Consider the following 56,717-nt stretch of genomic DNA (forward strand, 5'->3'; position numbering starts at 1 on the left):
CACCGGGAATGAAGTGCCGGGCCATCTCGACCAGGAAAAGTGGCGCGGTGGCAACGGCGGCGATCACGACAGCACGCTTGAGGTCGGCGATCTCAGTCTCGCGCGCCTGGGCTTCCTCGTCGTCAGCGCCAGCTTCGGTGTCTTGCACCAGGCTCGCTGCGTATCCGGCCTCGGCAACGGATCCGATCAGCGCGTCGGGATCGAGCATTCCGCGCGCACCGCCGACGCTGGCGCGTTCGGTGGCCAAATTGACGACGGCGCGCTCGACGCCCGAGACCTTAAGCAAGGCCTTTTCGACGCGCGAGACGCAGGACGCGCAGGTCATGCCGTCGATGCGAAGTTCGATCGTCTGAGGGGTGAGATCATAGCCGGCCTGGCGGATCGCGGCGCCGATCGCGAGAGGGTCGCCGCCTTCGACATGCAGCCGTTGCGCTGCGAGATTGACCGTAGCGGCGCGCACGCCCGGCGTCGCCAAGACCGCCTGTTCGACCCGCCGCACGCACGACGCGCAGGTCATCCCAAGCACGGGCAGGTCGAGTGTCTTGAGAATTTGGTCGGGCATCGGCGCTCTCCTCTTGTCGATGCCCGGCTTGTGAGGCTTCCCATCATAGGAAGGTCAAGGCCTTGTCGTCGGCGTCAGTAGGAAATACGTGCGGACCCAAGCCCTCCCCTCATCGGAAGGTTTGTTGGTGATGAATCGAGAGTTGGAGCAGCAAACGACAAGTCGTGCGCGCTTCGGGCCTCCATCGTTACAATGATTGGAACGTCCGTTGGTGAGCTATAATATCGTAGAGGCAACGAATACGCGCAAACGCTGTTTTAGTCTGACGGCGAGCGCCAATTTAGGCGCGCAAGGCCGCTCAACAATCTGAAGGGCAATAGAGATGCGCAAGATTCTAATCGCAGTTTACGCGGTGAGCCTCCTGAGCGCCGCCGGCGTCGCAGGCGCTTCGGCTCAGTCCATGGCCGGCCACGACATGAAAGGCATGGACATGTCCAAGGGCGGCATGAAGGGCCACGCGCAAATGGGCCGTGACGCCCTGAAGATGGACGAGATGCGAATGAGCAAGGCGATGATGGCGGCCAAGGCGTCCGACTTCGACCTGCTGTGGGCTAAGAAGATGATCGCGCACCACCAAGGAGCTATCGATATGAGCCAATCGCTGCTCAAGCACGGCGGCGATGCAGACGCCAAACGCATGGCGCAGATGACGATCGACGAGAACACCAAAGCCAAGGCCGACCTGGAGGCCTTTGTCCGCAAGCACGGCGGCTAACGTCGCGACTTGGCGAAGACCGGCGACGACGCCCTTGGCGTCGCGCGTCGGTTTCGCGCGGTCCATACTTGCGGGATAAAGGGGTTCTGCCGCGTATAGTGAGCGGGACACCTCCGGGGGCGAAGGACCGAGCATGACTTTGAATATCGATGATCTCATCGACAGGTTAGCGGCTCAGCCGCTCGACCGCTCGTTGGACGGTCTGGAATGGGACGTGGCGCGCGGTATCGCGCGCCGGAGCGCGGACCTGAAGACCGGCGCCGCCTTGGCGCCCGTCCGCGTCGCCTCGATCGGTCTGGCCCTGGCGATCGGCGTCACCGCCGGGGGCCTGGCGGCCGCCAGCACGGTGTCGGCGCCACAGCAACTGAGCACCTTCGATGTCTCGGCTCACCTCGCGCCATCGACCCTGCTAGAGGGCGACCGGTGAGCATCACCCGCAGTATCGTCCTTACGCTGGTGCTATCGACCCTCGCCGCCGCGATAGGCGCTTGGGCCGGTGGGCAATATGTCGTTCGCCGCATGCATCACGCCACGCCGCTGCACCAGATGGTTCACGAGAAACTCGATCTGACGCCCGACCAAGAGCAGCGCATCGACGGCTTGGAGCGTCAGTACGCGGCAAGGCGCAAGGCGCTGGAAGCGGAGATGCGGGCCGCCAACGCCGAGCTGGCCCAGGCCATCCAGGAACAGCACAGCTATACGCCCAAGGTGCAGGCAGCGATTGATCGCTTCCACATGGCGATGGGCGCTTTGCAAAAGGAAAGCATTCAGCATGTGATCGCCATGCGCGCTGTGCTCACTCCGCAGCAAGCCGCGCGTTTCGACGATACAGTCGTCAAGAACCTTACCGAACAGGCGCAGTGACCGCGGCGACGCCAACCGACGAGGTGCTCGCGGGTCAAGCCGCGAAGGGCGACGAGCGCGCGTTCGCGCTTCTGGTTGGTCGACACAAGGAAGCCCTCTACCGATTGCTGCGACGCTACACCGGCGATGCCGACGAAGCGTATGAGGCCGTGCATGAGGCGTTCGTTGCGGCCTGGGCGGCGCTGGGCCGCTACGATCCCGCGCGCGCTTTCGGTCCCTGGCTGCGCACCATCGCCATCAACAAGGCCCGCGACCGCGGGCGCAAGATGGCTGTGCGTCGCTTCTTCTTCGGCTCCGTCGCGCCGGACGATGCGCTGGCCCGTGCGGTCGATCCAGGCCTCGCGGCCGACGACCAGTTGCGCCAACGCCAAACCATGGGCCTGTTGGAGCAGGCGGTTGCGAAACTTCCCGACGCCTTGAAGGCTCCGCTTGTGCTCACCGCTTTCGAGGGCCTGTCCCATGAGGAGGCCGCCGCCATCCTGGGCGTCACAGCCAAAGCCGTCGAAACCCGAATCTACCGCGCCCGCAAGACCCTGGCGACAACGTTAGACCCTGAAGCCTTCCGCGATCGTTAGGCCAACGGCCCCTCACCGGACGTGAGCCTGTGAGACACCGTCTCCAACGCCCGGATGCCCGCGCCAAATCGCCCCATCGCCTCGCGGTGCTTTTCCAGTTCGCCGTACGGCAGATAGCGGACCGAAAGATCACCGATCCGGCTGAAGGCTGGACGAGCGATCTGCGCTCGGACGTCGGCTTCGCGCTTGTCGGGGGCGACCAGATAGAGGGCGTGCAGACTGTCGGCCGCGCCGCCGAGCGCCAAGTCGAGCATGCGCACGATACCCGAATAGATCGAAGTGCTATGCTCGACCTCGAAAGCGGCGATGATGCTGTCGGGGTCGGACAACCACAGCACGTCGATCAATCGCACGGCGTCCGCGCCAGCAGCGGATTCGAGCTTGGGGCCCAAGCGCGCCATACATCCTTCGCCCAGCTTTCCGTCCTCATAGAGACGTCCCTGGTCGTTCTGAGCGATGAACACCTTGTATCCCAGCGCCAGGCCCAGATCGCGCAGCCAACCTTGGACTTGGGTGTGGGTGCGCTCGTCCTGCTCTGAGGTAGGCTTGAGCACGGCCGCCTGCCGGACCTTGGCAAGGTCCTGGCGCCAGGACGCAAGGGCGGCCTCATCGTCTTGGCGTGGCGGTGGCGCGTAGAGACCCATGCCGATATCGAAGCAGAAGGCCGCGACCGCGCCCAGATCGTTGGACAACAGATCGCGATGCTTGGCGTTGAAGGCCATCAGGCCCTGCCGCATGGCCAGATACTGCTCCCAACGTCCCAGCTTCACGTTCGCGCCGAACAGAGCGTTGTAGCCGCGCACGATCGCGGTGTTGAACGGCGGGGCGATCGTCGGGTGCAGGAAGTAGAGGATGTTGGCGACCGCAGGTCCCAGCCCTTTTATTTGCAGGGCGTCGATGCGGTGAATCTCGGCCAGCACATGCTCGGCGGTGTCGCAGCAGACGCAGGCGTCCAGCAGGCGCCCGAAGGCCCGCTGGTTGCTGGGATGCTCGTAGATATCGGGGATGCGAAGCTTGGGCTTCCAGAGGAAGGCATGATCCGCGCCTTTGAAGACTTGGCGTTGCTCGGCGATCGAATGGACCACGGTTTCAAGGGAGGAGCCCCGATAGGCCACGCCGAACCGGCCATCGGCGATCTCTTCGGCGACTTGCTGCACGCCACGCCGGATGGAGCGGAAGTTCTTGATCCGATCCTCCCAGAGAAACCAGGTTCGATAGGCGCCTCGGGGGTCTTCGCGCCAACGCCGCAGGAGGTCGCGCATCAAATCGTCAGACAATCCAGATTCCCCCGACTACACCCTTGGTCAATAGGCGGCCCTGCCTTGCTTTCCAAGTCAAGACGCTGGCGACCTTGCCCACTCATTCGCCGTTGTCTGGTCGAGAGCAAGGAACGATGAATTTATCCTAGCATCACCCTTCCCATCATTGGAATCTTTATTACGGCAGGGCGCGTTGATGCTGATCCAACCGATCGACTACTTCCTTGTGGGCTGGTTCGTGGTTGCCGCGCTGTGCACGGCCTATGTCGCGGATCGATCGGTATCGAAACAATCCCGAACCGGGGGTGATGAAGTGGGGCTTCATCCTGGTGACGCTCTACACCGGTCCGATCGGGTTCCTGCTGTATGTCTTGGCCGACAAGGAGCCTAGGCCCGGCGAGCACGAGGATTTCGTCAAGCCGCTCTGGAAGCAAGGTGTCGGCTCCACCATCCACTGCATCGCGGGCGATGCGACCGGAATCATCCTGGCGGCGGTCATCACCGCTGCCCTGAGCCTGCCGATGTGGCTGGACCTGATCGTCGAATACATTTTCGGCTTCGCCTTCGGCCTCTTTATCTTCCAGGCCCTGTTCATGAAGTCGATGATGGGCGGGACCTATTGGGAGAACGTCCGCCGCAGCTTCGTGCCCGAACTGATCAGCATGAACTTCATGATGGCGGGCATGGCGCCGGTGATGAGCTTCCTGATGATAGGGCGTGACATGCGCGCCATGGTCCCCACCGAACTGATCTTCTGGGGCGTGATGAGTGTGGGCGTGATCGCCGGCTTCGCCCTGGCTTTCCCGTCCAATGTCTGGCTGGTCTCCAAGTCGCTCAAACACGGCTTGATGACCCAGCGCCCCTCAGGCACGAAGTTTGATCTGACGAACAAGGGGGCCGCCAAGGCGCAGACGGCGCACGGTGGGCACGCCGGTCACCAGATGTCCGTCGACCAAGACCATGCCGCGCAGGCGCACGACGCTCACGCCGCCCGGCATGATTATGGGTCGCGACACTCCGGCCGAAGCCATGATCGATATGGCTGCGGTAGATCCACGACAGGTCAAAGTGACCTACGGCGTTGAGGTGCGAGGTGCGCGTCCCCTGCCCTTTCGCATGGAGAACGGCGTCAAGGTCTTCCAAATGGAGACCTCTGTATTCGGCTGGACCATCCTGCCTGGCGTCACCGTCGACGCCTATGGCTACAACGGCCAGGTTCCCGGCCCGACGATCCGCTTCAATCAGGGAGACAAGGTTCGCATCGACGTGATCAATCGGCTGCCCGAGACCACCACTGTTCATTGGCACGGCTTGATCCTGCCCAATGTGATGGACGGCTCGGCGATGATCACCCAGGCCCCCATCAAAAACGGCCAAGTCTATCGCTACGCCTTTACGGCGGTGCAGAGCGGCACCTACCTCTATCACTCTCACGACCATGTCGACCGCCAGCAGGGGCAGGGTCTCTACGGCGCTCTGATCATCGACCCGCAAACACCCGACCCCAGCCTAAGGGCAGACCACGAGTCTACGCTGCAGTTGCAGGAGTGGCTGAAGCGCGAAGGCCTGACCTATCCGGCCATGCCTAAGCTGACACCAGTCCAGCTTCTCGCTGCGGGGTCATCAACCAGCTAGGAGTGGGGCGAGGTCTACGCTTCGGAATCTACGTATTCCGACCTGGGACGTAGGACCCTAGTCCTAGACTCGAAGAACAGCTTCTTCCCGTCGATCATCAAGCGGCGGCCAAACCTACACATCTAAGGAGTCGAAGATGATCAAAAAGTCCGTCATCGCCGCCTTGGCCGGCGTCGCGATGCTCAGTGCGACGCCGGTTCTGGCGCAAGGGATCGGCCACACCTTCTTCATGAAGGGCTCGATCGTCGCGAACGACAGCAACGGCACCGTGATCTGCATCGGCAAGGCGGACGGCGCCGAGGTCGGCCAGACCCTGGAAGTCTACCGCGTCAAGCAGCTGCCGGGGCCCAACAAGGCCCCGCCGTCCTATCGGCGCGACCTCGTCGGGCACGTGAAGATCGACCACGTCTTCGACGACCACTTCGCCCATGTCACGGTCGCCGACGGTACGCCGGCCAAGCACGACATCGTCGAGCTGCGCAAGAACTGAGCGGGCGATCGGTTCGCCAGCGGCGGGATGGCCCACGCCGTCTCGCCGGAGCGACCGGCGGGCGCGCCCCTCCGCTGACCTTGGGCTTTCGTCCAACGAGCGAGGCGACGAGTATCATGACGACCTTCAAGATCGGCGCGTTCGCCGCAGCCGCCGGCGTGCGGCGCGATACGATCCGGTACTACGAGCGCACCGGCCTGCTGCGCGATCCGGGCAGGACCGGCGCCGGCTACCGTGTCTATGAGGACGCCGACCTCCTGCGGCTCCATTTCATCCGGGCCGCGCAGGAGCTCGGCTTCACGCTCGCCGAAACCGCCGACCTGCTCGCGCTTCAAGCCTCCGACACCGCCAAGGCGTCGGCGGTGCTGGAGATCACCCGCGAGAAGATCCGCGACGCCGAACGCCGCATTCAGCGGCTGTCGGATATCCGTGACGTGCTCAGCGCGCTGGCCGACGATTGCCCGATGGACGTGGCGGCCTCGGACTGTCCGATCCTGGCCTTCCTCGCCGAAAGACGGGTCCGGCGGTCGGACGCCCGCGGCGACGCACCGCGGGAGGCGCTCTGACCCGCCCGGGCGCGCGGCGACACGTCAATCCTTGGCCGGCGACCTCGCCGGCTCCACCGCTCGCCCCTGGCGCGCCCGTCCGCGGCGAAGGCCATCGGTGTCGAGCCCATGATCTCCAGGGAGGAACTTGCCATGATCGACATCCGCCACACACTTCGCGCGCCCATCCAGGCGCTTGTGATCGGCGCCGCGGCGCTCGCCCTCACCGCCTGCGGCGACAAGGGCGCTGAGCCCCCGCCGCCCGCGGCCTCGGTCCAGGCCCCGGCCCCGTCGCCCGCCGCGGCCCCGGTCCCCAGCGCCGCCGATCCGGATCCCGGCGTCGGCGGCTCGACGGCGCCTTCGAACAACGCCGCCGGGCAACATGACGCCGATCACGACGCGGCGACGATGGAGCGCCATCATCGTCAGGAGATGGATCACCACGCCATGCGCCAGGGCGGCGCGGCCACGGGGACGACGCCCCAACCCGACGCCGCGCCGATGAGCCCATCGGCTCCGATGAAGGACATGTGAAGACGAGGGCAAGCCCGATGCGCGGCACGACCAGCCGACAGGGATGGAGCTTGGGTCTGGCCGCCGCCTGCCTTCTGCTTTCGACGGCGGCCATCGCCCAGGAAGGCGACGAGCACGCGGCCCACCATCCGGGCGCGCAAGGCGGCGCGATGGCGGACGCCGGCGTCATGGGCGCCGCGCCGAGCCCCGCGGCAGCCGGCATGAGCGGAATGATGGACGAGATGATGGAGGGCGAAGGCGAGCATGGCGCCCGGCGCACGCCCTTCGTCTCACAACTGCTCGCCGCCCCGTCGCTCAGCGCCGAGGGGCGCAACCGGTTGATGGGCGAGGCCCAAGCGCGCGTGGAGCGCGGACTGGCCATGGCCGCCGAGGCCTCCGCCGCCGCGCGGTCCGAAGATCCGGCCGCCCGGGCGAGCGCGGCGCGGCGCCTGCGTGAAGCAAGCGACCTCTTCGCGAGCGGATCGGCCGCGCTCGCCGCCCTCGACCGCGGCGCGTCCCCGCAGCCGGCGGCGATCACCTGGTTTCGGGATCAGATGAGCCTGGGCGCGCCGCCGCACGCGGCGCCGATCCGGTGGCTCGGCGTCTCGCCGCCCCATTTCATGCTGATGTTCGTCCTGGCGATGGTCAGCGCGATGCTGCTGGGCCTGCAGGTCGCGCGCCTGCGGCGGGTCCGCAAGATCGTCGACGCCGGCGGGTCGACGGCCCCCGCGCCCGCCCCGGCGACCGCGACGGCCTCGCCACGCCAGGCGGCGGCCGTTGAGCCGGGCGCTGAAACGCTCACGCCGAGCAACGCCGCGCCGCCCGCCGGGGCGTCGCTGCGCAAGCCCAGGAGCTGGTCTGGCCCGTTGCGGGTGGTCCAGATCGTGCGGGAGACGCCGACGATTCAGACCTTCCGGCTGGCCGACCCGGCCGCCGATCGGCTGCCCTTCGATTTTCTGCCCGGCCAGTTTCTCCAGGTCGAGGTGGAGCCGGTGGATGGCAAGCCCTCGCGGCGATCCTACACCATCGCCTCCTCGCCGACGCAGCGCGCCTATGTCGAGCTAACGGTCAAGCGCGAGGAGCAGGGCGTCGTGTCGTGCTTTCTGCACGACAAGGTCGCCGTCGGCGACCTGCTGAAGACGACGGGCCCCTTCGGCGCGTTCACCTTCACCGGAACCGACGCCGACAGCATCGTGCTGATCGCCGGCGGGGTCGGCATCACCCCCATGATGTCGGTCCTGCGCTACCTGACCGACACGGCTTGGTCGGGCGAGATCTTCTTCCTGTACGGCGCCCGTTCGACCGACGAATTCGTCTTCCGCGAGGAGCTCGAGCGGCTCGAGCGGCGGTTCTCCAATCTGCACGTGATGGCGGCCATGCGACGCTCGGCCGGCACGGTCTGGCTGGGGCCGCAAGGCCCGCTCACCCGCCAGATGCTGCTCGACGCGGTCCCAGACATCGCCCGCCGCCGCATTCACATGTGCGGGCCGCCGGGCATGATGGCCGCGATGCGCCGGGAGCTGGCCGCTCTGGGCGTCCCGGACGCTCAACTTCACACCGAAGCCTTCGGGCCCGCGTCGCTGCCCGCCGACGCGGCCGAGCTCGAGGTCAAGGCGCCGCCCCCCGCGCCGTCATCCCCGAGCGTCGTCGCGCCCCCCACGCCGGCGGTCGCCGCGGCCACCATCACCTTTTCCGTGGCGGGCGTGTCGGCCCCGCTCCCCGCCGGCCAGACCGTCCTGGAAGCCGCGGAGGGCGCGGGGGTGGAAATCCCCTATGCCTGCCGCTCGGGTGAATGCGGCGTCTGCGTCACCCGGCTGATTTCGGGCGAGGTCACCATGGCGGTGGAGACCGGCCTGGATCCCGCCGACAAGGCCAAGGGCTACATCCTGGCCTGCCAGGCCAAGAGCACGGGCCAGCCGCTCGTGGTGGAGGCCTGATGCGCGAGCGCGGCGACATGGCCGTCGGCCTGCTTGTGGCCTTCCTGCTGCTCTTTCCGCTGGGCTACGTCCTGCACGTCGCGCCGCGCTTTCCCGGCAGCCTGGTCGGCGGCGTCATCGGCGTCGTCGCCGCCGTCCTCATGCTGCTGACCCTGCCCTATGTGGTGGTCAAGCACGTCAAGGCGGCGGAACGGTGGACAGGCCGGTTCGTCAGCAAGCCGACGCTGCTGGCCCTGCATGTGTATGCGGGCGTGCTGGCTCCGATCCTGGGGTTGGTTCATGCCGCCCACAAGTTCGGCAGCCCCGTCGGCCTAACGCTGACCGGCCTTGTGCTGCTGACGGTCCTCAGCGGCTTCGTCGGCCGCTACCTGCTGGCGCAGACGGCGCGGGCCCTGCGCGGCCGCCGCTCCGAGCTGGCGTCCCTGCAAGCGGCGTATCTCCACCTGCCGGCGCCCCCGGCGCCGACGGCGGCGGCCGTTGCGCTTTCCCGCTGGAAGCGGCTGTTCTTCGTCGCCGGCGAACCGCCGGCGCCGCCGCCCGATGGGGCCGAGGCCCTGGCCGCGGCCTTGGCCGACACCGAGTTCGCCATCCGCGCGGAGGGTGCGACCAACCGGCTGTTGTCGCGTTGGCGGTGGCTGCACGCTGTCCTGGGGGCGCTGGTCTACCTGGTGCTGCTTTTGCACATCGCCGCGGCCATCTATTTCGGGCTGCGCTGGCTATGATGCGGGACCGCCTCCTCTACTGGATCTTTGTCGCCGCCGGCCTGGCGCTGCTGGGCGTCGCGGCGATGATGCAGACAAGCGCGCCGCCCGGCGCCGGACCGGTGGCTCAGCTTGTCGCGCCAGGCCCCCTGTCGCCGGCCCACCAAGCCTTCGGCGCGCAGTGCGCCAGTTGCCACACGCCTCTCAAGGGCGTGGAGAGCAAGACCTGCGTCGCCTGCCACGCGAGCACCGATTTCGGAAACAAACAGTCGACCCAGTTCCATGCCCAGGCCAAGGAGTGCACGGCTTGCCACGTCGAGCACGAAGGCGCGCGCGCCATCGTGAAGATGGACCATCAGGCGTTGCTCGATCCGGCGGTGTGGCGAGGGCCGGCTGTTTCGCCACCCAATCCGCACGCCTTGCCGCCCGAAGCCGCGCTCAATTGCGCAAGCTGCCATTCCGTCCGCGATCCGCATCTGGGACTCTTCGGCCAGGACTGCGCCAGCTGCCACGCGACCAGCAGTTGGAAGGTTCCCAACTTCCGGCATCCGTCGGTCAGCTCGACGCAATGCTCGGAGTGCCACACCGCGCCGCCCAGTCATTTCATGGAGCACTTCAGCATGGTCTCCCAGCGCGCCGCCGGCTCCAAGGCGCGCGTCGAACAATGCTACGCCTGTCACACCACCGACAGCTTCAACAACATCCGCCGCCGAGGCTGGTATGATCACCATTGAGTCCGGCTGGCTCAGCGCCTTCTTCAGGCTCGCGGTGATCATCCTCGAGCTGGCGGGCACGCTGACCATCCTCAGCGGCGCGGCGCTGGCGACGATCCTGTTCGCCCTGCGGGCCCGATCGGGCGACCGGGCCAAGGCCTATGGCGCGTTCCGGTCCGCCCTCGGCCGAAGCATCCTTCTTGGCCTCGAATTCCTGGTCGCCGGCGACATCGTCAAGTCGCTCGTCATCAACCCGACCTTGGACGATCTCATCGTCCTGGCCGGTCTGGTCTTCGTGCGCACCTTCCTTAGCATCTCGCTCGGCGTCGAGATCAACGGCCACTGGCCCTGGGAGGACACGCGCATGGCCAGGGCCACGGGCCGCGAACCTTCCTCACCGCGGGTCTGACCAGACCCGCCCACCCGCCGGGAGATTGACATGCTGCAACGACGAGACCTGCTCACGGGAGCCGCCCTGTTGGCGGCCGGCGCCGCCCAGCCCGCCGCGGCGGCCGCCCAGGCCCACGACATGAAGGGCATGGACGCCATGCCCGGCATGGCGATGTCGATGAGCGACTGCATCGATCACTGCCTGGCTTCCCATCGCCGGTGCCTTGAGACCGCCGCCTACGCCCTCGGTCAAGGCGGCGCGCTCGCCGCCCCCGACCTGATCGCCATGCTCACCGACTGCGCCGAGCTGTGCCAGGCGACCGCCAACTCCATGCTCCGCGGCTCGGCCCTGCACCCGGTGCTCTGCCGCGCCTGCGCCGAAGCCTGCGACCTGTGCGCGGCGGCCTGTTCGAAACCCCGCGCCGACGCCCCGATGGCCCAGTGCGCCGAGACGTGCAGGGTGTGCGCCGCGGGCTGCCGACAGATGTCGCGCTGACCGCGCCTTCGGACCTTACGTATACGCGCGGCCGCCAATTGCGGGCATTGCAAGCGTCACGCCGTTCGAGATGCAGACGACGCCATCGGACGCGAACGTCATAAGTTGGAGATCAGAAATGATGCGCAAGATCGCAGTCGTGGCCGGCGCTGTCGGCCTTCTGGCCATGGGGACCGCCGCATTCGCCGACGGCCCCGCGCCCAAGGCCCAGACCCAGCCCGCGCCGGCCGCCTCCGCCCAGACCCCGCCGGACCACGCCCACATGCAGGGCATGGACCATGGCGGCCAGCAGATGCACGACCAGATGATGAAGGACCATCAACAGGGGATGGCGAACATGCCGGCCACGCCGCCCAAGGATCCCGCCGCCAAGAAGCCCATGAAGGGCTGCTGCATGGACAAGCCGATGGCCCCGAAAGGCAAACCCATGGCTCCCAAGGACGCCAAGGATCCCGCCATGCCCATGAAGGACATGTAACGCCCGCTCAAGCCGCGACGCGCCGAAGAACCTGCCGGGCGAGCACGCCCGGCAGGTTCTTTCACGTCCGGGCGCCGCCAGGCGATGTGACATCTACGGATATCCTCGGCCGCGCCCGCCACTAGGCTCGTCGTCACCAGCAGGGAGCCAAGCGATGTTCCACAAGGCCATCGAGACGATGCGCGCCGCGCCCTTGTTCAAGGCGCGCTACGACAACTTCATCGGCGGCGCCTGGTCGGCCCCGACCACGGGCGAGTACTTCGCCGACCACAGCCCGATCAATGGCGACCGGATCGCCGAGTTCGCCCTGTCGGGTCCGGCCGACGTGGAACTGGCGCTCGACGCCGCCCATCGCGCCAAGGCCGGCTGGGCGCGGTTGTCGCCGGCCGAGCGGTCCCGGCTGCTGAGCCGGGTCGCCGATCGCCTGGAGCAGAACCTCGACCTGCTGGCGCTCGCCGAGACGCTCGACAACGGCAAGCCGATCCGCGAGACGCGCGGCGCCGACGTGCCGCTCGCGGTCGATCACTTCCGCTATTTCGCTGGATGCATCCGGGCCGAGGAAGGCGCGATCTCGACGATCGACGCCGACACCATCGCCTACCATTTCCGCGAGCCGCTTGGCGTGGTCGGCCAGATCATTCCCTGGAACTTCCCCCTGCTGATGGCGGCCTGGAAGATCGCGCCCGCGCTGGCCGCCGGCAACTGCACGGTCATCAAGCCAGCGTCCCAGACGCCCCTGACGCTGATGATGCTCGCCGAACTCACCGCCGACATCCTGCCGCCGGGCGTGCTCAACGTCGTGACCGGGCCCGGCCGAACCGTCGGCCAGGCGATCGCCGCCAACCCGCGGATCGCCAAGGTCTCGTTCACCGGCGAGACGGTCACGGGCAAGGCGATCATGCACGCCGCGGCCGATCACCTGATCCCGCAGACGATGGAGCTCGGGGGCAAGTCGCCCAACATCTTCATGGCCGACGTCCTTGATGAGGAGGACGCCTTCTTCGACAAGGCGCTGGAAGGGTTCACGCTCTTCGCCTTCAACAAGGGCGAGGTCTGCACCTGTCCCTCGCGCGCCCTGATCCATGAATCGATCTTCGACCGGTTCATGGAGCGGGCCGTGGCCCGCGTGGCGGCGATCCGTCAGGGCGACCCGCTCGACCCCGCGACCCAGCTGGGCGCCCAGGCGTCCGAAGACCAGCTGCGCAAGATCCTCGGCTATATCGAGATCGGCAAGAACGAGGGCGCGCAATGCCTGATCGGCGGCGCGCGGGCGCTGCCCGGAGGCGAACTCGACGGGGGCTATTTCGTGCAGCCGACCGTCTTCGTCGGCGACAACAGCATGCGGATCTTCCAGGAGGAGATCTTCGGCCCGGTGCTGTCGGTGACGACCTTCAAGACCCTCGACGAGGCGATCGCGATCGCCAACGACACGCCCTATGGCCTCGGCGCAGGCGTTTGGAGCCGCAGCGGCAACACCGCCTACCGTCTAGGCCTCGCGATCGAGGCCGGACGGGTCTGGACCAACTGCTACCACCAGTATCCGGCCCACGCCGCCTTCGGCGGCTACAAGGCCTCGGGGTTCGGGCGCGAGACCCACAAGGCGATGCTCGATCACTACCAGCAGACCAAGAACCTGCTCGTCTCCTACGACGAGCATGGCCTCGGTCTGTTTTGATCCCTCGCAAAGGAGCAACAGCCATGGCCAAGACCATGAAGGCGGCCGTCGTGCGCAAATTCGGGGCGCCGCTGGTCATCGAGGAAGCGCCGATCCCCACGGTCGGTCCCGGACAAATCCTGGTGAAGATCGCCGCCACCGGCGTCTGTCACACCGACCTGCACGCGGCCGAGGGCGACTGGCCGGTGAAGCCGAACCCGCCCTTCATTCCTGGCCATGAGGGCGTCGGCCACGTCGCCGCGGTCGGGTCGGGCGTCACCCACGTCAAAGAGGGCGACCGGGTCGGCGTGCCTTGGCTCTACACCGCCTGCGGCCACTGCGTGCATTGCCTGGGGGGCTGGGAGACCCTGTGCGAGAGCCAGCAGAACACCGGCTATTCGGTCAACGGCAGCTTCGCCGAATACGTCCTCGCCGACCCCAACTATGTCGGCCACCTGCCGGACAATGTCGGCTTTATCGACATCGCGCCGATCCTGTGCGCGGGCGTTACCGTCTACAAGGGACTGAAGGCGACCGAGGCCAAGCCGGGCGAGTGGGTCGTGGTCTCCGGCATCGGCGGCCTGGGTCACATGGCCGTGCAGTACGCCAAGGCGATGGGGCTCAACGTGGCGGCGGTCGACATCGACGACCGCAAGCTCGATCTGGCGACACGCCTTGGCGCGGCCGTGACCGTCAACGCCCGAGAGCAGGATCCCGCCGCCGCGATCAAGGCGGCGATCGGCGGCGCGCAGGGCGTCCTCGTCACCGCCGTCTCGCCCAAGGCCTTCCAGCAGGCGCTCGGCATGGTCCGGCGCGGCGGCACGGTGGCCCTCAATGGCCTGCCGCCCGGCGATTTTCCGCTGTCGATCTTCGACACCGTGCTCAACGGCGTCACCGTCCGCGGCTCGATCGTCGGCACCCGGCTCGACCTGATGGAGGCGCTGGCCTTCGCCGGCGAGGGCAAGGTTCACGCGACTGTCCACACCGAACCGCTCGAGAAGATCAACGACGTCTTCGCGCGCATGCACCACGGCGACATCGAGGGCCGCATCGTCCTCGACCTCGCCTAATCCCCCCCGCGACGAACCGCGAGCAAACCATGTTCGACAGTCCTACCTTGCCGGCCACACGGCGCCGCTTCGTCCAGGGCCTGGCGGTCAGCGGGGCGGTGGCCGGAGTTTCGCCGGCGCTGCTGGCGGGCCCCGCCGCCGCCGCGACCGCCGAATTGCGCGGGACCGAATTCGATCTCGAGATCGCCGAACTGCCGGTCAACTTCACCGGCAAGCGTCGGATCGCCACGGCGGTGAACGGCGCCGTGCCCGCCCCCGTGCTGCGATTGCGCGAGGGCGACACCGTCACCCTGCGCGTCCGCAACCGCCTCAAGGAGATGTCCAGCATCCACTGGCACGGGGTCATCCTGCCCGCCGAGATGGACGGCGTACCAGGCATCAGCTTTCCCGGGATCGCGCCCGGCGAGACCTTCACCTATCGCTTCGAGCTGCGTCAGGCGGGCACCTACTGGTATCACGCGCACACCTTGGCCGAGCAAACCGGGCTTTATGGCGCGATCATCGTCGAGCCGCGCGCGCCGACCGGACCTGCGCCCGATCGGGACTACGCCATCCTGCTGAGCGACTGGTCGGACGAACCGCCGCTGCAGATCTTCACGAACCTCAAGAAGCTGAGCAGCTACTACAATTTCGCGCAGCCGACCGCCGGAGACTTCCTCAAGGATGTGGGCAAGCTGGGGTTCGGCGAGGCCCTCGCGCGGCGGCGGATGTGGAACCGGTCGCGGATGAACCCGACCGACTACAGCGACGTTTCCGCCGCCACCTACACCTACCTGATGAACGGAACGCCGCCGGCCGGGAATTGGACGGCGATCGCCGCCCCCGGCGAGCGAGTTCGCCTCCGGTTCGTGGGGGCGGGGACGGCGACCTTCTTCGACGTGCGCCTTCCTGGGGTCCCGCTGACCGTCGTCTCGACCGATGGCCAGCCGGTGGAGCCGGTGACGGTCGAGGAGTTCCGGATCGGACCGGGCGAAACCTACGATGTCGAGTTCGTCATGCCCGAGGGCGCCCGAACGATCTTCGCCCAATCGATCGACCGGACGGGTTTCGCCCGCGGCGTCATCGCCCCAGCGCCCGGCATGACGGCGCCGACGCCGGCGCTCGATGCGCGGACCTGGCTCGATCCGGTCGACATGATGGGCGCCATGGCCGCCATGGGCGGCGAACACGCCGGCCACGGCATGGCGGACACGCCCCCGAAGGCGCGTCACGCGCGCACCGAGTACGGCGCCAACACCGACATGCGCGTCGACTATCCGCGCACCAATCTCGACGATCCCGGCGCGGGCCTGCGCGAGCGGTCCTGGCGGGTGCTGACCCTGGCCGACCTTCGCACGCCCGGCGGCGATCCGGATCCTCGCGAGCCGGAGCGTGAGATCGAGTTGCACCTCACCGGCAACATGGAGCGCTTCATCTGGACGCTGGACGGGATCAAGCTGAACGATTCCCGTCCGCTCCACTTCAAGCCGAACGCGCGGCTGCGCATCGTTCTCGTCAACGACACGATGATGGCCCACCCGATGCACCTCCACGGCATGTGGAGCGATGTCGAAGGCCCGGACGGCGCGTTCCAGGTCCGCAAGCATACCGTGGTGGTCCAGCCCGCCCAGCGGATCAGCTTTCGCGTCACCGCCGACGCCATGGGGCGATGGGCCTTCCACTGTCATCTGCTCTACCACATGGCGGCCGGCATGTTCCGGGAGGTGGTCGTCGCATGACCCGTCTGGCCCTCTCGCGAGCGTCTCTGCTCGCCTTGGCTCTGAGCGTTTCGGCCGTGGCCGCGCCCGCAATCGCCCAGGACGCCCCCCATCAGCACGCCGCGCCACCGCCGCCGAGCCCGGCCCCAACGGCCTCCCCCGCGGCGCCTGCGGATCACGCGGGCATGGATATGTCCGGCATGGATATGTCCGGCGCGGGGACGCCCGCCGGCGGCATGACCATGGACATGGGACGGATGCAGGGCGGCAAGGCTCCGCCGGACGCCCGCAACTCCGACGACTATGCGGACGGCTATCGCAATTCGACGCTGCCGGGCTACGAGATGGCCGACAAGCTGTCGATCCCCAAGGTTCTCGTTGACGAACTGGAGTTCGCCAGCGGCAACGAGGGGCAGGGCGTCGGCTGGACCGTCCTCGTCACCCAGGGCCAGGACGACAGCAAGCTCTGGCTGCGCAGCCAGGGCCTCAAGAACTCCAAGGATCGCCTCGATCCGGAGAGCAGCGTCGAGGCGCTGTGGTGGCGCAGCAAGAGCCCGTTCTGGGGCACGTTGCTGGGCGTTCGTCAGGATCTCGGCAAGGGGGCGACCACTTGGCTCGCCGCCGGCGTCGAGGGCCTGGCGCCCTACTGGTTCGATGTCCAGCTGACCGGCTACGTCGGCGACGACGGCCGCCTCGGCGCCCGCGCCAAGGGCGCCTACGAGGTCCGCTTCACCAATCGCCTCATCCTGACCCCGCAGGTCGAAACCAACCTCTATTCCAAGCGCTCGACCGACCGTGAGCTCGGCGGCGGCTTCAGCAACGTCGAGCTGAGCGCTCGGCTGCGCTACGAGGTCTCGCGGAAATTCGCGCCCTATGTCGGCTTCGTCTGGGAGCGGGCGCTGGACGACACCGCCGACTTCCGACGTGCCGATCGCCAGCGCCCGGCCGAGCATCGGGTGGTTGTCGGCTTGCGATCATGGTGGTGAGGCGCTGCGCGGCGCCTTGGCGACCGGAAGACGGCCTGACGTGTTCTGCGGCGGACGATAGCCCTGGCCGGAGCCAGACGGCTGCGTCGATCCTGTTGCTTCTCGCGGTCGCGGCGGCGTCTGCGGGCCAGACCGCCGTCCTCGCCTTTCTCCCGACCCTCGTCGACGGAGGCCAGGCCGACTTGGCGCTGCGCATCCAAGATGTCCATGTCGCGAGTTTGACGGCGGCCCACCCGCTGGCGGCGCTCGTCTTCGCGCCGCTCTGGGGATGGCTCGCCGACCGCATCGACTACCGGATCATTCTGCGCACGGCCCTGGTCGTCCTCGCGCTGGCGACCGCGCCGGTCGGGGCGGTCCCGCTCCCCATGCTGTATGGACTTCGCTTGCTGGCTGGGCTGTCCGCGGCCGCCATCATCCCGCTGGCGCTGCTGTCAACGAACTTCGCACCCGGTGGCCGGGACGAGCAGGCGAGGCGTTTCACCTGGCTGACGGCCTTCATGTTTCTTGGCGACCTGTTCGGCCCCCTGCTCGCCGAAGCGTCCGCGCCGCTCTTTCCCCGCACGCCGCTGTTGGTGCTCGCGCTCGTCATCGCCGTGCTGGCGCTGGCGCTGACGACCGGCATTGTGCGCTTGCCGGCCCGCTGTGCCGCCCGTCCCGAGGGACGTCGCCTGCAAGCCCCGCCGCGCGTCGTCACGCTTGTCCTCCTGCTTGTCACCATCGTCGGCGGCGGCGGACTCGCCGCCATGCATGTCAGCCTGCTCGTGACCCGCTCCGAGGGCGCGCTGAGCCGCGAGGCGATCGCCGGGATGCTCAGTCTCTGCGGGCTGGCGATGTTGGCGGCTCAGCTTTTCCACACCCGCGTCACCTGGCTGGTGACCGCGCCTCGACGCCTGGCCTGCCTCACGCTCGCGCTTCTAGCCCTGTCGCTGTTTCTCTTTCGGTTTGGAACGACCGTGGTCGAAATGGCCGGTCTCATCGCCGTCGCCGGCTGGAGCTCAGCCAGTCTTCGGCTGGTCACGAGCTTCTGGATCAGCGGCCCCATGCGGCCCTCTGGAGTCATGCTTGGGCTGCAGCATACAGCCGCGAGCCTCGGCCAGGCGCTGGCGCCCATGTCGCTCGCCGTCGTGTCACCCCATCGGCAAGCGGCCGTCGTCGAAGCGATCGGCTGGCTGTCGCTCGGTCTGCTCGCGCTTCTGCCGGCGATATGGCGCCGGACGTCGACACCGGTCCATCCAGCCGGGGAAAGGGCGTGACAGCGCCGCCACGTCCGAGAGCCGCGTCCGCCACGCGCCCAGCTTCACGCCAAGGAGTCCGCCCATGAAAATCCGCCTCGCCGCCGTTCTGCTGTTGCTCGCCTTGCCCAGCGCCGCGCTGGCGGCTGGCGACATCCTGCTCTATCGCGACCCTGGATGTGGTTGCTGCGAGGCCTGGGCCCAGGCCGTCCGTGCGAAACTGGACAGAAAGGTCATCGTCAGGGATCAGGTCGCCCGCGTGCGCCTGCAGCGCCAATCCGGCCTGCCGCCGGCGCTTTCCTCCTGCCACACCGCGATCATCGACGGTTTCGTTATCGAAGGTCATGTGCCGGTCGCCGAGGTGAAGCGTCTCCTGGCCGCCCGGCCGGCTGGCGTGAAGGGGCTCGCCGTCGGCGGCATGCCGATCGGCTCGGAGGGCATGGCGGCGCCGAGCGGGGCGCGGCAACACTACGATGTCGTGGCCTTCGGGCCGGCCGGCGCGCGGGTTTTCGCCCGCTACTGACCTCCAACGGTCAGGGCCATGGGCTGGCGTCGGGTCAATGCGCGTCGCGCGACATCCCCGACTGCCGACGCAAGGCTTCGAGCACCGCCCGGCCGATCACCGGCTTGGGGATCACCTGATCGAAGCCGGCCGCGCGCGCGCGTTGCTCGAGATCCTCGTCGTAGAAGCCGGAGATCAGGATGGCGCCGCCGCGCCAGCCCTGGCGCCGGAGATGATCCAGGAGCGTCAGGCCGTCGAAGTCGGGCATCCGGTAGTCGAGGATCACGCAATCGGCTTCCCTGGCGCGCGGGTCGGCCAAGAGGGCGCTGCCGGTGGTGTAGCCGCTCACCGCGTAGCCGCGGGCTCGAAGCAAGAGCAGCAGGCCGCGTCGCACGCCCGGATCATCGTCGGAGACCAGAACCGTATAGCGGCGATCGCGCGGCGAGGGACTGACCGATAACATCGCGCGATCAAAACACCCGGTTGAAGCCCGCCAAACCTCGCACGTCGGCCGTCTCCAGGTCGCTACGTAAACCTCGCAGTCACTTGGGTTTGCGGCCCATCCCGGCGGCGAAGGCGATCCTAAGCGCCTCGGACAGGTTGCGCACGTCCAGCTTGACCATCAGGCTAGCGCGGTGCACCTCCACGGTGCGCGACGAGCATCCAAGGTCATAGGCGATGGTCTTGTTGGGATAGCCCTGGGCCAAACCCTCCAGCACTTCGCGTTCCCGAGGCGTGAGGGCGGCGATGCGCACATGCGCGTCGGCGGCCTCGATCGCGCGGATGTCGGCGTCGGCGATGCGCGCGAACGCCCGCTCGACCGCGCGCAACAGCGCGGCCTTTTCGAAGGGCTTTTCCAGGAAGTCGACGGCGCCGGCCTTCATGGCCTGCACGGCGACCGACACGTCGCCATGACCCGTCAGCACGATCACCGGCATGTGGATGCCGCGCTCGGCCATGGCTGTCTGCACCTCAAGGCCGTCCATCGCCGGCATGCGCACGTCGAGAATGACGCACCCCTGGGTCGTGGGCCGGGCCCGGGCCAGAAATTCGACACCCGAGGCGTAGGTCTCAACGCCAAGGCCGACCGCCTTCAACGCAAACCCGGCCGCGCGCCGGATGGCCTCTTCGTCGTCAACGAGGTGAATGACCCGCTTATCCGTCATAGTCCTCCTCCCCCGCCGCGTGGATCAAGGTGAAATGAAACCGGGCCCCGCCCAGCGCGGGCCGCTCCAACCAGATTCGCCCGCCGTGCGCTTCGATGATGGTCCGGCAGATCGAGAGCCCCAGACCCATGCCGTCGGCCTTGGTCGAGACGAACGCCGTGAAGAGCTGCTCGCCGATGTCCTCGGCGATGCCCGGCCCGCTATCCTCGACGGTGACCTCGATTAGGTCGTCGTCACGCAGGCTCGTCGCGATCCTGAGGTCGCGGATCGGCGAGTCCGCCATCGCCTCGATGGCGTTGCGCATCAGGTTGACCAGGACCTGTTGGATCTGCACCCGATCGACGAGGACGGGCGTGGCCGCCGGATCGAAGTCGAAGAAGCTGCGCACCCCCCGCTCGCGCGCGCCGACGAGCGCCAGCTGGCTAGCGTCGCCGACCACATGCGCCAGGTCGTGCAGGCTTTTCTCGACCTCGCCGCGCGCCACGAAGTCGCGCAGCCGGCGCACGATATGGCCGGCGCGCAGGGTCTCCTGCGCGGCCTCGTCCATCACCGAGCGCAAAGTGGCGAAGGGCTCGCCGGGTTCGGCCTCCAGCATGTCGCGGATGGTCTCCAGATAGAGCGAGACCGCCGCGAGGGGCTGGTTGAGTTCATGCGCCAGGGTCGAGGCCATGGTGCCCATGGCGCTCAGGCGGGAGACATGGACCAGTTCGGCCTGAAGCTCCTTCAGCTTCAGTTCGTCCCGCTCCTTGGCGGTGAGATCGCGGATGAAGCCGGTGAACAGCCGCTGGCCGTCCTCGCCGGCCTCGCCGACCGAGAGCTTCATCGGGAAAGTCGACCCGTCGCGGCGTAGGCCTACCACGACGCGGCCGACGCCAATGATCCGGCGCTCGCGGGTCTGCAGGTAGTGGGCGATGTATTCATCGTGCCGGCCACGGTCCGGCTCCGGCATCAGGCACGCGACATTGCTCCCGATCAGCTCGGCCTCGCGATAGCCGAACAGGCGCTCGGCCGCCGCGCTGAACGAGGTGATGGCGCCGGCCTCGTCGATGATGATCATCGCGTCCGGCACCGTCGCCAGGATCGATTGCAAATGCTGCTCGCGCGTTTCGATGGAGGCGCGCACCGCGGCCTCGTCGGTGATGTCGCGGGCGATGCAGGCGAAGCCGCGATGCGCGCCCGCGTCGAACAGCGGCGTGACGGTCAGGCGGGCGAGGTATTCAGCGCCGTTTTCGCAGACCCGCCAGGCCTCGCGCTCCAGCACGCCGTCGCGCAAGGCCGCGGCGAGATCCGCCCGGGGACGCCCGGCGTGGATCTCATCGGGCGGATAGAAGACATCGTGCTGCTGGCCGACGACGTGATCGGCTGACCAGCATTCGATCCGTTCGCCGCCGATATTGTAGCTCAGGACCCGTCCCGAGGCGGCAAGCAGCGTCAGGACATAGCCGCCGGCCTGGCGCAGAAACAGCCGCGCAAGCTGCTCGACGGCGGCCACGCCCGCCTCGGGGCCTTGATCCTGGTCGCGCATGCCGCCGGCTCAGGCCAGATCCGCGGCGCGCAGGCGCGGCGATGCGGCGCGAGCGCGAGCTTGGCGACACCCCGCGGGGCCGGACCGGCAGGCCGCCCGACAACGCCGCGCGCCAGCCTTCAGCCCCCACGCGCGCGGGTCCGATAGTGCATCCATGGGTCACGGTCTCGCTTGTATCCGCGGGGTCCTATCGCGTTTACGCGCGGGCCGGCCGGTCCCCTCAGAATTTCAGCGCAAAGTGCGGCCGCGCCGTTGCTTGGCGCCCGCGCGGCTTGTCGAACGCCTCGCGGCCTGTTGCCCTCTCCAGCCGCGGGTCTGAGGAGAGTACGTATTGACCCCGGCACGATCTCAGACCCTACAAGGGCTGCTGGCGAAAGGAACGCGCGGATGAACGAGACCAAGCCCACGGCGCATGGCGCCCCGGCGGCCGACCAGGTGAAGGACCCGGTCTGCGGCATGAGCGTGGACCCGGCCAAGACCGCGCACCATGCCGAGCACGCCGGCAAGCCGCACCACTTCTGCAGCGCGGGCTGCCGGGCCAAATTCATCGCCGATCCCGACCGCTATCTCGGCGCGCCGGCCGCGTCGGCCGCGTCGGCCGCGCCCGAAGGCGTCATCTGGACCTGCCCCATGCATCCGGAGATCCGCCAGGACCATCCCGGAGCCTGTCCCATCTGCGGCATGGCGCTCGAACCGGCGACGGTGACCGCCGACGCCGGTCCCAGCCATGAGCTGATCGACATGACCCGCCGCTTCTGGGTCGGTCTGGCTCTCAGCATCCCGGTGCTGATCCTCGAGATGGGCGGCCATCTATTCCCCGCGTTGCATCACATCATCCCGATGCCGGTTTCGATATGGGTCCAGTTCGCCCTGGCTACCCCGGTGGTCCTATGGGCCGGTTGGCCGTTCTTCGAGCGTGGCTGGGCCTCGCTGAAGACCCGCAACCTCAACATGTTCACGCTGATCGCCATGGGGACGGGCGTGGCCTGGATCTATAGCGTCGTCGCCACGCTCGCGCCCCAGGTCTTCCCACCCGCGTTCCAGAACACCGACGGCGTGGTGGCGGTCTATTTCGAGGCCGCGGCGGTGATCACCGTGCTGGTGCTGCTGGGCCAGGTGCTCGAACTGCGGGCGCGCGAGCGCACATCGGGCGCGATCAAGGCGCTGCTCAATCTGGCGCCCAAGACCGCGCGCCGCATCGCGGCGGACGGGTCGGAGGCGGAGGTCAGCCTCGATCTGGTGACGGTCGGCGATCGTCTGCGCGTGCGGCCCGGCGAAAAGGTCCCGGTCGACGGGGTGGTCGAGGACGGCCGTTCCTCGCTGGACGAGTCGATGGTCACCGGCGAGTCCATGCCGGTCACGAAGGCCAAGGACGACAAGGTGATCGGCGGCACGCTCAACCAGACCGGCGCGCTGGTCATCGTCGCCGACAAGGTCGGTCGCGACACCATGCTCGCCCGCATCGTCCAGATGGTCGCCGAGGCCCAGCGTTCGCGCGCGCCGATCCAGCGCATGGCCGACCAGGTCTCCGGCTGGTTCGTCCCGGTCGTCATCGGCGTGGCGGTCCTGGCCTTCATCGCCTGGAGCGTCTGGGGGCCCGAGCCGCGCTTCGCCTACGGACTCGTGGCCGCCGTCGCCGTCCTGATCATCGCCTGTCCCTGCGCGCTGGGGCTCGCCACGCCGATGTCGATCATGGTCGGCGTCGGCCGGGGCGCGGGCGTCGGCGTCCTGATCAAGAACGCCGAAGCGCTCGAGCATATGGAGAAGGTCGACACGCTGGTCGTCGACAAGACCGGCACGCTGACGGAGGGCCGCCCGGCGGTCACGCAGGTCGTGCCCGCGGCGGGGTTTGACGAGGTCGAACTGCTGCGGCTGGCCGCGTCCGTCGAACGGGCGTCCGAACATCCGCTGGCGCTGGCCATCGTCGAAGCGGCCAAGGCGCGCGGCGTCGCGGTCGCCGAGGTCAGCGATTTCGATTCCCCGACCGGGCGCGGCGCGCTGGGAACCGTCGAGGGCCGCCGCATCGTGCTCGGCAACGCCCGGTTCCTGGCCGACGAGGGCGTCGCGACCGAGGCCCTGGCGGAGCAGGCCGACGCCCTTCGCCGCGACGGGGCCACGGCGATCTTCATCGGCGTCGACGGCCGGGTCGGCGGCGCCTTCGCCATCGCCGACCCCGTCAAGGCGACCACGCCCGAAGCCTTGGCCGCCCTCAAGGCCGAAGGCATCCGGGTGGTGATGCTGACGGGCGACAACCGCACCACGGCCAAGGCGGTCGCGCGGCGTCTGGGCATCGAGGAAGTGGAAGCCGAGGTCCTGCCCGACCAGAAGAGCGCCGTCGTCGCGCGTCTCAAGCGCGAGGGGCGCGTGGTCGCCATGGCCGGAGACGGCGTCAACGACGCGCCGGCCCTCGCCGCGGCCGATGTCGGCATCGCCATGGGCTCGGGGACCGATGTGGCGATCGAGAGCGCGGGCGTCACCCTCCTCAAGGGCGACCTCAACGGCATCGTCAAGGCGCGGCGGCTGAGCCAGGCGACCATGTCCAACATCCGCCAGAACCTGGTCTTCGCCTTCATCTACAACGTCGCGGGCGTGCCCGTGGCGGCCGGCGTGCTCTATCCGCTGTTTGGCATCCTGCTCTCGCCGATCATCGCGGCCGCGGCGATGGCGCTGTCCTCGGTCAGCGTGGTCACCAACGCGCTGCGGCTCAATCGGCAGAAGATATGAGCATGCGCGCTCGTCCCGAAGCCGCCGCCCAAACCGCTCGCCGCCCCTAGGAGCCCGCCAATGCATTACAGCCGCGGAAATTATGAAGCGTTCGTCCGTCCCCGCAAGCCGGAGCGGGCCGACAGGGCGACGGCCTGGTTCGTCGGCGCGGGCCTCGCCGGCCTGGCGGGCGCGGCCTTCCTCATCAGGGACGGCGGCGTCGCGGGCGAGCGCATCACGCTTCTCGAGGAGTTGGAGCTTCCCGGCGGCGCCCTTGATGGCCTGGACGTGGCGGAAAAGGGGTTCGTCATCCGCGGCGGGCGCGAGATGGAGGCGCATTTCGAGTGCCTCTGGGATCTCTACCGCTCGATCCCCTCGCTCGAGATCGAAGACGCCAGCGTCCTCGACGAATTCTACCGGCTCAACAAGGACGATCCGAACGTCTCGCTGCAGCGGGTCACGCAGAGCCGCGGGCAGGATGTGCCCGACAAGGCGCTGCTGACGCTGAACGACAAGGCCCAACGAGAGCTCCTCTCCGTCTTCCTGGCGACCCGCGAAGAGATGGAGAACAAGCGGATCAACGAGGTGTTCGGCCCCGATTTCCTGAAGAGTAATTTCTGGCTGTTCTGGCGTACGATGTTCGCGTTCGAGGAGTGGCATTCGGCCCTGGAGATGAAACTCTATCTCCACCGCTTCATCCACCACATCGGCCAGCTCGCCGACTTCTCGTCGCTCAAGTTCAACCGGTACAATCAGTACGAGTCGATGGTCCTGCCGCTGGTCAAGTGGCTGCAGGATCAGGGCGTCCGGTTCCGCTACGGCGTTCAGGTCACCGACATCGATTTCGCGATCGACGCCGAACGCAAGCAGGCGACGCGGATCGGCTGGATCGAGAAGGGCGCCGAGGGCGGCGTCGATCTTGGCCCCGACGATCTGGTGTTCATCACCATCGGGTCGCTGACCGAAAATTCCGACAGCGGCGACCATCAGACCCCGGCCAAGCTGAATCAAGGCCCGGCGCCCGCCTGGGACCTGTGGCGGCGCATCGCGGCCAAGGACCCGGCCTTCGGACGTCCCGACGTGTTCGGGGCCCATATTGCGCAGACCAAATGGGCGTCGGCGACCATCACCACGCTCGACGCGCGTATTCCGCAGTACATCCGCAAGATCGCCAAGCGCGATCCGTTCAGCGGCAAGGTGGTCACCGCCGGCATCGTCACGGCCAAGGATTCGAGCTGGCTGCTGAGTTGGACGGTCAGCCGCCAGCCCCATTTCAAGAAGCAGCCGAAGGACCAGCTCGTGGCCTGGTTCTACGCCCTGTTCGTCGATCGGCCCGGCGACTATGTGAAAAAGCCGATGCAGGCCTGCACTGGCGAGGAGATCACCCAGGAATGGCTCTATCACCTCGGCGTCCCGGTCGAGGATATCGCCGATCTCGCGGCGAGCGGCGCCAGGACCGTGCCGGTGATGATGCCCTATATCACCGCCTTCTTCATGCCCCGCCAGGCCGGAGACCGGCCGGACGTGGTCCCGGCGGGGGCCGTCAATTTCGCCTTCATCGGCCAGTTCGCCGAGTCCAAGCAGCGCGACTGCATCTTCACCACGGAGTATTCGGTCCGCACGCCGATGGAGGCGGTCTACACGCTGCTCGATGTCGAGCGCGGCGTGCCCGAAGTGTTCAACTCGACCTATGACATTCGCACTCTGCTCGCCGCCGTCGCGCCGCTGCGGGATGGCGAGGGCATCGAGATCCCCGGCCCCGCCATCCTGCGCAAGCTGCTGCTGAAGACGCTGGAAGGCACCGAGATCGCCAAGCTGGTCGAGCGGTTTCATCTGATCGCGGACTAGCGATCGCCGGGGCGGCCGCCGCGGCGAGCGTCTAGGCTCGCGGCGGCCGTCCCATCCCCGCTGCGAAGGCGATCCGCAGGGTCTGGGCCAAGGTCTGGACGCCGAGCTTGCGTGCCAGGCTCGCGCGACAGACCTCGACCGTGCGCGAGGAGATCCCGAGATCATAGGCGATGGCCTTGTTCGCGCGCCCCTGGGCGAGACCTTCGAGGACATCCCGCTCGCGCGGCGACAGAGCCTCGACGCGGCCCTGCGCCTCGGCTTCCTCGGCCGCCCGGCCATCGGCCCGGTCGATGCGCGCGAAGCCGCGATGGAGCGCTTCGAGCAGCATGGCCTTTTCAACAGGCTTGGCCAGGAAGTCGACGGCCCCGGCCCGCATCGCCCGGACCGCCAGGGCGACATCGCCATTGCCGGTCAGCACGACGACCGGCATGTCGACGCCGATATCGGCCAGGGCGACCTGAACCTCAAGCCCGCCCAGGCCCGGCATCTGCATGTCCAGGATGACGCAGCCGATCTTGGCCTGCGTCGCGACGGCCACAAACGCCGTCCCCGACGGATAGGTCTCGACGCTGAAGCCCGTGGCGCGGAGCATGAAGCCGACCGACCGCTGGATCGTCTCCTCGTCGTCGACGATATGAACGACACGCTTGTCCCCCATGGGCCTCCTCAGGCGAACTGAGCGGGCGCCAGGCTGCAGCGGCGAATGCGGCGCCGCTTCGCGGACGCCTTGTGCGGGTTGGACCGGGGTCCAGGGTCAAGAGGCTTCGCCGTTCGCCTCCCGGCGGCTGGCCGAGGATTGGCGAACGCCGTTCACAGCAGGGCGCGCACGGCCTGGGCGATCGCCGGCGTCATGTCGATGGCGTTCGACGCATGGGCGACCGTGTTGGTGCTGACGATGCGCGCGACGTGTTCGCCCAGGACCTGGGCGGCGTCGCCGGCGAACAGCGCATGCACCACGACGCAGTCCGGCGGCGCAAAACCCAGGGCCTTGAGCTGGCGGGCCGCGACGGCGAGCGTGCGGCCCGACGAGGCGATGTCGTCGACGAGCACGGCTTGGCGGCCCAGGAAGGCGCCGGCGTTGGGGATCGAGATGTCGACCTCACGATCCCCGGACCGCTGCTTTTGGCAGACCAGGAACGGCGCGTCGGCGCCGGCCGCCACCTGCGCCACCCACTGCTCGCTCTCCAGATCGGGCCCGACGATCACCGGTCGGGCGACGTTCCGCCTGATCCACGACGCCATGAGCGGCGCGGCGTGAACGAGCTGGCTGGGGATTCGGTAGATCTCCGCCAGGGCGTGATGGCGGTGCAGGTGGGGATCGACGGTCACCAGCCAGTCGAGGTGGCGCGAGAGCACCGCCGCGAAAATACGCGACGTGACCGCCTCGCCCGGATGGAAACGGGTGTCCTGGCGCATGTAGGCCAGATAGGGCGCGATCAGGCCCACCCCGCGCGCGCCAAGCTCGCGCAGCGTGTCCGCCGCGAAGAGCAGCGGCGGCAATTTCGCGTCCGGACGCTCGAGGCCGCAGACCAGGATGACATCGCGCTCGGTGACGTCGCTGTCGATCCGAAGGTAGGTCTCGCCATCTGGAAACTGGCGCTGCAGCAGGACCCCTGCCTCCGCGCCGAGCGCTGGGCCAAGGGCTTGGGCCAGGCGCTCGCCGCCGTCCAAGGCGAAGACGATCGGCGGCGTCATGGCGCCGCGATCGCGAAGATCGCCCCGTCGCTCAAGGCGAAGGCGGCCGCATAGTCCAGTTCGCCGGGGCTCTCGGCGTGAAGGGTGCACAAGGGCGACCCCGCGACGATCGACTGGCCGAGCCGGGCGTGGACCGCCACCCCGGCCGCCTTGGCCATCGGCGCGCCCGCGAGCTTGGCGACGGTCGCGAGTTTGCGGTTGTCGATGCTGGCGATCCGGCCGCTGGAGGGCGCGGTCAGGTCTCGCTGGAAGCGGGCGACCGGCGGCGAGCGCATGCCGCCTTGGGCCTGGCAGATGCGCTTGAACTTGGCCCAGGCGCGGCCGCTCTCGAGGCTTTGCCGCGCGCGCGCGAGGCCAGCGCCAGGGGCCGCCACGCCCGCCAGCTCGAACAATCCCCCGGCCAGTTCACAGGCCCTATGGGCGAGATCCTCGACGCCGGGCTCGCCTTGAAGCACGGCCAGTATGTCCAGCGCCTCCAGCGCCGGCCCGATGCCGCGTCCGATCGGCTCAGCCCCAGGGCCATACATCACCCGCGTGCGCAGGCCGAAGGCGGCGGCCACCGAGGTGAGCGCCGCCTCGAGATCCCGCGCGGCCTCCAGGCTCCGCACCTTGGCGGTCGGTCCCACAGGAACGTCGATCACCAGGTGGGTCGCGCCGGCGGCGATCTTCTTGGACAGCACCGAGGCCACCAGCTGGCCGACCGCGTCGATGTCGAGCGCCCGCTCGACGCCAATGATCACGTCGTCGGCCGGGCTCAACCGAACCGCCCCGCCCCAGGCGATGCAGCCCCCCTCGCGCGCCACCACCCGGCGGATCGCGGCGATGTCGAGGTCGACGGGCGCCAGAACCTCCATGGTGTCGGCGGTGCCGGCCGGTGAGGTGATCGCGCGCGAGGAGGTCTTGGGCATGACCAGGCCTTCGGCCGCCATGATCGAGACGATGATCGGCGTGGTGCGGTTGCCCGGCAAGCCGCCGACGCTGTGCTTGTCGACGACGATCGGCCCAGGCCAGCTCAACTGCTCGCCGACCTCGACCATGGCCTTGGTCAGTCCGATCGTCTCGGCCTGATCGAGCGGCGCCGCCGAACAGGCGGTGACGAACGCCGAGAGGTGGACGTCGCTATAGCGATGCTCGGCGATATCCGCGACGATCGCCGAAAAGGCCGCCTGGCTCAGGCGCTCTCCATAGATCCGGCGGCGCACCGCCCGCAGCGAGGCCAACGGCGGAGCGTGGGCGACCTCCACGCGGTCGCCCGCCTTGACCCCGAGCCGGGCCCATGCGGTCTCGGAAAGGCCGATCTCGCCGGGGTCTGGCGTGTCGCCCGAGCTGTGCAACAAGGACACCACCGCCTCGCGGCCGCCGGCGCGCAGGACGACCTGGGCGCGCGACCCCAGGCCCTCGGACCGGCAGACCGGGCAGTCGTGCCGCATCACCGCGATCATGTCGCCGCCAGCCGCGGTGAGCCCCATGCGACGCGCGCGCAGCGTGGCCGACGCCGGCCTCGCGTCGGCCTGCTCGTGCCTTGGGACGCTCACGCCAGCCGCCCCCAGCTGCCGAGGGTCGGGACGGTGCAAGGCCAGCCGTGTTCCTCGCCGATGCGCTTGGCCAGGACCTGCGCGCCGGCCGGCTCGCCATGGGTGACATAGACATGCCGCGGCGCCGCCTGCATGGCGCCCAGCCACCGCATGAGCTCGTCGCTGTCGGCGTGGGCCGACAGCATGGTCAGGTTCGCCACCTCGGCGTGGACGGGGACGTGTTCGCCGTGGATCTTGATCGTCCGGGCCCCCGAGACGAGCGCAGCGCCGCGCGTGCCGGCCGCCTGGAAGCCGGAGAACAGGATGAGGTTGCGCTCATCCGGGGCGAACCGCTTGAGATGGTGCACGACGCGGCCACCGGTCGCCATGCCGCTGGCCGAGATGATCACCTTGGGGGTGGCGTCCGCGGTCAGCGCCTTGGATTCCTCGACTTCGCGCACATAGTGCGCGACGCCGCACGCGGCTTCGCATGCCGCGCGGCTCAGCCTGTGTTCGTCCATGAAATCACACATCAGCCCGCTGGCGTCGATCGCCATCGGGCTGTCCAGATAGATCGGCGCATCACGCAGCCGGCCGTCCGCGCGCAGACGGGACAGATGATAGAGCAGCGATTGGACGCGACCGACCGCGAAGGCGGGGATCACCACGGTTCCCCCGCGTCGGATGCACCGTTCGATATGGTCTCCCAGCGCCCGCGACGGATCCACGCGGTCATGGCGGCGGTCGCCATAGGTGGATTCGACGATGACGTAGTCGGCCCGCGCCGGCGGTTCGGGGTCCTTGATCACCGCGTCGTCATAGCGCCCGATATCGCCCGAGAAGAGAACCGACCGGCCCTTCCAGTCGATCTCGATCGACGCCGCGCCGAGGATGTGGCCGGCGCGATGGTAGCGCGTCCTGATCCCGTCGGCGAGCGAGCGCCATTCGCCAAACCCGATGGTCTCGAACAGCCGCAGGGCCAGGCGCGCGTCGGCCTCCGTGTAGAGCGGCAGCGCCGGATCGTGGCGCGAGAAGCCGTGGCGGTTGGCGAACTCCGCGTCCTTCTCCTGGATGCGCCCGCTGTCGGCGAGCAGCAGTTGGCAAAGGGCCGCCGTGGCCGGCGTGCTGAGGACGGTCCCATCCCATCCCAGGCGGGCCATGCGTGGCAGGGCGCCCGAATGGTCGAGATGGGCGTGGGTGAGCAGCACCTGCTCGACGTCGGCCACCTCGGGCGCAAGCGGCGCCCAGTTGAGGCGGCGCAGGTCCTTGGCCCCCTGGAACAGACCGGAATCGACCACGATCCGGGTCTGGCCGTCGTCCAGCAGGTAGCGCGAGCCCGTCACCGTGCCCGACGCGCCGAGGAAGGCCACGGCAAGGCCGCCGGCCGGCCGCTCGGCAAGGTCGATGCGCGCTTCGCGTTCAAGGGCGGCCGTTCCGAAATTGCCGTGGAGCCGTTGCTTCTTCCTGTTCCTGTGCATGGGCGGCTTGCCTCTGGTGATGATGCTCGCCGCGCAGCCTTTCAGGCTCGGTCGCCGCGGGCCAATACGCAAAGGCCGCAGACATCGCCGCCTGCCTCCGGGGACCCGCGGGCGCCGCCCCCACCCGCCGCTGCGGCCTCTACCTATACTTGGCGCCCGGGTCGCGGGCCTATGATAGGGCGTCAAGGCCTGAAGTGAGCGATCCATGGATGTTCAACACCAAAAGCTGCGTCGGCGCGGAACGATCGTCCTGGTCGGGTTCCTGCTGATCGCCGGCTTCTTCCTGACCACCGAGCACGCCGCGCATGTGCTCGGCGTCGTGCCCTATCTGCTCCTACTGGCCTGTCCGCTGATGCACCTGTTCATGCACCATGGCCATGGCGCCCATCAGCACGGGCGAGAGGACGCGCCCGGCCGCATCCCGGCGGACGCGCCGGCCAATCCCAACGAACCGGTCGAGAGGCAGCGGCGATGACCCATCCCGGTTACGGCTACGGCCTCTGGGGACTGGCTTTGGTCAACGCCGCCGTCTTCATCCTGTTCGCGTTCAGCTTCTTCAAGCCCGCGACCGGCCGCGACTGGCGCAGCTTCGGCGCGTTCAGCGCCTTTATCGTCGCCCTGTTCGCCGAGATGTACGGCTTCCCCCTGACCATCTTCCTGCTCTCGGGATGGCTGCAGTCGCGTTTTCCCAGTGTCGACTGGTGGAGCCACGACGCCGGCCACCTGCTGGAGATGATGTTCGGCTGGCGGGTCAATCCCCACTTCGGACCGTTCCATATCGCCAGCTTCGTGCTGATCGGGACCGGGTTCTGGCTGATCTCGGTCGGCTGGGTGGCGCTGCACGCCCGTCAGCGCCACCGGGAGCTGGCCACCACGGGGGTCTACGCCAGGGTGCGCCATCCCCAGTACGCCGGCTTCATCCTGGTGATGCTAGGCTTCCTGCTGCAGTGGCCCACGCTGTTGACGCTGGCGATGTTCCCCGTGCTGGTGGTGATGTACGTCCGCCTGGCCCGTCACGAGGAGCAGGCGGCGCTGGCGCAGTTCGGCGACGCCTATCGCGACTACAGGGCGCGGGTTCCCGCCTTCATCCCCCGCTGGCCGTTGCGTTGACCCCCGCCATCGCCGCGGGGGCGACCGGGCGATGCTCAGCGAAGGGGCGCGAGCATGGCGCTCATCTGGTCGATCTCCTGCTGCTGGCCCTTGATGATCGTGGCGCAAAGGCTGCGGATCTCAGGATCCTTCACCGGCGCGCGTCCGCACATCAGGATCGCGCCAGCGTGATGCGGGATCATCGAGCGCAGGAACTCGCGGTCGCCGACCAGCCACTGCTGGCGAATGGCCGCAAAGCACAAGACCCCGATGACAAGGCTGGACGCGACCAAGCCGCGGTTGAGGCCCTTGCGCGGATACATCATGCCCATGAGCACGAGTTCGAGCATGACCATCGGCGCGGTCATCAGGCCGGCCATGTAGGCCTGGTTGAAGCTTGGATGGATGTTCGCGGCCCTGTCGACCATGGCGTACATCAGGACATACATGGCCAGGAACGACAGCACGGTCATGGCGGCCAGGCGCAGGTAGGGCCTGTGGTGTTGATGGTCTTTGGGCGCGTGGTGCTCGGCCATGACTGTTTTCCGCTCCTGGAGCCCGGCGCAACCACGCGCCGGGGCGAGGTTTTCCAGCGGGTTGCGATGCTCCCACAACCGGCGAACGGCGCCCCCGTTCCGCCTCTGAAAATATTCACCGCGACCGCGCCAAAGGTCGAGGGATGGTCCAGGCCGCTGCGTATTGGACCAGATGGCGGCTTTCAGGCCCCGCCTCCAAGCCGTCGCCAGTCCGCGCGCGTCGCGGCAAATCGCATTCGGGGATTGTCCGGACATGACGAGGCCGTGTGACCGCGCTAAGCTCGCCCGATGCTAAGGCATGCGCTCGCTTTCCTGGCCGCCGTGGCCCTCGCGTTCAGTCCGCTGGCGGTCAACGCCGCGCGGGCTGATTGCGACATGGCCGGCATGGACGCGATGAGCATGATCGCCATGGCCCCCGCCGGCGACGACGTGGCCCAGGCCGAGCCCTGCTGCGATCACGGCAAGACCATGTCGGCCAAGGATTGCGCCAAGGCCTGCGCGATCAGTTGCGCCCTGTCCGTTGCGGCCCCCTGCCCGGGCTCGGAGACCCCGATCGCCGTCGGCTATCGCGTCGAGACCCGCTGGTCCAACACCAGCGGCCGCACCCACCGCCTCATCCCCGAAGATCCGCCCCCCCGAACGATCGCCTAGGACCGGCCCGAGGGCCGATCCCCGCCATCGCTGGTTTCACGCCCCGGTCCTGCCGGGCGCGCGTGATCGCCCGCGCTTTCGCCGGCTGGCTTTTCGATCTTCAAGGATGACCTTCATGTCTCCCCGCCTTCCCGCGCTTGCGCTCGTCTCCGGCCTAGCTTCCGCGACGACCGTCTCGGCCGCCACGCCACGCGCCTGCGGCTATTTGCGGGCCGCCCAACCGGCCTGCCTGGCTCGCTAGCTCGGCCGGGACGGGTGGGGCCGATCCCCTGTCTTCGCCCGTCCCGTCCGGCCCCGGCGAAGCGGCTGCAAACGCTTCGCCGGGGCGCTGGCCCCTCACGGCTTCCTCCAGGATTTTCGTCTCCATGCGTATTCTCCCCCTTCTGGCCGGGCTGAGCTTGGCGAGCGTCGCCCACGCCGCGCCCCTGACCTACGCCCAGAGCCTCGACGCGGCCGCGGCCAATGCGCCGGCGCTGCGCGCCGCGGCCCTGCAGGTCGAGGCCGCCAAGGCCTCGGCCAAGGCGGCCGGCGCCCTGCCCGATCCCAAGCTCGCCGTCGGCCTCGACAACTTCCCGGTCTCGGGGCCGCCGGCCGGCCGGTTCGGAACCGACGAGATGACCATGGGCAAGGTCGGCTTCAGCCAGGACATGCCCAGCGCCGCCAAGCGCCAGGCGCGGATCGGCCGGGCGCAGGCCGACATCGTCGCGGCCGGGGCCGAGGGCGCGGTCGAGGCCCGCCAGGTCCGGGTCGCCACGGCGCTGGCCTGGATCGAACTGCTCTACGCCCAGCGCAAGCTCGCCGCCCTGGACGGGGTGGTCGCCCAGCTGGCTCCCCTGTGGAGCGCCGCCCCGTCCGGCGTCGCGTCCGGACGCTCGCGGCCCGCCCAGGCGCTGGAGGCCGCGCAGATGCGCGCGGCCCTGGCGGATCGCCGCAGCGAGGCGGTCTCGGCCCTGGGAAGGGCCCGTGCGGCGCTGACCCGCTGGACCGGAGATCCCGACCCCGAGGCGCTCGGTCCGGCGCCCGACCTCGATCTCCCCCCCGCCAGTCTTCGGGCCGCGATCGACCGCCATCCCGCCGTGCTGGCCAAGGACGCCGCCGCCCGCCAAGCCCAGGCCGACGTCGCCCTGGCCAAGGCCGACAAGCAGCCCGACTGGAGCTGGGAAGTGGCCTACCAGCGCCGCGACCCGATGTTCGGCGACATGGTCTCGGCCGGGGTCAGCATCAGCCTGCCGCTGTGGGGCAAGAGCCGCCAGGATCCGATGATCGCCGCGCGCACCGCCAGCGCCGGCCGCGCCGACGCCCAGCGCGAGGACGCCCGCCGAGCGCTGAGCGCCCAGCTCGAGGCCGATCTGGCCGACCACGTCATGCATCACGAGCAATGGCTGCGGGCCCGCGACACGCTGCTGCCGCTGGCCAAGCAGCGGGCCCAGCTGGAGACCGCCGCCTATGGCTCCGGCGCGGCCGGTTTGCCCGACGTGCTGATCGCCTTCTCGAGCCTGGCCGAGGCCCAGCTCACCACCCTAGATCGCGAGGCCGCCGTCGCCATCGACGCCGCCCGCCTGACCCTCACCTACGGAAGCGACGATCAATGACCCCCTCCCCCTCGATGAAGGCCCTGCTCGGCGCCGGCGCCGCCCTGGTCGTGCTGGCCGGGGCCGGCGGCTATGGCCTGGCCCGCCTGACCGCCAAGCCGCCGATGCCGGCGACCTCGGCCGAGAGCCGCAAGGTGCTCTACTGGTACGACCCGATGGTCCCGGCCCAGCACTTCGACAAGCCGGGCAAGTCGCCGTTCATGGACATGCCGCTGACGCCCAAATACGCCGGCGAGGCCGAAACCAGTGGTCCGGCGGCGGGGGTGCGGATCGACCCCTCGGCCGCCCAGAACCTCGGCTTCCGGCTGGCGACCGTGGAGGAAGGCGCGCTTTCCAGCGGCCTGACCGCCACCGGGATCGTCGACTTCAACCAGCGTGACGTCGCCGTCGTCCAGGCCCGCAGCGGCGGTTTCGTGCAGCGGGTTTATGGCCGCGCGCCGGGCGACGTGATCGCCGCCGGCGCGCCGCTGGCCGACCTGTTGGTTCCCGAATGGGGCGGCGCCCAGGCCGAATATCTGGCGGTCCGGCGCACCGGAGACGCGGCCCTGAGCGCCGCCGCCCGCCAGCGCCTGCGCCTCTTGGGCATGCCCGACGGCGTGGTCGCCGGTCTCGACCGAGACGGGCGGCCGCGCACCACGATCACCATCACCGCGCCGCTCGGCGGGGTCGTTTCCAAGCTCGACGTGCGCGCCGGCATGACCGTGGGCGCGGGCCAGACCCTGGCCGAGATCAACGGCCTCTCGAGGGTCTGGGTCACGGCCGCCGTGCCCGAGGCGCAGGCCGGGCAGCTGCGTCCGGGCCAGGGCGTTGGCGTCACCCTGGCGGCCTATCCGAGCGAGACCCTGCGCGGGACGGTCCAGGCCGTGCTCCCGCAGGCCCAGGGCGACAGCCGCACCTTGCAGGCGCGGATCGAACTGGCCAACCGCGACGGCCGCCTCAAGCCTGGCCTGTTCGCCACCATCGCCTTCGACGCGGCGACGCGGACCGCCCTGCTGATCCCGTCCGAGGCGGTGATCCGCACCGGGGCGCGCGACGTGGTGATGCTGGCCGCCGACGGCGGCCGCTACCAGGCCGTCGAGGTCCGGACCGGGCGCGAAGCCGGAGGCCGGACGGAGATCCTGGCCGGCCTGTCTTCCGGCCAGAAGGTCATCGCCTCGGGCCAGTTCCTGGTCGATTCCGAGGCCAGCCTGGCGGGCCTGCAGGTCCGGCCGCTTCCGGCCTTGGGCCCTCAAACACCCCCAGGCGACACGCCCATGGCCAAGCCGATGGCCCCGGCCAAGCCGGCCCTGGCCGAAACCACCGGCCGCGTCGAGCAGGTGACCCCGGACGGCGTCACCCTCTCGCACGGCCCCGTGCCGGCCATCGGCTGGCCGGCCATGACCATGACCTTCCGCGCCGACCCGAGGCTGCTGAAGGGCGTGAAGGCCGGCGACCAGGTCCGCTTCGCCTTCGACCCGCCGCCGGCCGACCCGATCATCCGGCGCATCGCCAAGATCGGCGGTGGCGCATGATCGCCGCCCTGATCCGCTGGTCGGTCGCCAACCGCTTCTTCGTGCTGCTGGGCGCCCTGGCGCTGATCGTGGCCGGCGGCCTGGCGGTGCGGTCGACCTCGATCGACGCCCTGCCCGATCTCTCCGACACCCAGGTGATCATCCGCACCAGCTATCCGGGCCAGGCCCCGCAGCTGGTCGAGAACCAGGTCACCTATCCGCTGGCCACCACCATGCTGTCGGTGCCCGGCGCCAAGACCGTGCGCGGCTATTCGTTCTTCGGCGACAGCTTCGTCTATGTGATCTTCGACGACAAGACCGACCTCTACTGGGCCCGCTCGCGGGTCCTGGAATATCTCAACCAGGTGCAAGGCCGCCTGCCCGAAAGCGCCCGCCCGGCCCTGGGGCCCGACGCCACCGGGGTCGGCTGGGTCTATGAATACGCCCTGGTCGACAGGACCGGCGCTCACGACCTCAGCCAGCTGCGATCGATCCAGGACTGGTTCCTGCGCTATGAGCTGAAGACCCTACCGGGCGTGGCCGAGGTCTCGGCGATCGGCGGCATGGTCCGCCAGTACCAGGTGGTGCTCGACCCGCAGAAGCTGGCCAGCTTGGGGGTCACGCACCAACAGGTTGTCGCCGCGCTGAAAGGCGCCAACGCCGAGACCGGCGGCTCGGTGCTGGAGCTGGGCGAGGCCGAATACATGGTCCGCGCCACCGGCTATCTGAAGACGATCGAGGACTTCCAGGCCGTGCCGCTGAGGACGGCGGCCGGCGGAGTCCCCGTGCGTCTGGGCGAGGTGGCCACGATCCAGGTCGGCCCGGAAATGCGGCGCGGCGTCGCCGAACTCAACGGCCAGGGCGAGGTCGCCGGCGGCGTGGTGATCCTGCGCTCCGGCGAGAACGCCCGCACGACCATCGCGGCGGTGAAGGCCAAGCTGGCCGAGCTGAAGAAGAGCCTGCCGCCCGGCGTCGAGGTCGTCACCACCTATGACCGCTCGGGCCTGATCGACCGGGCCGTCCATAACCTGACCGGCAAGCTGCTGGAGGAGTTCCTGGTCGTGGCCCTGGTCTGCGCCCTGTTCCTGGGCCACCTGCGCTCGGCCCTGGTGGCGATCCTCTCCCTGCCGCTGGGGGTGCTGGCCGCCTTCCTGGTCATGAAGAGCCAGGGCGTCGACGCCAACATCATGTCGCTGGGCGGCATCGCCATCGCCATCGGGGCCATGGTCGACGCGGCCGTGGTGATGATCGAGAACGCCCACAAGAAGCTGGAGCGCTGGGCCCATGAGCATCCGGGCGAGATCCTGACCGGCGAGGCCCGCTGGGCGGTGATCACCGAGGCCGCCGCCGAGGTCGGGCCCGCCCTGTTCTTCAGCCTGCTGATCATCACCCTGTCGTTCATCCCGGTCTTCACCCTGCAGGCCCAGGAAGGCCGGCTCTTCCGCCCCCTGGCCTTCACCAAGACCTACGCCATGGCGGCGGCGGCCATCCTTTCGGTGACCCTGATCCCGGTGCTGATGGGCTATCTGATCCGCGGCAAGATCCCCGACGAGGCGGCCAATCCCGTCAACCGCGTGCTGACGGCGGCCTATCGTCCGCTGCTCGACCGGGTGATGCGCCGGCCCAGGACCACCCTGCTGGTCGCGCTGCTGGCCTTCGCGACCACCGCTTGGCCGCTCGCCCACCTGGGTGGGGAGTTCATGCCCAACATGGACGAGGGCGATCTGCTCTACATGCCCTCGGCCCTGCCGGGCCTGTCGGCGGCCAAGGCCGGCCAGCTCCTCCAGCAGACCGACCGGATGATCAAGACCGTGCCGGAGGTCGACAGCGTGTTCGGCAAGGCCGGCCGCGCCGAGAGCGCCACCGACCCGGCCCCGCTGGAGATGTTCGAGACCACGATCCGCTTCAAGCCGCGCGACCAGTGGCGGCCGGGCATGACCCCCGACAAGCTGGTCGCCGAACTCGACCAGCGTGTCCGTGTGCCTGGCTTGACCAATGTCTGGGTGCCGCCGATCCGCAACCGCATCGACATGCTGGCCACCGGCATCAAGAGCCCGATCGGGGTCAAGGTGTCGGGCGCGAACCTGGCCGAACTCGACCGCATCGCCCGCGAGGTCGAGGGCGTGGCCAAGAGCGTGCCGGGCGTCAGCTCGGCCCTGGCCGAGCGCTTGACCGGCGGACGCTATGTCGATGTCCGCATCGACCGCGCCGCCGCCGCGCGGTTCGGGCTCAACATCGACGACGTCCAGTCGATCGTCTCCGGGGCGATCGGCGGCGAGACCATCGGCCAGACGGTCGAGGGCCTGGCCCGCTATCCGATCAGCGTCCGCTATCCCCGCGAGCTGCGCGATAGCCTGGAGGGACTGCGCGCCCTTCCGGTGCTCACGCCAGGCGGCGCTCAGATCACCTTGGGAACCGTCGCCAATGTTGAGATCGCCGATGGCCCGCCGATGTTGAAGAGCGAGAACGGCCGGCCGAAGACCTGGGTCTATGTCGACGTGCGGGGCCGGGACCTGGCCTCGGTGGTCGGCGATTTGCGCCAGGCCGTGGGCGAGAGGGTCAAGCTCTCGCCGGGCGTCAGCCTCTCCTATTCGGGCCAGTTCGAATATCTGCAGCGCGCCGCCGACCGGCTGAAGATCGTCGTGCCGGCCACCCTGCTGATCATCTTCGTCCTGCTCTACGTGATCTTCCGCCGCTTCGACGAAGCGGGGCTGATCATGGCCACCCTGCCGTTCGCCCTGACCGGCGGGATCTGGACGCTCTACCTGGCGGGGTTCCACCAGTCGGTGGCCACTGGCGTCGGCTTCATCGCCCTGGCCGGGGTCTCGGCCGAGTTCGGGGTGGTGATGCTGATCTATCTCAAGCACGCCATGGACGCCCTGGGCCCGAACCCGGCGCCCGACCAGGTCGAGTCTGCGGTGCGCGAAGGCGCCCTGCTGCGGGTGCGGCCCAAGGCCATGACCGTGGCGGTGATCCTGGCAGGCCTGGCGCCGATCCTCTGGGGCCACGGCGCGGGCTCGGAGGTCATGAGCCGCATCGCCGCCCCGATGATCGGCGGCATGCTCACAGCGCCCCTGCTGTCGATGTTCGTGATCCCGGCCGGATACCTGCTGCTGCGTCGCCGGCAAGCCCGAACCGCCGTTTCCGCTTCCACCTCAGCCTAAGGAGATACGCTGATGAAGACCCTGTCCCTGACCCTCGCCGCCCTGGTGGCGATGACCGGCCTGGCCGCGTGTGATCGCAAGACTGAAGCGCCGGCGGCCCCAGCCGCCTCAGCCCCGGCGGCGGGCAACGACATGGCCGGCATGGACATGGCGCCGGCCGACAAGATGGCCAAGGGCGTCGGCGTCGTGAAGGCGATCGACAAGACCGCCGGCACGATCACGCTCGACCACGAGGCGATCCCGGAAGCCGGTTGGCCGGCCATGACCATGGGTTTCAAGATCGCCCCGGGCCTGTTGGAAGGCGTCGCCGTCGGCGACCAGGTCGCCTTCGACCTGAAGCTTCATGATGGTTCTGGCGAAGTGACGGCGATCCGTCGGCAATAGGCCCCACCGGACGGGCGCGGACCAAGGTTCGCGCTTGTCCGGTAGACCGGGGAGACCAGGATTGGCCGACGGTCCGGTCCCGCCTCAGCCGGCCGGTGCGCTTAGCGTCAGAATGAGCGGACACCCCGGATCTTGCCCCTCGTCGCAGGCCCTCACGGACGCGGCCAATACCTGCTCCATTCGCTGAAGGTCGACGATCCGCGAGCGCACATCGCCAAGATGGGCCGCCGCCAGGTCACGAACCTCGGCGCAGGCGGACTGCCCGCCAGCGGCCAGATTCAGCAAAGCGCGGACCTCGTCGAGTTTGAAGCCCAACTCCCTTGCCCTGCGCACAAAGCTCAGCCGGCCTACGTCCTGCGCGCCATAGCTCCGATACCGTCCGCGTCGCGGCGGCGCGGAGATCAACCCGATCCGTTCGTAGTAGCGGATCGTCTCGATGTTGCAGCCGGTGCGGCGAGAAAGTTCGCCGATCTGGAGAGCGTGATCAGTCATGTCCGCCTTGGATTAGGGCTTGAGTCTGTAGTGACTACAGATGGCATGCTCGTCGGTGTCGGACCAGGAGGTGACAGGATGACGGTGCGAAACGGCCCAGGAGCGCGGCCCGGCGGAAGGGATGAACGCCCCGCCGAAACGGCCCTGACATGGGCGGCCCTGGCCACGGCGGCGGGCGCGGTTTTCGCCTGGGCCGCCTGTTGCATCCTGCCGATGTCCCTGGCTCTGGCCGGACTGGGCCTTGGCGGGCTTGGCTGGGTAGCGGGTCAACGCAGCTGGATCACGATCCTTGCGATCGCCGCCATCGGCGCCGGCTGGGTCATGACTTGGCGGCGGGCGCGCACGTGCCGAACCGACGGGTCATGCGCCGCGCCGTCGAAACTCCAAGTGAGTCTGCTTGGAGCAGCCACGCTCCTCCTCGGTCTTGCTTTGATTTGGCGACCGATCATCGAGCCTTGGGCTTTGGCCCTAATCCGGAACGCACGCGGATGAACACCATGCGGATCGAACCAACGTCCACCTTGACCTGTCCCGAGTGCGGACACCGCGCGACCGAGACCATGCCGACCGACGCCTGCCAGTACTTCTACGACTGCCTGGGATGCGGCGCCGTGCTCAAGCCCAAGCCAGGCGATTGCTGCGTCTATTGCTCCTATGGCGACGTGGCCTGTCCGCCGATTCAGCAGGGCGGCGGCTGTTGCGGGTGACCGCGGGTCGGGCCTAGGCCGCCGCATCCTTGCGGCCGCCCGACCGGTTCCAGAAAAATCCGACAACGAGAATGGCGATGGTCATCGCCTGAGCGGCGACGCCCTCGATCGTCGGGAAGAAGCCCAGCAGCTCGACGCGCGGCAAGGCCAGCGGATGCAGGTCGAGCAGACCCGCCTCCTGCAGACCGGCCACACCCTTGCCGGCCAGGACGACCGCCAAGATAGCCATCAGGATCGCGCTGTACTCGAAGAACTTCCCGATCGGCAGGCGCTTGGAGAAACGCAGCATCGCCCAGGCGATGGCGGCCAGCACGACGACGGCGCAGCCGACGCCAGCCAGCACCGCGCCGGCCCCGCCCTGGGTCCAGAGCGCCGTCAGGAAGAGGATGGTCTCGAAGACCTCGCGATAGACGACCACGAAGGCCAGCAGGAACAGGAACCAGGCCGATTGCTTGGAAAGCGCGTGCGACAGCTTCTCGCGGATATAGACCTGCCAGGCGTCGGCCTGGGCCTTGCCGTGCATCCAAAGGCCGACGGAGATCAAAACCGCGGCGGCGATCACCGAACCGAAACCCTCGGTCATTTCGCGACTGGCGCCGCTGATCGAGATGAAGAAGGTCGCGACCGCCCAGGTCAGGCCACCAGCCGCCAGGGCCGCGATCCAGCCGCCGTGGACGTAAGGCAGGACGTCGGTGCGTTCGGCCTTGCGCAGGAAGGCGATCATGGCGACCACGATCAGCAGGGCTTCCAGGCCCTCGCGCAGCAGGATGGTGAAGGCGCCGGCGAAGCTCGACAGACCGCTGGCCTTCTCCGGGGCCAGGGCCCGGCCGGCGGCGGCGAACAGGGCGTCCAGGCGCGCGATCTGGGCGCGGACCTCACTGGCCGGCGCGGCCTTGCCGATCGCGCCGCGCACATCGCCCATCGCGCCCTCGATCCGCCGCATCAAGGCCGGATCGCGCGCGCCTAGTGACGGCTCGACCGGCTCGAAGCCGTCGAGATAGGCGGCCAGGGCGAGATCGGCGGCGGCCTTTCGGTCGCCAGCCTCGTAGGCCTTGAGGCTGGCCGCCAGCTTCTGTCGGGCGACGTCGAGCGAGCCGCCGCCCGAGCGGGTGACGACTTCGGGATGGCGGCGCAGATAGGCGGTCAGGGCCCGGGCCTTGGTCTCCCCCACGGCTGTTGCGAGGGCGGCGGGCGTGGTCTGGGTCAGGGTTTGCAGGTCGGGGAAGCGGGCGCGGACGGCGGCGTCCTCGTTCCAGATCTTCTCGCCCGCGGCAGCTTCGGCGTCGCTGAAAGCGAAGCGCCCGACATAGAAGGCCAGGTCCCAGCGGTCGTCAGACGGCAGGTGGGCGTAGCTGGCCATGGCGGTACCGTCGAGGCCCTGCTGGATGACCTGGTAGAGGCCAAAGACGCTGCGCTGGCGGGCGCGCTCGGCGTCGGCGAAGGCGATCGGCGGCGGGTCCAGGCCGACGGCGTTCGGACCGTCGGCCTTGCCCGTCTCGCCGTGGCAGGCCGCGCAGTTCTCGGCATAGAGGGCCGCGCCGCGCGCCAGGTCCGGCGCGCGCTTGGGCGCCAGCGGCGTCGGATAGGCGGCCAGAAGGTCGTTGGCCAGGGCATGGGCCTTCGCCGAGACCACGGCCGGCTCCTGCTTGGCGGCGATCGTGGCCTGAAGGCTCTCGGCCTTGGCCAGCAAATCCGGCTGGGCCTTGGTGGCCGGCAGGCCGGCGATGCGCTCGCGCACCTGGCCGGCGAATTCGTTCATCTCGGCATATTCGGACGGGCTGATGACCTTGCCGTCCTTCACCGCCCCGGCGTAGTCGACCGACAGGTAGTCGAGCAGTCGCCATGCGGTCTGGGACGAGCTGGCCTCCTGGGCCGTCGCGACGCCCGCGCCACCCGCCAGGACCAGGATCACGATCATCAGCCCAGAGATGGCCCGCCCCACGGCGTTAAGAACAGTAGTCATTATCACTCCGGTGGCGTGGCGATCGGCAGGCTGGAAACGGTACGGGCGACAGGACGGGAAGCGCGGAGCCGCGAAGGCCGCCACGATGAAGCTTCATGCATCCTATAGCCACTGGAGGAGCAAGCGGAAATTATCTCCGATCGACTGATCGCGGCTTAGCGCACCGGGAATGGGGCCAGATTTTAGTTACGGAGATGACCAAGATCGGCGGCATGGAGCGTGGCGCGGTCCAGTTGGACAGCTCTCCGACAAGCCCGAGATCGAGTGGCGGCCGTGACCGGCGCACGCCAAGTTTGGCCGCGAACACGCACTCGGCGCTATGAAGGCGGACGTCGCTCTTGGTGATTGACCCCGATTGAGGCGATGTTCCGCAGGCCCTCAACATCGTCCGTGAGTCCCGTAAATGCATTGCTCAGAGGAGACCCGCCGAGCGTTATTGGCCAGAATGGGATCAATGGCGTTCGCGACGGGCGCAACGTTAGCGGTCGCGAAGAAGGCGACGAGCGCGACGGTCGCCCGGAACCCCAAAACGCTCTGGTCGACCCTCCTTCCGGATCCCGATGCCGTGATGGTCGGCGGGACTGTACAGGGCGAGCGCCTCAGGATTTTGATCGATACAGGCTCGGCTATGACCGTCGTCGATGCCGCGCTTGCCAAGCGGCTGGGCTTGGCTTCAACGGGCGCCCGCAGCGTTCGCGGCGATGTCGGGTCGGTCACGCTGGGCGCGGGTAGCGACCTCAGTCTCGATCTTGGCGGGACGCATTTCGCCGTCGAGCGATATTTGGTCACCGATTTCGCGCCAATTTTTGGAGCCGATGGTGGCTCGCCCAATGTTATCCTTGGGATCGACGCGCTTAGAGACGCCATTCTCGCGATCGATTTTACAGCCCGCCGCCTCGCATTCCTCCCCCGCGACGCCTTCCGGCCATGGCCGGGCGCGGAACGCTTTGCGGTCACCAAGAGCTTGCGCGGGCAGCTCTCTCTCCCGATCGTCCTGGAGGGACACGACCCGGTCGCCGCGGCGATTGACCTGGGCAGTTCCAATCCTCTCACCGTCACGCCGGCCTTGGCGGAGGCGCAAACCTTGATGCGTGGCCGGAGAATTTCATCGGCGGCGACGGGGGGGATCGACGGGCTGTCCATCAGCCGCACTATTTCGGTAGCGACGCTCCGGGTCGGACGCAGCCTGATCAACGATGTTCCCTGCGAGGTGTTGGCGAAGACCGACCCCACCCTTGTCGTCGCCAAGCTGGGCCTTCCCGTTTTCGAGCGATTTCTATTTGCTCTGGATGTCGCGGGCCAAGCCCTTTGGCTGAAACCCGAGGCACGTCGATTGGCGACGCCGTTTAGGCGGGATTTGTCTGGCCTGGGCCTCGCTGTGGAGTCTGGTCATCTGCGCGTCGTCCATGTCGCCCAGGGTGGGCCGGCCGCCTTGGCCGGGTGGCGCGAGGGCGAGATCGTTGTCGCCGTGGATGGCGTGCCAATCGGCCCGCGTTACGCATCGAGCGGTTTGGCTCAATGGCGCTACGGGCCGGCGGGAGGCAAGGCCGTGCTCTCGCTGTCGGATGGATCTACACGCACGCTGGTGCTGCGACGCTACTATTAAGGCTCGAGCAAGTCGCGCTGCCCGGCAACGCTGTTCTACGGCGCCTCGCACCAGGATCAGCGTAGCAGGTTCGCGCAGGTGTCGAAGATCGCCCAGCAGTAGGCGCCTAGGGTGGGCAACGCGGTGACGGCGATTCCAAAGGCCCGCGCGCCCGCGCCGCGCGGATAGCCGCGGAGGAACGTGCTCCTTCCGACGCTGAAGAGGACGACCGCTCCCACGATGTAAGCCAGGGCGGCTTCGCCCTTGGCCGTCGCGAGCGCCAAGAGGCCAACGCTAGTCACGAAGGCCTGCTCAAGGGTGTTTCGAAGGAACGCGGCGGGAATGGCCAAGCGCGCGCTTGGCCGGCTGAAGGCGGACCCGGCGTTGTCGGCGGCCGATACAAACCGCACGTGCGCCACCCTCTGCACGGCCAGCAGCACCCAAAAGCCGACCACCAGATTGGCCCGCAGGCCAAAGGCGATGCGTTCGGCCAGAGACGTCGGGAATTCGAAGAGCCGGGGCAGGCCGAGACACGCCAGTGTGAGGACCGGGACGCATACGGCAAAAGCGAAGGCGGCCTGTCTGCGAACTCGTCCCTGTTCAGTCACCAGATCGATCTGAGGCGGCGCCATCTCCTCCGTCATTTGGGCGCCTTGGTGCGCCGCGCCCATAGACGATAGGTATCGCCGAAGATTTCGGGATGCTTCATCTCGTGGAGATGAAGGCGCCGGAGGTCGCGCATCGAGTCGGATGATCGATTTTCGGCGCGGTAGCGGGTTCGATCTGCCTGATGCCCGAACTGCACGCCGAGAAACTCCAGGCCCGCTGAATCCAGAAGCTCGCCAATCTGGGGCAACGTGAAACGATGCTCTTCCACATGAAAGAGTAGGTCTCGGCAATCAGATAACGTCCAGAAATCCGAGGCCGGGCTCACCACGCTCTGCAGCTGGGCGGGCGCGCCCGCCAGCATCAGTTCACGCCGTAGAGCGCGAATCCCCTCCGCCGAGTTCGCGTACTGTCCATGGGCGATGTGGCGTCGCGCCTCGACAACGGCGCGCCGGCCGATCTCGCTGTAGAGCCCAAGGAAAATAAGGCCCTGCGGTTTCAACAGCCCTGAGAGCACCTTCAGACCTCGCACCGGCTCGGCCATATGGTGAATGACGCCAAAGCTGTCGATCAGATCAAACCGCTGGCTTAGGGCGGTGAGGTCAAGAATGTCGGCTTGAAGGTGTTCAACCTCGATCCCGTATTCTCGGCTCTTGCGCATGGCGTAGCCAAGGCTGGCGCCGCTTAAGTCAACCGCTAGGATCGAAGCGTTACGGTAGGTGCTCGTCACGCGCAGTGTTTCCAGTCCCGTGCCGCACCCAGCGACGAGCACTTGGGGTGCGTCGGTCTCGGGAATTTCCCGCGTTGCGAGCTCAGGCAATGCGGCCTGAACAGCCTCCCGGAACGGCAACGGCGCACCCAGACCGCAGCGCGTCCAGCGCGGATATGGGTTCTCTTCGTATTGCTGCTGCACGGCGATCGAGATGCTGTCGACCATGGGCTTCAGCAGGGGCAGGGTTGAGCGAAGGCGCGCCTCCTCGGCAGGTTCGGTCAGTTGTTCTCGGAGGAGATCGGCCAACGCCGGGAGATCAACGGCCTGAAGTCGCGACGAGAGCGGGGTGGAGGCAAGCGGGCGATACGCCGCCACCAGGGCGATCCTCGCGGCCGCCCCCGCCCCGAATTCGGGGTCTCCGTGTTCAAGCTGGGCGATCAGAGAATCAACGCGACTCTGCTCTTCGGCGCTAGCGAAATAGACGTATTCGTTGAGAAACGCCTGTCGCGCGATCGCGACAATGAGGCCAAGCTCCTCTTCCAGGCTTGCAGGCTCGTCGTTGGCGATGGCCAATAGATCAGCTCGCAGCTGAACGAGCAGAAGCTCCACTGCCGCGTTCGGAATTGGCGCAGATGCAAGGAGGCTTCGAAACAGCGGATCCTGGACGAAGCGGGAGGCGGCATCACTTTTTTCCTCAAGCGTGCGTGTCAGCGCTCGCGGTTCAGCAGCGACCGCATTGAGGAGATCGTCGATCTCCGCATCTTGACGGATGACCGCTAAGGCCGCGGTCGCCAAATTCCGTGGGTTCACGTCCGTTCGTTCGAAAAGGCGGCATAGAACATCACGGAAGGCAGGGGTCGCGGGCGCCACTCGAGTATGGCGAAGGGCGCCTGCAAGCCGCCGCCAGTGCTCGTCGTCCCCAGGCGCGATGTCGACGGCCTGAGCCAGCACGTCGAAGGCTTGCAGCCCTTGGCCAATCTGCAGCAGCGCAACGCCGAGATTGGCGAGGAGGACGGGCCGCATGGGATGGCCGACGGGCGCGTTGACACAGCCTGTCTCGAAGCGGGACGCGGCCAAGCTCGGATCACCGTTTTGCAACGCCAGGAGCCCATACCCGCTGAGCGCGCCAGGCAGGGTTGGCGATAGACGCAGGGCGGCTTGGTAGCTGCGCTCGGCATGAACCCCCTGTCGCATGATCCTGAAGGCGTCGCCTGCGGCAGCGTGGGCTTCTGCAAAGTCCGGCTTCAACACCGCGGCGCGCTGGAAGAATTTCGCCGCTGTCGGATAGGCGTGTAGGCGCCTGTGCGCCTCTCCGAGATTGAACTGGATGAACGGGTTTCGAGGTTGACCGGCAGCCGCCCGCTCGAACCACACCAGCGCATCATCGACCGGACCAGTGTTCATGGCCACGGTTCCAAGGACGTTCAGCGCCGAGGAATCCTTTGGCGTGACGGCGAGGACCCGCTGGGCATGAATTTGCGCTTGGCGCCATTGCCCCCCATTCACAAGCGCGACCGCACGTTGCAGGTCCGACATTACTTGGGCTGACGGGCGGTGCAGCAGATGTGGCGGCTGCCGGCTCATGAGCGGCTAGACCGGCTGAGGCGTCTGCGCCTCGCGCAGATCGGCGCGCGCATCGCGGATAATCGACCAGGCCGACTGCAGGAAGAGCCCGCCGATGACGACCGCCACCACAAGGTCCGGCCAAGCCGCCTTGGTCCAGAAAACCAAGCCCGCGGCGACAACAACCGCGAGGTTGCCCAAGGCGTCGTTGCGCGAGAAGAGCCAGACCGCGCGGACGTTGGCGTCGCCCTTCCGATGCGGGATCAGGATCAACGCAGCGGCGACGTTCGCTACCAGCGCCACGGCCCCAAAGAGGCCCATGAGTTCGGCTTCAGGCTGGTTCAAGACCAGGACGCGGTAGCCTGTATTCAGGAGCACGCCCAGACCAAGCAACGCCAGAAAGTAACCCTGGATCAGGGCGGACTTGGCTCGCCACGCGAGGGACCATCCAATCGCCAGCAGGCCCAAGAAGCTGATCAGACCGTCGCCAACGAAGTCCAGGGCATCGGCCTTCAGCGCCTGAGACCGTGCGATAAACCCGGCGATGATCTCCACCAGCCCGTAGCCAACATTGATCAGGACGACGCCCCAAAGGGCCCGTCGGTAAGAGGGGGTGACATGACTGACCGCTTTGGCGCTTTGGCGTTGGTCGTCGTCCGCGACGGCCTCTTCGCGATCCAGTTGGTAGCCGAGCCCGTTCACGGTCGCCTCGATCTCGGACGCGCGTCGCTCCACCCCGTCGACTTGCAGGGTCATCATCGACGAAGCGATCGATACGCGCGCCGTTTCCACGCCAGGAAGTTTTGACACCGCCGACTGGATCTTCTCGGCGCAGCTCGAGCAGTCCATTCCAGTGACCCGGTAGCGAAGTGTTTCGGCGACCGCCGTCGTGTTGGGCATGCACATCCTCCTCTTGGCCAAGACCTTACTTGCTCAAGTCACTAGAGGATCAAGTCGTTGCAGGCGGTTATTCGCCCTCCAGGTCATGTGGTTCGGGCGCGGTCGCCATGCGGCGATGGGATCTTAAGAGCCCATCACGCAGGACAGCTACGACACGGCGCCCGTTGAGGGGGACGAGGATCGCCGCTAGGCCCAGATAGGTCCAAGCCAGGATTGTTAGGCTATTGACCGTCGCCACCTCGTCTTCTCGGAAATGAAAGGCCAGTCCGACCTGCACGGCGAAGAGCGCGAACAATAGACCCGCCGACAGAACCGAAATCCGCAGGCGAACCAACAGCATTATGGCGAACAGCGACTGGGCGGCCGTCAGCAAGAATTCTTCCTTCTGCCGCGCGTCAAGGGGCAGGCCGATCAGCCCCCCCGCCCCAAGGCTCATTGCGAGCGGCAGCATGCCGACCAGCAGGGTCCATTGGTTGATCTTGTCGCTGATCATGGCCGTCAGTCCGCTTACCGCACGCCCGGCCAAGACGAAGAGGACCGCAATCGTCACGGCGGGCGCTTCGCTGGCCAATGGCGCGAGCCATTGGATGAGGAGGAACTCGTCGACGCCAAGGATTCTTCCTGACCCCACCATGGCTTCGGCAAACGGCTCGGCGGAGGTCGCGATCACCACGAATGCGATCAAGGTAAGCCCACCCATCCAGGCCCACTGTGCGGTGGGGCGGAGCGCGTTTAGCGCCGCCGCAGGGCCAGGCTCCTCGTCCTCATCGTCGTCGTCGTCGTCGGCCTTTGGCAACTGGCTGACGCGGTAGAGGTAGCCAGCGAAGATCAGGAACAGCACCGCGAAATCGAAGGGAGCAATGGCGCCTTTGAAAAGGATAACGAACGCATAGAGGCTGCCCAGCATAAGGAAGGCGATCTCGACGGCGTTGACGGGTGAGAGTTCGAGAGCCTTGTTGCGCGTCTTCAGCCAATGCAGCAGCACCATCAAAGGCCAGGCCAGTCCCACCAAAAGGCGGTTGGCGCCGGTCATATTGGCGGCGGCGTAGTGGACGTAGTTCGACTGCGGAGCCTGGCCAGCGCGGAAAGCATAGTACAGATCCACCGCGTACTCTGGAAGAACGGTGACCAAGGCGACCAAGGCGACGATGAGGCCTTGAGAAATGTGTTTCTCAGCGGCTTCCGCCCCCCAGGAAAGCATGAAGCCCGCAGCCAGGACCGCGACACCGAAAAAAAGGGCGTCCGCCACAGGGTCGGGTCGCCACCCTGTGATCCTGAGGACCATCGCCGGCGCCGCCGCGAGCAAGGCCGCCAACACGAGCAGCATGAATCGGCGCATTCCTGACCCTCCCATAGCCGCGAGACGCGAGCGTCGGCGACGTGTTTAGCTTGTCTGGTTCCCGTAGCGGACGACCTCAACCTTCTCGAACGTGATCAGACCGATGTCGTGGAATTCGCCGAGAGTGACAACAAACGCGCGAAGGGGCGCTTCATCGTCGACGATCTCGATGACCACCGGCATGTTGTCGTCGAGCCGAAACGGCCGATGCGCGTGCAGTCGCGAGGAATGGCCATAGCCCAAGCTGCCGCGCAGCACCGTGGCTCCGGCCAACTGCGCTTCCCGAGCCCGCTTGACGATGACCGCCGCGAGCGCCTCGGCGCCATAGAGCGCGTCCTCGTCGGTATAGATCCTCAACAGGACCGCTGAACCAGGTGCAACCATCACGCCACTCCTGACCAGGTGGAATAAGGACCACAGTTCATGTTCAACTCCTCTGTCTAGCTCGGCTCACCCTTTAGGCTGACGCCTCCGTGGCTTTGGAGGAAGAGGCCGACGCTTCCCGGCTGAAGCGGTCGCCGATCGTCAACAGAAGCTTGCTGATGGCCGGCAGGACGAGGAGGGTGACCGCCGTGGCGGTGATCAGGCCGCCGATGACCACCATGGCCAGAGGCTTCTGAACCTCGGCGCCTGTGCCATGCGCCAGCGCCATCGGGATGAACCCGATCGCCGGCACCAAGCCGGTCATGAGGACGGGACGCACCCGCTCCATGCCGCCTTCGTAGATGGCCTCAACGACGCTCGCCCCATCCTCAAGCCGCTGACGTATGCTGGTCATCACCACCAAACCGTTCAGGACCGCAACACCGGCCAGGACGATGAAGCCGACGGCCGCGGAGATCGAAAAGGTGATCCCCGTGAGGGCCAGGGCGAAGACACCGCCCGACAACCCCAGTGGAATGGCGGCGAAAACGGCCAAGGCTGGCCAGAAACCGCCGAGCGCCAAGAACAAGATGAGGAAGATCGCCAGGAAGCACAGCGGAACCACGATCGAAAGTCGCGCCGTCGCGGCCTTGAGATTTTCATACTGTCCGCCCCAGACCATCCACGAGCCCGGCGGAAGCGGAACGGCCGCCACCTTGTCGCGTGCTTCGGTCACGAAGGAACCGACATCGCGGCCGCGGACATTGGCCTGGATGACGACGCGCCGCTTTCCGTCCTCGCGGCTGATCTGATTGAGGCCGTCGGTGAAGCGGAACTCCACGAGTTGGCGCATCGGAACCGACTGGCGCGCTTGACCTTCGCCGCCGGACAACATGACCGGCATTGCTCCCAGGGCTTCGATGTCGTTCCGCTCGGCCATGGGCACGCGCACAACGATGTCGAAGCGGCGATCCCCTTCGAAGACATTGCCCGCCTCGCGGCCGCCGAGCGCGCTGGCCAGCGTATCGGCAACGTCCTCGACGGTCAGGCCATAGCCCGCGATCGCGGCCCGGTCGAACCGGACATCGAGCGTGGGCGCGCCGGAAGTCTGTTCTACCCGCACCCCTGACGCGCCAGGGATGGATCCAAGCGTGGCGCCGATTTTAGCCGCTGCGGCGCTCATCTTTTCCAGATCGTCGCCGTAAAGCTTAATGGCGACGTCGCCGCGCACCCCAGCGACCAGTTCGTTGAACCGCATCTGGATCGGCTGGGTGACCTCGTAGTTGTTCCCGAGCAACGGCTCGGCCTTACCGAGGATGCGCTCGACCGCTTCGGATTTCGAATGCACCCCCTTGGGCCAGTCCTTCTGCGGCTTCAGGATGACGAAGCCGTCGGACTGATTGGGCGGCATCGGATCGGCGGCCATCTCCGCCGTGCCGGTCTTGGAAAACATCATCTCCACCTCCGGCAGGGTCGTGACGGCGCGTTCGACGTGCAACTGCATGTCGCGAGACTGCTCCATCGCCGTGGAGGGAATCCGCAAGGAACCGAGAAGCACGTTCTTTTCGTCGAGGGTCGGAATGAATTCCTGGCCGATCGTCGTGAAGATCCCCGCCGCCACCACAAAGACCGCCAAGCCGCCGCCGATGAACGGCCAGGGCCGCAGAAGCGCGCGACGCAGGATAGGCTCATAGCGAACCTTCACCGCCTGAACCGCTTTGACCTCCTTTTCAGCCACCTTGCCGCGCATGAGGATGGCGACCATCGCGGGGACGAAGGTCAGCGACAGGATGAAGGCCGCCGCCAGCGCCAGCATGATGGTGACCGCCATCGGATAGAAGGTCTTCCCTTCGACCCCCGTGAACGTCAGCAAGGGCGCGAACACCAAGAAGATGATCGCCTGACCGTAGACGGTCGGCCGGATCATCTCTTGCGTGGCGTGGAGCACAGTCTCCAGCCGTTCTGGCAAACTGAGCAGGCGGCCCTGGTGCTCCTGTTTGTGGGCAAGCCTCAGAAGACAATTCTCGATGATGATCACCGCGCCGTCGACGATCAGGCCAAAGTCGAGCGCTCCCAGGCTCATCAGATTCCCGGGCACCTTCAGCCCGTTCATGCCGATGGCCATCATCAGGAAGGAGAAGGGGATGACCAGCACCGCAATCAGCGCCGCCCGGCCGTTGCCCAGCAACAGGAAGAGCGTTGCCGCAACGAGCAGCGCCCCTTCCGTCAGATTGCGCTCGACCGTGCCGATGGTGGCGTTCACCAGCGCGGACCGATCGAGAAGCGTGTGTACGACCACCCCGGGGGGAAGGGAGGCCTTAACCTGCTCCAGCTTCTCGCCTGTGGCCTTGGCCACTGTGCGGCTGTTTTCGCCGATCAGCATGAGCGACGTGCCGACCACGACCTCCTGGCCGTTCTTACTGGCCGCGCCGGTCCGCAGTTCGCCGCCGATCCGCACCGCCGCCACATCCTTGACGTGAACGGGGACGCCGCCCCGGGTGGCGATCACGGCCTCTGCGATTTCGTCGAGCCGCCGCACCCGCGCATCGGCGCGCACTAGGTAGGCTTCGCCCGCGCGCTGGATGAAGTTAGCGCCGACAGACAAATTGGCGGCTTCGAGCGCTTTCCCAAGATCGGCGTAAGAGACGCCATAAGCGGCCAGTTTCGCGGGGTCGGGTTCGACGAGGTACTGTTTCTCATAGCCGCCGATGGAATCCACGCCGGCCACGCCTTTGACCGTGCGCAACTGCGGCCGAATTATCCAATCCTGGACGGTTCGTAGGTAGGCCGCCTGGGAGACCGCGTCAGCGAGCCGCTCGCCTTCCGGCGTGAGATAGGCGCCATCGGTTTGCCATCCGGGTGCGCCATCGCGTATCCGGGCGTTCGGGCCGGGACGGGCGAATTCGACCGAGTACATGAAGATCTCGCCCAGCCCGGTAGAGACCGGCCCGACCTGTGGCTGCACCCCTGCCGGGAGCGAGGCGCCGGCCTGAGCCAGCCGCTCGGCGACTTGCTGGCGGGCGAAATAGAGGTCGGTGCGGTCGGTGAACACCGCCGTTACCTGCGAGAACCCATTACGCGAAAGGGACCGGGTCGTCTCGAGGCCTGGGATGCCGGCGAGCGCGGTTTCGATCGGGAATGTGACCCGTTTCTCGATCTCGACGGGCGAGAGCGAAGACTCGACCGTGTTGATCTGGACCTGCTTGTTCGTAACGTCCGGAACAGCGTCGACGGGAAGCTTCGTGAGTTGCCACAAGCCGAGAGCGGCGATGATCAGGGTAAGGGCGACGACATACCAGCGTCCCCTTACCGCGAGGGAAATGAGGCGAGCGATCATGCTTCTGTTCCTCTAATCTTCTTCCGCCTCGCCCTTGGCGAGTTCGGCTTTCAGGAGGAAGGCGTTTTTGACCACGATGCTTTCGCCAGCTCGGAGGCCCGAGGCGACCTCGACGCGCCCGGCGGCGCGAGCACCAACGAGGACCGGTCGGGCCACGAAACCTTTTTGCGTTCGGACAAACACCACGTCCTGTCCCTCCCAAGTCTGGACAGCCTCCTCGGGCACCACGATGCCTTGGGTGAGCGACTGACGCGCGGTGATCCGCGCCCGCACCGCCTGACCTGGCTGGAGCAACCCTTGCCCTCCGGTCAGGGTGAGCACGACGGTGGCGGCCCGGGTGGTCTCGTCGACGCCGGGCGTGACGGAGCGCACGATCGCGCTGGCGGTGGCGCCGTCATTCAGCTCAAGCACGGCAGAATCGCCTGGACGAATGCGGCGAGCGTCAGCGGCGGTCACGGAGGCTTCAACCTGCAGCTGGCTCGCATCCGCCACCCGGAAGAGTTCGGTCTCCGGCTGTACGAATGCGCCGACGCTTGCCGGCGCTGAGGTGACGCGACCCGTGATCGGACTTGTCACCATGACGTATCGGCCATCCCGAGACACATCGGCCGCGCGCACAGCAGCAGCGGCGCTCAGCGCCTCGGCTCGGGCTGAAGCATCCTCCGCTTGCGCGGCTTCGAGGTCCTGGCGCGCACTGACACGCTGTTCATAGAGATGGCGCTCTCTCGCGAGCGCCTTGGCCGCCAAGTCGGCCTTGGCGGCGGCCACACTCCGTGCGGCCGCGATCTGAGCAGCCTCGCGACTTTCCACCAACGCCAATACTTCGCCGGCGCGCACCGGTTCGCCCAAACGCTTGTTGATCCGACTGACCGAACCGGCTGCGCGAGCGGTAAGCACGGCCTGGGCCCCCGGTGCGGCTTCCACGGTCGCCTGCGCCACAATCTCGGCGGCTAGGCCGGTGGCGGACACCGTCTGGACTGAAAGCCCGCTCGCGGCGATGCGGCCCGCCTCCATTTCGACCGCGTCGGGCGCGCCGACCGGCTTCTTCTCTTCACCGGCTTCGGCAGCCACTTTCGCCGGCGGGTTGCTCGTGAGCTTTGCGAGGCCGAAGCCGCCAGCGGCGGCCAGGATCGCGGCCACGGCGATCCCGCCGTAAAGGGCGTTTCGGCTGACCGCGCCCGCCGCGGAGACCTGCTTGTGGTCGTGCTTCATGGTTGATCTCCAAAGGGGGGGACGCCAGCTAGACGGGCGAGCGCGGCCTGCGCGCTCAGCCGCTCGGTAGCGGCGTCGATCATCTGAGTGCGGGCATCGGTCAGCGCGCGACGGGCGTTTAGCAGTTCTACCAAGGCCAGTTTGCCGCCTTCATAGCCGATGCGCGTGAGGCGGTAGGCTTCCTCGGCGGTTTGCTCGCCTTCCCGAGCCGCAACCAGGCGCGTTTCTGCGGCGCTCACGCGAGCAACGCCCGATCGCGCCGCGGCTTCGGCATCGAGCCGAGCCGAATTGAGGCGGGCCTCTGCGGCATTCAGCTCAGCTCGCGCCGCGCTGATGTTACCGCCATTGCGGCTGAAGATTGGAAACGGCATCGCGACGCCGGCCACCATGGCGGTGGAATTGTCTTCCTGCATTTTGCGGACCCCGAACGAGACGGTCACGTCTGGCACCGCCTGGCTCCGCTCCACCCGTACGCGCCGCGCCGCCGCATCGCGCTCGGCTTCTGCTGCCAGATAGGCAGGGCTCGAAAGGGGGTTCGGATCTGGAATTCGGAGGGTCTTGGTGGCTTCGTCGAGCAGGCTGACCGGGATCGAGGTGTAGGACACCGGCGCGCCCACCATGGCGGTGAGATTGGCGAAAGCCGTAGCGCGCGCGGCCCTGGCCTGGTCAACCGCAGCGCGCGCTGCCTGCACCGCCGCTTGGGCTTGCACCCGCCGCAGATCCGCCTCACGCCCGGATTGGACTAGGACGGTTGCTATACGGGCGTCTTCCTGCGCGAGTTCAAGGCCTTCGCTTGCCAATTGCAGCCGGCGATCGGCGCCGTCTGCCTCTGCGTAGGCGGCGGCGAGATCGAACGTATATTCCGATTGGGCGCTCGCCGCGCGCCGACGCGCGGCTTCGACGTCGGCGCGTCCGGCAGCGATACGCGCCGATCGTTTGCCGCCGAGTTCGATCGTTTGCTCGATCGAAGCCGTAGTCTCGGCCATGTTCACCCCATTGCTGGTGGCGAAGTTCTCGACTTCGACGCCCAGTGTCGGGTTGGGCATAGCGCCAGCTTGGCGTGCAAGCCCTTCGGCGCGCGCGATTTCGGCCCGCGCTTCGGCTAAACGGGGGGCCGTCGCCTGGGCCTGACGCAGCAGCTCCCTGAACGGCGGCGCGGGGTCAGCGAGCGCGGCGCCGGCTAGCAGTGACTGCAACGAAAGGCCAAGCAGCAGCTTAAGGCGCAGCTTTTGAGGAACAGATAGGGACATAGACCTTCTCACGATTTGACGAGGCGGCGCGCCACAGGCGCGTAGCGGCTCAAGCGCGAGGCGGTCGATTCAATTCAAATTCGGGATTCGACACAGGCAATGCCGTGTTCGCCAACGCGTGGCGTTCGGTCGGTCGGTCGCTGGCGGGCGCATGATCTGCCGCCATAGGCGGAGGAAAGGCCACACTATGTTGGCAATGGCCGTAAAGGCAAAACCCGACCAGAGCCGGAGAGGGTCTACCCCGCTCTGCGTTGGTCGCCATCGCGACTTGCTGAAAGGTGGCCGCTGACGAGGTGGTCGGCGCAGGTTTGCTTTCGGGGCAGAAGGCAACATCGAGACTTGGTGCAAGAGCGAACAAGGCGACAGCGCAAGCGATCGCCAGCTGCGCAATGCCCTTTCCCCAAGCCCTCAGCCTGTCCATGGCCACCCCAGATACTCCAACGCCACGAACGGGCGCACGCTGTTGGGCGCGCTTTCATAAGACACCGCGCCTTGACTCGTCGGCATCTTGCTTCCTCTAGTGGCTAGAGGATCAAGCGTTTTCTTTACTCGGCTGAGCCCGGCGGAAATCAGCTATCGAAATGCAGCGCAAGAGCCCGAAACCATCGTTCGATGGGGCGGCGTCGCCCGAAAGATTTCGTTCGCCGCTGTGGAACCAGGGCCTATTCGTATGAACAAGGAGCCCTCTAGATGACCCTCTCCATCGGCCTGTTGGCCAAGGCCGCCGACGTCAAGGTCCCGACCATCCGCTTTTACGAGGAGATTGGCTTGCTCCCCGAGCCGAGGCGCGCGGCCAACGACCGTCGGGTTTATGACGCCGACGCCGTCCGACGTTTGGC

The 56,717-nt window shown here is 67.7% G+C and carries 51 protein-coding genes and 1 pseudogene (2 of these 52 cut by a window edge); 32 read left to right on the top strand and 20 right to left on the bottom strand.

All coding sequences use genetic code 11. From position 1 onward, the window contains the following. On the bottom strand, positions 1–562 hold the 5' end (the start) of the coding sequence (locus tag CSW63_RS01070) for a heavy metal translocating P-type ATPase (RefSeq protein ID WP_099504349.1). Its footprint begins 1,928 nt before the window's first position; only the first 562 of its 2,490 coding nucleotides appear in the window; it begins with the start codon at positions 560–562; the stop codon falls past the left edge of the window. Between the two features lie 322 nt (positions 563–884). Here CSW63_RS01070 and CSW63_RS01075 point away from each other — a divergent pair, with 322 nt between their 5' ends. From CSW63_RS01075 to CSW63_RS01090, 4 genes are all read left to right on the top strand, one after another. Beyond that, positions 885–1,277, top strand: a complete 393-nt coding sequence (locus tag CSW63_RS01075; protein WP_099504351.1) for a DUF305 domain-containing protein — start codon at positions 885–887, stop codon at positions 1,275–1,277. Between the two features lie 133 nt (positions 1,278–1,410). Continuing rightward, positions 1,411–1,704, top strand: coding sequence for a hypothetical protein (locus CSW63_RS01080; protein WP_099504353.1), 294 nt, complete (start codon positions 1,411–1,413; stop codon positions 1,702–1,704). Then, positions 1,701–2,141 carry a Spy/CpxP family protein refolding chaperone gene (locus CSW63_RS01085; protein WP_099504355.1) on the top strand — a complete coding sequence of 147 codons (441 nt, stop codon included), beginning with the start codon at positions 1,701–1,703 and terminating at the stop codon, positions 2,139–2,141. The genes CSW63_RS01080 and CSW63_RS01085 overlap by 4 nt, the downstream gene beginning before the upstream one ends. Then, a complete protein-coding gene (locus CSW63_RS01090; RefSeq protein WP_099504357.1) occupies positions 2,138–2,716 on the top strand; it encodes an RNA polymerase sigma factor in 579 nt (192 codons plus the stop codon). Before CSW63_RS01085 ends, CSW63_RS01090 begins: the two co-directional genes overlap by 4 nt. Here the strand turns inward: CSW63_RS01090 and CSW63_RS01095 are convergent. Beyond that, the gene (locus CSW63_RS01095) at positions 2,713–3,978 is read right to left on the bottom strand and encodes a type II restriction endonuclease (RefSeq protein WP_099504359.1); all 1,266 of its coding nucleotides are present in this window, start codon (positions 3,976–3,978) and stop codon (positions 2,713–2,715) included. The genes CSW63_RS01090 and CSW63_RS01095 overlap by 4 nt on opposite strands. A 193-nt stretch (positions 3,979–4,171) precedes the next feature. On the opposite strand from CSW63_RS01095, the pseudogene CSW63_RS01100 reads away from it, so the two are divergent. The 16 genes and pseudogenes from CSW63_RS01100 to CSW63_RS01175 form a co-directional block, all read left to right on the top strand. Further along, a pseudogene (locus tag CSW63_RS01100) lies at positions 4,172–5,562 on the top strand (DUF4396 domain-containing protein); the annotation flags it as partial. A gap of 184 nt (positions 5,563–5,746) precedes the next feature. Beyond that, the gene (locus tag CSW63_RS01105) at positions 5,747–6,100 is read left to right on the top strand and encodes a hypothetical protein (RefSeq protein ID WP_210408482.1); all 354 of its coding nucleotides are present in this window, start codon (positions 5,747–5,749) and stop codon (positions 6,098–6,100) included. Positions 6,101–6,216: 116 nt separating this feature from the next. Further along, positions 6,217–6,666 carry a heavy metal-responsive transcriptional regulator gene (locus tag CSW63_RS01110; RefSeq protein ID WP_062098120.1) on the top strand — a complete coding sequence of 150 codons (450 nt, stop codon included), beginning with the start codon at positions 6,217–6,219 and terminating at the stop codon, positions 6,664–6,666. Positions 6,667–6,798: 132 nt separating this feature from the next. Then, positions 6,799–7,179 carry a hypothetical protein gene (locus tag CSW63_RS01115; RefSeq protein ID WP_066730188.1) on the top strand — a complete coding sequence of 127 codons (381 nt, stop codon included), beginning with the start codon at positions 6,799–6,801 and terminating at the stop codon, positions 7,177–7,179. A gap of 17 nt (positions 7,180–7,196) precedes the next feature. Continuing rightward, entirely contained in the window at positions 7,197–9,095 is a 1,899-nt protein-coding gene (locus CSW63_RS01120; RefSeq protein WP_066681832.1) for a 2Fe-2S iron-sulfur cluster-binding protein, read from the top strand. Continuing rightward, positions 9,095–9,817, top strand: coding sequence for a hypothetical protein (locus tag CSW63_RS01125; protein WP_062100026.1), 723 nt, complete (start codon positions 9,095–9,097; stop codon positions 9,815–9,817). Before CSW63_RS01120 ends, CSW63_RS01125 begins: the two co-directional genes overlap by 1 nt. After that, entirely contained in the window at positions 9,814–10,530 is a 717-nt protein-coding gene (locus CSW63_RS01130) for a hypothetical protein (protein ID WP_062100025.1), read from the top strand. The genes CSW63_RS01125 and CSW63_RS01130 overlap by 4 nt, the downstream gene beginning before the upstream one ends. After that, positions 10,517–10,918, top strand: coding sequence for a DUF1622 domain-containing protein (locus tag CSW63_RS01135; RefSeq protein ID WP_062100024.1), 402 nt, complete (start codon positions 10,517–10,519; stop codon positions 10,916–10,918). Before CSW63_RS01130 ends, CSW63_RS01135 begins: the two co-directional genes overlap by 14 nt. Before the next feature lie 30 nt (positions 10,919–10,948). Beyond that, on the top strand, positions 10,949–11,395 hold the full coding sequence (locus CSW63_RS01140) for a four-helix bundle copper-binding protein (protein ID WP_062100023.1): 447 nt from the start codon (positions 10,949–10,951) through the stop codon (positions 11,393–11,395). A gap of 118 nt (positions 11,396–11,513) precedes the next feature. After that, positions 11,514–11,873 (top strand): hypothetical protein, encoded by a 360-nt coding sequence (locus tag CSW63_RS23270; protein WP_062100022.1) that lies wholly within the window; start codon positions 11,514–11,516, stop codon positions 11,871–11,873. A gap of 154 nt (positions 11,874–12,027) precedes the next feature. Further along, positions 12,028–13,548: an aldehyde dehydrogenase family protein gene (locus CSW63_RS01150; protein ID WP_099504361.1), complete on the top strand. Its 1,521-nt coding sequence runs from the start codon at positions 12,028–12,030 to the stop codon at positions 13,546–13,548. A gap of 23 nt (positions 13,549–13,571) precedes the next feature. Continuing rightward, on the top strand, positions 13,572–14,597 hold the full coding sequence (gene adhP / locus CSW63_RS01155; protein ID WP_099504365.1) for an alcohol dehydrogenase AdhP: 1,026 nt from the start codon (positions 13,572–13,574) through the stop codon (positions 14,595–14,597). A gap of 29 nt (positions 14,598–14,626) precedes the next feature. Further along, positions 14,627–16,315, top strand: coding sequence for a copper resistance system multicopper oxidase (locus CSW63_RS01160; protein ID WP_099504367.1), 1,689 nt, complete (start codon positions 14,627–14,629; stop codon positions 16,313–16,315). Continuing rightward, positions 16,312–17,280, top strand: coding sequence for a copper resistance protein B (locus CSW63_RS01165; protein WP_171012819.1), 969 nt, complete (start codon positions 16,312–16,314; stop codon positions 17,278–17,280). The genes CSW63_RS01160 and CSW63_RS01165 overlap by 4 nt, the downstream gene beginning before the upstream one ends. Then, complete coding sequence (locus CSW63_RS01170; protein WP_099504369.1) at positions 17,271–18,533, top strand: MFS transporter; 1,263 nt, start codon at positions 17,271–17,273, stop codon at positions 18,531–18,533. The genes CSW63_RS01165 and CSW63_RS01170 overlap by 10 nt, the downstream gene beginning before the upstream one ends. Positions 18,534–18,597: 64 nt before the next feature. Next, on the top strand, positions 18,598–19,035 hold the full coding sequence (locus CSW63_RS01175; RefSeq protein WP_062099702.1) for a DUF411 domain-containing protein: 438 nt from the start codon (positions 18,598–18,600) through the stop codon (positions 19,033–19,035). A 34-nt stretch (positions 19,036–19,069) separates the two neighbouring features. Here the strand turns inward: CSW63_RS01175 and CSW63_RS01180 are convergent, their stop codons facing one another. From CSW63_RS01180 to CSW63_RS01190, 3 genes are all read right to left on the bottom strand, one after another. After that, the gene (locus CSW63_RS01180) at positions 19,070–19,477 is read right to left on the bottom strand and encodes a response regulator (protein ID WP_099504371.1); all 408 of its coding nucleotides are present in this window, start codon (positions 19,475–19,477) and stop codon (positions 19,070–19,072) included. A 79-nt stretch (positions 19,478–19,556) separates the two neighbouring features. Further along, positions 19,557–20,180: a response regulator transcription factor gene (locus tag CSW63_RS01185; protein WP_099504373.1), complete on the bottom strand. Its 624-nt coding sequence runs from the start codon at positions 20,178–20,180 to the stop codon at positions 19,557–19,559. Beyond that, positions 20,170–21,705, bottom strand: coding sequence for a PAS domain S-box protein (locus tag CSW63_RS01190; RefSeq protein ID WP_099504375.1), 1,536 nt, complete (start codon positions 21,703–21,705; stop codon positions 20,170–20,172). Before CSW63_RS01190 ends, CSW63_RS01185 begins: the two co-directional genes overlap by 11 nt. A 387-nt stretch (positions 21,706–22,092) precedes the next feature. On the opposite strand from CSW63_RS01190, the gene CSW63_RS01195 reads away from it, so the two are divergent. Further along, positions 22,093–24,429, top strand: a complete 2,337-nt coding sequence (locus tag CSW63_RS01195) for a heavy metal translocating P-type ATPase (RefSeq protein WP_099504377.1) — start codon at positions 22,093–22,095, stop codon at positions 24,427–24,429. Positions 24,430–24,489: 60 nt separating this feature from the next. Beyond that, on the top strand, positions 24,490–26,256 hold the full coding sequence (locus tag CSW63_RS01200; protein WP_062099707.1) for an oleate hydratase: 1,767 nt from the start codon (positions 24,490–24,492) through the stop codon (positions 26,254–26,256). Positions 26,257–26,287: 31 nt separating this feature from the next. On the opposite strand, the gene CSW63_RS01205 is transcribed toward CSW63_RS01200, so the two are convergent. The 4 genes from CSW63_RS01205 to CSW63_RS01220 all read right to left on the bottom strand — a co-directional run bounded on the left by CSW63_RS01205 (position 26,288) and on the right by CSW63_RS01220 (position 30,943). Further along, a complete protein-coding gene (locus CSW63_RS01205) occupies positions 26,288–26,914 on the bottom strand; it encodes a response regulator transcription factor (RefSeq protein ID WP_062099708.1) in 627 nt (208 codons plus the stop codon). Between the two features lie 152 nt (positions 26,915–27,066). Beyond that, entirely contained in the window at positions 27,067–27,951 is an 885-nt protein-coding gene (locus tag CSW63_RS01210; protein WP_062099709.1) for a ribose-phosphate pyrophosphokinase, read from the bottom strand. Continuing rightward, positions 27,948–29,486 (bottom strand): thymidine phosphorylase family protein, encoded by a 1,539-nt coding sequence (locus CSW63_RS01215; RefSeq protein ID WP_062099727.1) that lies wholly within the window; start codon positions 29,484–29,486, stop codon positions 27,948–27,950. The genes CSW63_RS01210 and CSW63_RS01215 overlap by 4 nt, the downstream gene beginning before the upstream one ends. Then, on the bottom strand, positions 29,483–30,943 hold the full coding sequence (locus CSW63_RS01220; RefSeq protein WP_062099710.1) for an MBL fold metallo-hydrolase RNA specificity domain-containing protein: 1,461 nt from the start codon (positions 30,941–30,943) through the stop codon (positions 29,483–29,485). Before CSW63_RS01220 ends, CSW63_RS01215 begins: the two co-directional genes overlap by 4 nt. Before the next feature lie 205 nt (positions 30,944–31,148). Here CSW63_RS01220 and CSW63_RS01225 point away from each other — a divergent pair, with 205 nt between their 5' ends. Beyond that, positions 31,149–31,418 carry a DUF2933 domain-containing protein gene (locus tag CSW63_RS01225; protein ID WP_099504379.1) on the top strand — a complete coding sequence of 90 codons (270 nt, stop codon included), beginning with the start codon at positions 31,149–31,151 and terminating at the stop codon, positions 31,416–31,418. Further along, a complete protein-coding gene (locus CSW63_RS01230) occupies positions 31,415–32,053 on the top strand; it encodes an isoprenylcysteine carboxylmethyltransferase family protein (protein WP_062099712.1) in 639 nt (212 codons plus the stop codon). The genes CSW63_RS01225 and CSW63_RS01230 overlap by 4 nt, the downstream gene beginning before the upstream one ends. 35 nt (positions 32,054–32,088) lie before the next feature. On the opposite strand, the gene CSW63_RS01235 is transcribed toward CSW63_RS01230, so the two are convergent. Then, a complete protein-coding gene (locus CSW63_RS01235) occupies positions 32,089–32,568 on the bottom strand; it encodes a DUF305 domain-containing protein (protein ID WP_062099713.1) in 480 nt (159 codons plus the stop codon). A gap of 288 nt (positions 32,569–32,856) precedes the next feature. On the opposite strand from CSW63_RS01235, the gene CSW63_RS01240 reads away from it, so the two are divergent. From CSW63_RS01240 to CSW63_RS01260, 5 genes are all read left to right on the top strand, one after another. Further along, the gene (locus CSW63_RS01240) at positions 32,857–33,219 is read left to right on the top strand and encodes a hypothetical protein (RefSeq protein ID WP_062099714.1); all 363 of its coding nucleotides are present in this window, start codon (positions 32,857–32,859) and stop codon (positions 33,217–33,219) included. Between the two features lie 365 nt (positions 33,220–33,584). Further along, entirely contained in the window at positions 33,585–34,811 is a 1,227-nt protein-coding gene (locus CSW63_RS01245) for a TolC family protein (RefSeq protein ID WP_066681845.1), read from the top strand. After that, the gene (locus CSW63_RS01250) at positions 34,808–36,322 is read left to right on the top strand and encodes an efflux RND transporter periplasmic adaptor subunit (protein ID WP_099504382.1); all 1,515 of its coding nucleotides are present in this window, start codon (positions 34,808–34,810) and stop codon (positions 36,320–36,322) included. The genes CSW63_RS01245 and CSW63_RS01250 overlap by 4 nt, the downstream gene beginning before the upstream one ends. Continuing rightward, entirely contained in the window at positions 36,319–39,465 is a 3,147-nt protein-coding gene (locus CSW63_RS01255; RefSeq protein ID WP_099504383.1) for an efflux RND transporter permease subunit, read from the top strand. The genes CSW63_RS01250 and CSW63_RS01255 overlap by 4 nt, the downstream gene beginning before the upstream one ends. A 12-nt stretch (positions 39,466–39,477) precedes the next feature. Beyond that, positions 39,478–39,849 (top strand): copper-binding protein, encoded by a 372-nt coding sequence (locus tag CSW63_RS01260; protein WP_099504385.1) that lies wholly within the window; start codon positions 39,478–39,480, stop codon positions 39,847–39,849. 84 nt (positions 39,850–39,933) lie between these two features. Here CSW63_RS01260 and CSW63_RS01265 read toward each other — a convergent pair whose 3' ends face one another. Continuing rightward, a complete protein-coding gene (locus CSW63_RS01265; RefSeq protein ID WP_099504387.1) occupies positions 39,934–40,341 on the bottom strand; it encodes a helix-turn-helix domain-containing protein in 408 nt (135 codons plus the stop codon). 497 nt (positions 40,342–40,838) lie between these two features. Here CSW63_RS01265 and CSW63_RS01275 point away from each other — a divergent pair, with 497 nt between their 5' ends. Further along, entirely contained in the window at positions 40,839–41,048 is a 210-nt protein-coding gene (locus tag CSW63_RS01275; RefSeq protein ID WP_099504448.1) for a GDCCVxC domain-containing (seleno)protein, read from the top strand. Positions 41,049–41,061: 13 nt separating this feature from the next. Here CSW63_RS01275 and CSW63_RS01280 read toward each other — a convergent pair whose 3' ends face one another. Then, positions 41,062–43,011, bottom strand: a complete 1,950-nt coding sequence (locus CSW63_RS01280; protein ID WP_241736215.1) for a cytochrome c/FTR1 family iron permease — start codon at positions 43,009–43,011, stop codon at positions 41,062–41,064. Positions 43,012–43,465: 454 nt separating this feature from the next. Here CSW63_RS01280 and CSW63_RS01285 point away from each other — a divergent pair, with 454 nt between their 5' ends. Continuing rightward, positions 43,466–44,617 carry an aspartyl protease family protein gene (locus CSW63_RS01285; RefSeq protein ID WP_168193568.1) on the top strand — a complete coding sequence of 384 codons (1,152 nt, stop codon included), beginning with the start codon at positions 43,466–43,468 and terminating at the stop codon, positions 44,615–44,617. A gap of 56 nt (positions 44,618–44,673) precedes the next feature. On the opposite strand, the gene CSW63_RS01290 is transcribed toward CSW63_RS01285, so the two are convergent. From CSW63_RS01290 to CSW63_RS01325, 8 genes are all read right to left on the bottom strand, one after another. Then, positions 44,674–45,240, bottom strand: a complete 567-nt coding sequence (locus tag CSW63_RS01290; protein ID WP_099504452.1) for a hypothetical protein — start codon at positions 45,238–45,240, stop codon at positions 44,674–44,676. Further along, positions 45,237–47,450 carry a methyltransferase domain-containing protein gene (locus tag CSW63_RS01295; RefSeq protein WP_246842001.1) on the bottom strand — a complete coding sequence of 738 codons (2,214 nt, stop codon included), beginning with the start codon at positions 47,448–47,450 and terminating at the stop codon, positions 45,237–45,239. The genes CSW63_RS01290 and CSW63_RS01295 overlap by 4 nt, the downstream gene beginning before the upstream one ends. A gap of 54 nt (positions 47,451–47,504) precedes the next feature. Then, entirely contained in the window at positions 47,505–48,377 is an 873-nt protein-coding gene (locus tag CSW63_RS01300; RefSeq protein ID WP_206679138.1) for a cation transporter, read from the bottom strand. 67 nt (positions 48,378–48,444) lie between these two features. Beyond that, a complete protein-coding gene (locus tag CSW63_RS01305) occupies positions 48,445–49,731 on the bottom strand; it encodes a sodium:proton exchanger (RefSeq protein WP_206679137.1) in 1,287 nt (428 codons plus the stop codon). A gap of 30 nt (positions 49,732–49,761) precedes the next feature. Then, positions 49,762–50,100, bottom strand: a complete 339-nt coding sequence (locus CSW63_RS01310; protein ID WP_099504399.1) for a DUF190 domain-containing protein — start codon at positions 50,098–50,100, stop codon at positions 49,762–49,764. A gap of 73 nt (positions 50,101–50,173) precedes the next feature. After that, positions 50,174–53,416 (bottom strand): efflux RND transporter permease subunit, encoded by a 3,243-nt coding sequence (locus CSW63_RS01315; protein WP_099504401.1) that lies wholly within the window; start codon positions 53,414–53,416, stop codon positions 50,174–50,176. Positions 53,417–53,428: 12 nt separating this feature from the next. Then, positions 53,429–54,628 (bottom strand): efflux RND transporter periplasmic adaptor subunit, encoded by a 1,200-nt coding sequence (locus tag CSW63_RS01320; RefSeq protein ID WP_099504403.1) that lies wholly within the window; start codon positions 54,626–54,628, stop codon positions 53,429–53,431. Then, complete coding sequence (locus CSW63_RS01325) at positions 54,625–55,878, bottom strand: TolC family protein (protein WP_099504405.1); 1,254 nt, start codon at positions 55,876–55,878, stop codon at positions 54,625–54,627. The genes CSW63_RS01320 and CSW63_RS01325 overlap by 4 nt, the downstream gene beginning before the upstream one ends. Before the next feature lie 690 nt (positions 55,879–56,568). Between CSW63_RS01325 and CSW63_RS01330 the strand changes: the two genes are divergently transcribed. Further along, positions 56,569–56,717, top strand: partial view of a helix-turn-helix domain-containing protein gene (locus CSW63_RS01330; RefSeq protein WP_099504407.1) — the 5' end (the start) only. The gene runs 244 nt beyond the window's last position; only the first 149 of its 393 coding nucleotides appear in the window; its start codon is at positions 56,569–56,571; its stop codon lies off the right edge, out of view.

Origin of the sequence: Caulobacter sp. FWC26 (genome assembly GCF_002742645.2) — a bacterium.
Lineage (GTDB): Bacteria > Pseudomonadota > Alphaproteobacteria > Caulobacterales > Caulobacteraceae > Caulobacter.

Bases quoted from the DNA above. Each gene is read 5' to 3' on its own strand.
- CSW63_RS01175 (WP_062099702.1), top strand. From the start codon at position 18,598: ATGAAAATCCGCCTCGCCGCCGTTCTGCTGTTGCTCGCCTTGCCCAGC.
- CSW63_RS01225 (WP_099504379.1), top strand. From the start codon at position 31,149: ATGGATGTTCAACACCAAAAGCTGCGTCGGCGCGGAACGATCGTCCTG.
- CSW63_RS01310 (WP_099504399.1), bottom strand. From the start codon at position 50,100: ATGGTTGCACCTGGTTCAGCGGTCCTGTTGAGGATCTATACCGACGAG.
- CSW63_RS01325 (WP_099504405.1), bottom strand. From the start codon at position 55,878: ATGTCCCTATCTGTTCCTCAAAAGCTGCGCCTTAAGCTGCTGCTTGGC.
- CSW63_RS01290 (WP_099504452.1), bottom strand. From the start codon at position 45,240: ATGACGGAGGAGATGGCGCCGCCTCAGATCGATCTGGTGACTGAACAG.
- CSW63_RS01160 (WP_099504367.1), top strand. From the start codon at position 14,627: ATGTTCGACAGTCCTACCTTGCCGGCCACACGGCGCCGCTTCGTCCAG.
- CSW63_RS01200 (WP_062099707.1), top strand. From the start codon at position 24,490: ATGCATTACAGCCGCGGAAATTATGAAGCGTTCGTCCGTCCCCGCAAG.
- CSW63_RS01235 (WP_062099713.1), bottom strand. From the start codon at position 32,568: ATGGCCGAGCACCACGCGCCCAAAGACCATCAACACCACAGGCCCTAC.
- CSW63_RS01185 (WP_099504373.1), bottom strand. From the start codon at position 20,180: ATGACGGATAAGCGGGTCATTCACCTCGTTGACGACGAAGAGGCCATC.
- CSW63_RS01205 (WP_062099708.1), bottom strand. From the start codon at position 26,914: ATGGGGGACAAGCGTGTCGTTCATATCGTCGACGACGAGGAGACGATC.
- CSW63_RS01180 (WP_099504371.1), bottom strand. From the start codon at position 19,477: ATGTTATCGGTCAGTCCCTCGCCGCGCGATCGCCGCTATACGGTTCTG.
- CSW63_RS01170 (WP_099504369.1), top strand. From the start codon at position 17,271: ATGGTGGTGAGGCGCTGCGCGGCGCCTTGGCGACCGGAAGACGGCCTG.
- CSW63_RS01320 (WP_099504403.1), bottom strand. From the start codon at position 54,628: ATGAAGCACGACCACAAGCAGGTCTCCGCGGCGGGCGCGGTCAGCCGA.
- CSW63_RS01075 (WP_099504351.1), top strand. From the start codon at position 885: ATGCGCAAGATTCTAATCGCAGTTTACGCGGTGAGCCTCCTGAGCGCC.
- CSW63_RS01280 (WP_241736215.1), bottom strand. From the start codon at position 43,011: ATGACTACTGTTCTTAACGCCGTGGGGCGGGCCATCTCTGGGCTGATG.
- CSW63_RS01110 (WP_062098120.1), top strand. From the start codon at position 6,217: ATGACGACCTTCAAGATCGGCGCGTTCGCCGCAGCCGCCGGCGTGCGG.
- CSW63_RS01130 (WP_062100025.1), top strand. From the start codon at position 9,814: ATGATGCGGGACCGCCTCCTCTACTGGATCTTTGTCGCCGCCGGCCTG.
- CSW63_RS01295 (WP_246842001.1), bottom strand. From the start codon at position 47,450: ATGTCGGACCTGCAACGTGCGGTCGCGCTTGTGAATGGGGGGCAATGG.
- CSW63_RS01240 (WP_062099714.1), top strand. From the start codon at position 32,857: ATGCTAAGGCATGCGCTCGCTTTCCTGGCCGCCGTGGCCCTCGCGTTC.
- CSW63_RS01230 (WP_062099712.1), top strand. From the start codon at position 31,415: ATGACCCATCCCGGTTACGGCTACGGCCTCTGGGGACTGGCTTTGGTC.
- CSW63_RS01095 (WP_099504359.1), bottom strand. From the start codon at position 3,978: ATGCGCGACCTCCTGCGGCGTTGGCGCGAAGACCCCCGAGGCGCCTAT.
- CSW63_RS01125 (WP_062100026.1), top strand. From the start codon at position 9,095: ATGCGCGAGCGCGGCGACATGGCCGTCGGCCTGCTTGTGGCCTTCCTG.
- CSW63_RS01080 (WP_099504353.1), top strand. From the start codon at position 1,411: ATGACTTTGAATATCGATGATCTCATCGACAGGTTAGCGGCTCAGCCG.
- CSW63_RS01120 (WP_066681832.1), top strand. From the start codon at position 7,197: ATGCGCGGCACGACCAGCCGACAGGGATGGAGCTTGGGTCTGGCCGCC.
- CSW63_RS01150 (WP_099504361.1), top strand. From the start codon at position 12,028: ATGTTCCACAAGGCCATCGAGACGATGCGCGCCGCGCCCTTGTTCAAG.
- CSW63_RS01220 (WP_062099710.1), bottom strand. From the start codon at position 30,943: ATGCACAGGAACAGGAAGAAGCAACGGCTCCACGGCAATTTCGGAACG.
- CSW63_RS23270 (WP_062100022.1), top strand. From the start codon at position 11,514: ATGATGCGCAAGATCGCAGTCGTGGCCGGCGCTGTCGGCCTTCTGGCC.
- adhP (WP_099504365.1), top strand. From the start codon at position 13,572: ATGGCCAAGACCATGAAGGCGGCCGTCGTGCGCAAATTCGGGGCGCCG.
- CSW63_RS01135 (WP_062100024.1), top strand. From the start codon at position 10,517: ATGATCACCATTGAGTCCGGCTGGCTCAGCGCCTTCTTCAGGCTCGCG.
- CSW63_RS01210 (WP_062099709.1), bottom strand. From the start codon at position 27,951: ATGACGCCGCCGATCGTCTTCGCCTTGGACGGCGGCGAGCGCCTGGCC.
- CSW63_RS01260 (WP_099504385.1), top strand. From the start codon at position 39,478: ATGAAGACCCTGTCCCTGACCCTCGCCGCCCTGGTGGCGATGACCGGC.
- CSW63_RS01255 (WP_099504383.1), top strand. From the start codon at position 36,319: ATGATCGCCGCCCTGATCCGCTGGTCGGTCGCCAACCGCTTCTTCGTG.
- CSW63_RS01250 (WP_099504382.1), top strand. From the start codon at position 34,808: ATGACCCCCTCCCCCTCGATGAAGGCCCTGCTCGGCGCCGGCGCCGCC.
- CSW63_RS01315 (WP_099504401.1), bottom strand. From the start codon at position 53,416: ATGATCGCTCGCCTCATTTCCCTCGCGGTAAGGGGACGCTGGTATGTC.
- CSW63_RS01275 (WP_099504448.1), top strand. From the start codon at position 40,839: ATGCGGATCGAACCAACGTCCACCTTGACCTGTCCCGAGTGCGGACAC.
- CSW63_RS01245 (WP_066681845.1), top strand. From the start codon at position 33,585: ATGCGTATTCTCCCCCTTCTGGCCGGGCTGAGCTTGGCGAGCGTCGCC.
- CSW63_RS01285 (WP_168193568.1), top strand. From the start codon at position 43,466: ATGGCGTTCGCGACGGGCGCAACGTTAGCGGTCGCGAAGAAGGCGACG.
- CSW63_RS01115 (WP_066730188.1), top strand. From the start codon at position 6,799: ATGATCGACATCCGCCACACACTTCGCGCGCCCATCCAGGCGCTTGTG.
- CSW63_RS01265 (WP_099504387.1), bottom strand. From the start codon at position 40,341: ATGACTGATCACGCTCTCCAGATCGGCGAACTTTCTCGCCGCACCGGC.
- CSW63_RS01305 (WP_206679137.1), bottom strand. From the start codon at position 49,731: ATGGGAGGGTCAGGAATGCGCCGATTCATGCTGCTCGTGTTGGCGGCC.
- CSW63_RS01300 (WP_206679138.1), bottom strand. From the start codon at position 48,377: ATGCCCAACACGACGGCGGTCGCCGAAACACTTCGCTACCGGGTCACT.
- CSW63_RS01105 (WP_210408482.1), top strand. From the start codon at position 5,747: ATGATCAAAAAGTCCGTCATCGCCGCCTTGGCCGGCGTCGCGATGCTC.
- CSW63_RS01165 (WP_171012819.1), top strand. From the start codon at position 16,312: ATGACCCGTCTGGCCCTCTCGCGAGCGTCTCTGCTCGCCTTGGCTCTG.
- CSW63_RS01190 (WP_099504375.1), bottom strand. From the start codon at position 21,705: ATGCGCGACCAGGATCAAGGCCCCGAGGCGGGCGTGGCCGCCGTCGAG.
- CSW63_RS01140 (WP_062100023.1), top strand. From the start codon at position 10,949: ATGCTGCAACGACGAGACCTGCTCACGGGAGCCGCCCTGTTGGCGGCC.
- CSW63_RS01195 (WP_099504377.1), top strand. From the start codon at position 22,093: ATGAACGAGACCAAGCCCACGGCGCATGGCGCCCCGGCGGCCGACCAG.